This is a genomic window from Hydrogenophaga defluvii (assembly GCF_042665235.1).
Classification (GTDB): Bacteria; Pseudomonadota; Gammaproteobacteria; order Burkholderiales; family Burkholderiaceae_C; genus Hydrogenophaga; species Hydrogenophaga defluvii_A.
In genome coordinates this window covers 56,364-100,582 of the sequence record NZ_JBHTBZ010000009.1, presented here as the reverse complement: position 1 = coordinate 100,582, position 44,219 = coordinate 56,364, and the positions used below count along the sequence as shown (strand labels likewise).

Annotated in this window: 44 protein-coding genes (1 of these 44 only partly in view); 18 read left to right on the top strand and 26 right to left on the bottom strand. The window is 65.7% G+C overall.

Annotation, left to right across the window (positions count from 1 at the left end; translation table 11 throughout):
- Positions 1-139: 139 nt before the first annotated feature.
- Complete coding sequence (gene bfr / locus ACFQU0_RS03775) at positions 140-616, bottom strand: bacterioferritin (RefSeq protein ID WP_382198784.1); 477 nt, start codon at positions 614-616, stop codon at positions 140-142.
- 154 nt (positions 617-770) lie between these two features.
- Between bfr and ACFQU0_RS03770 the strand changes: the two genes are divergently transcribed.
- Together ACFQU0_RS03770 and ACFQU0_RS03765 are read left to right on the top strand one after the other, a co-directional pair.
- A complete protein-coding gene (locus tag ACFQU0_RS03770) occupies positions 771-1,055 on the top strand; it encodes a hypothetical protein (protein WP_382198783.1) in 285 nt (94 codons plus the stop codon).
- 11 nt (positions 1,056-1,066) lie between these two features.
- The gene (locus tag ACFQU0_RS03765) at positions 1,067-1,444 is read left to right on the top strand and encodes a hypothetical protein (protein WP_382198782.1); all 378 of its coding nucleotides are present in this window, start codon (positions 1,067-1,069) and stop codon (positions 1,442-1,444) included.
- A 15-nt stretch (positions 1,445-1,459) separates the two neighbouring features.
- Here the strand turns inward: ACFQU0_RS03765 and ACFQU0_RS03760 are convergent, their stop codons facing one another.
- A complete protein-coding gene (locus tag ACFQU0_RS03760; protein ID WP_382198781.1) occupies positions 1,460-1,681 on the bottom strand; it encodes a (2Fe-2S)-binding protein in 222 nt (73 codons plus the stop codon).
- Positions 1,682-1,765: 84 nt separating this feature from the next.
- Complete coding sequence (locus ACFQU0_RS03755; protein ID WP_382198780.1) at positions 1,766-2,941, bottom strand: diguanylate cyclase domain-containing protein; 1,176 nt, start codon at positions 2,939-2,941, stop codon at positions 1,766-1,768.
- 204 nt (positions 2,942-3,145) lie between these two features.
- Between ACFQU0_RS03755 and ACFQU0_RS03750 the strand changes: the two genes are divergently transcribed.
- Entirely contained in the window at positions 3,146-5,416 is a 2,271-nt protein-coding gene (locus ACFQU0_RS03750) for a patatin-like phospholipase family protein (protein ID WP_382198779.1), read from the top strand.
- Positions 5,417-5,504: 88 nt separating this feature from the next.
- On the opposite strand, the gene ACFQU0_RS03745 is transcribed toward ACFQU0_RS03750, so the two are convergent.
- From ACFQU0_RS03745 to ACFQU0_RS03715, 7 genes are read right to left on the bottom strand one after another with little or no spacing between them, the layout of a single operon-like run.
- A complete protein-coding gene (locus ACFQU0_RS03745; protein ID WP_382198778.1) occupies positions 5,505-6,326 on the bottom strand; it encodes an acyl-CoA thioesterase in 822 nt (273 codons plus the stop codon).
- Between the two features lie 28 nt (positions 6,327-6,354).
- Complete coding sequence (locus ACFQU0_RS03740) at positions 6,355-7,233, bottom strand: alpha/beta hydrolase family protein (RefSeq protein ID WP_382198777.1); 879 nt, start codon at positions 7,231-7,233, stop codon at positions 6,355-6,357.
- 4 nt (positions 7,234-7,237) lie between these two features.
- A complete protein-coding gene (locus ACFQU0_RS03735) occupies positions 7,238-8,443 on the bottom strand; it encodes an acetyl-CoA C-acyltransferase (RefSeq protein WP_382198776.1) in 1,206 nt (401 codons plus the stop codon).
- Between the two features lie 9 nt (positions 8,444-8,452).
- Complete coding sequence (locus ACFQU0_RS03730) at positions 8,453-10,852, bottom strand: 3-hydroxyacyl-CoA dehydrogenase/enoyl-CoA hydratase family protein (protein ID WP_382198775.1); 2,400 nt, start codon at positions 10,850-10,852, stop codon at positions 8,453-8,455.
- A gap of 21 nt (positions 10,853-10,873) precedes the next feature.
- Positions 10,874-11,308, bottom strand: a complete 435-nt coding sequence (locus tag ACFQU0_RS03725; RefSeq protein ID WP_382198774.1) for a DUF2147 domain-containing protein — start codon at positions 11,306-11,308, stop codon at positions 10,874-10,876.
- 38 nt (positions 11,309-11,346) lie between these two features.
- A complete protein-coding gene (locus ACFQU0_RS03720) occupies positions 11,347-13,143 on the bottom strand; it encodes an acyl-CoA dehydrogenase C-terminal domain-containing protein (protein WP_382198773.1) in 1,797 nt (598 codons plus the stop codon).
- A 34-nt stretch (positions 13,144-13,177) separates the two neighbouring features.
- On the bottom strand, positions 13,178-13,840 hold the full coding sequence (locus ACFQU0_RS03715; protein WP_382198772.1) for a TetR/AcrR family transcriptional regulator: 663 nt from the start codon (positions 13,838-13,840) through the stop codon (positions 13,178-13,180).
- A gap of 139 nt (positions 13,841-13,979) precedes the next feature.
- On the opposite strand from ACFQU0_RS03715, the gene ACFQU0_RS03710 reads away from it, so the two are divergent.
- On the top strand, positions 13,980-14,282 hold the full coding sequence (locus ACFQU0_RS03710; RefSeq protein ID WP_382198771.1) for an antibiotic biosynthesis monooxygenase family protein: 303 nt from the start codon (positions 13,980-13,982) through the stop codon (positions 14,280-14,282).
- An 18-nt stretch (positions 14,283-14,300) separates the two neighbouring features.
- Here the strand turns inward: ACFQU0_RS03710 and ACFQU0_RS03705 are convergent, their stop codons facing one another.
- Positions 14,301-15,494, bottom strand: coding sequence for a M20 aminoacylase family protein (locus ACFQU0_RS03705; protein WP_382198770.1), 1,194 nt, complete (start codon positions 15,492-15,494; stop codon positions 14,301-14,303).
- A 14-nt stretch (positions 15,495-15,508) separates the two neighbouring features.
- The gene (locus tag ACFQU0_RS03700) at positions 15,509-16,495 is read right to left on the bottom strand and encodes a tripartite tricarboxylate transporter substrate binding protein (RefSeq protein WP_382198769.1); all 987 of its coding nucleotides are present in this window, start codon (positions 16,493-16,495) and stop codon (positions 15,509-15,511) included.
- Between the two features lie 113 nt (positions 16,496-16,608).
- On the opposite strand from ACFQU0_RS03700, the gene ACFQU0_RS03695 reads away from it, so the two are divergent.
- Positions 16,609-17,499 carry a LysR family transcriptional regulator gene (locus tag ACFQU0_RS03695; protein ID WP_382198768.1) on the top strand — a complete coding sequence of 297 codons (891 nt, stop codon included), beginning with the start codon at positions 16,609-16,611 and terminating at the stop codon, positions 17,497-17,499.
- Here ACFQU0_RS03695 and slmA read toward each other — a convergent pair.
- The 3 genes from slmA to ACFQU0_RS03680 all read right to left on the bottom strand — a co-directional run bounded on the left by slmA (position 17,496) and on the right by ACFQU0_RS03680 (position 21,009).
- Positions 17,496-18,140 carry a nucleoid occlusion factor SlmA gene (gene slmA, locus ACFQU0_RS03690; protein ID WP_382198767.1) on the bottom strand — a complete coding sequence of 215 codons (645 nt, stop codon included), beginning with the start codon at positions 18,138-18,140 and terminating at the stop codon, positions 17,496-17,498. The two genes, ACFQU0_RS03695 and slmA, sit on opposite strands and share 4 nt — an antisense overlap.
- 12 nt (positions 18,141-18,152) lie before the next feature.
- Positions 18,153-19,058 carry an acetylglutamate kinase gene (gene argB / locus ACFQU0_RS03685; RefSeq protein ID WP_382198766.1) on the bottom strand — a complete coding sequence of 302 codons (906 nt, stop codon included), beginning with the start codon at positions 19,056-19,058 and terminating at the stop codon, positions 18,153-18,155.
- A gap of 70 nt (positions 19,059-19,128) precedes the next feature.
- Positions 19,129-21,009 (bottom strand): methyl-accepting chemotaxis protein, encoded by a 1,881-nt coding sequence (locus tag ACFQU0_RS03680; protein WP_382198765.1) that lies wholly within the window; start codon positions 21,007-21,009, stop codon positions 19,129-19,131.
- A gap of 454 nt (positions 21,010-21,463) precedes the next feature.
- On the opposite strand from ACFQU0_RS03680, the gene ACFQU0_RS03675 reads away from it, so the two are divergent.
- The 5 genes from ACFQU0_RS03675 to ACFQU0_RS03655 all read left to right on the top strand — a co-directional run bounded on the left by ACFQU0_RS03675 (position 21,464) and on the right by ACFQU0_RS03655 (position 25,995).
- Positions 21,464-22,294 carry an ABC transporter substrate-binding protein gene (locus ACFQU0_RS03675; protein ID WP_382198789.1) on the top strand — a complete coding sequence of 277 codons (831 nt, stop codon included), beginning with the start codon at positions 21,464-21,466 and terminating at the stop codon, positions 22,292-22,294.
- Complete coding sequence (locus ACFQU0_RS03670) at positions 22,291-23,286, top strand: FecCD family ABC transporter permease (protein WP_382198764.1); 996 nt, start codon at positions 22,291-22,293, stop codon at positions 23,284-23,286. Before ACFQU0_RS03675 ends, ACFQU0_RS03670 begins: the two co-directional genes overlap by 4 nt.
- Positions 23,287-23,290: 4 nt before the next feature.
- The gene (locus ACFQU0_RS03665; RefSeq protein WP_382198763.1) at positions 23,291-24,082 is read left to right on the top strand and encodes an ABC transporter ATP-binding protein; all 792 of its coding nucleotides are present in this window, start codon (positions 23,291-23,293) and stop codon (positions 24,080-24,082) included.
- Positions 24,079-25,554, top strand: coding sequence for a cobyric acid synthase (locus ACFQU0_RS03660; protein WP_382198762.1), 1,476 nt, complete (start codon positions 24,079-24,081; stop codon positions 25,552-25,554). The genes ACFQU0_RS03665 and ACFQU0_RS03660 overlap by 4 nt, the downstream gene beginning before the upstream one ends.
- A 63-nt stretch (positions 25,555-25,617) precedes the next feature.
- Positions 25,618-25,995 carry a COG4315 family predicted lipoprotein gene (locus ACFQU0_RS03655; RefSeq protein WP_382198761.1) on the top strand — a complete coding sequence of 126 codons (378 nt, stop codon included), beginning with the start codon at positions 25,618-25,620 and terminating at the stop codon, positions 25,993-25,995.
- Positions 25,996-26,014: 19 nt separating this feature from the next.
- Here ACFQU0_RS03655 and ACFQU0_RS03650 read toward each other — a convergent pair whose 3' ends face one another.
- Positions 26,015-26,512 carry an Lrp/AsnC family transcriptional regulator gene (locus ACFQU0_RS03650; RefSeq protein ID WP_382198760.1) on the bottom strand — a complete coding sequence of 166 codons (498 nt, stop codon included), beginning with the start codon at positions 26,510-26,512 and terminating at the stop codon, positions 26,015-26,017.
- A 105-nt stretch (positions 26,513-26,617) separates the two neighbouring features.
- Here ACFQU0_RS03650 and ACFQU0_RS03645 point away from each other — a divergent pair, with 105 nt between their 5' ends.
- From ACFQU0_RS03645 to ACFQU0_RS03625, 5 genes are all read left to right on the top strand, one after another.
- Complete coding sequence (locus tag ACFQU0_RS03645; RefSeq protein WP_382198759.1) at positions 26,618-26,917, top strand: 4a-hydroxytetrahydrobiopterin dehydratase; 300 nt, start codon at positions 26,618-26,620, stop codon at positions 26,915-26,917.
- A gap of 14 nt (positions 26,918-26,931) precedes the next feature.
- A complete protein-coding gene (gene phhA / locus ACFQU0_RS03640; RefSeq protein ID WP_382198758.1) occupies positions 26,932-27,834 on the top strand; it encodes a phenylalanine 4-monooxygenase in 903 nt (300 codons plus the stop codon).
- Between the two features lies 1 nt (position 27,835).
- The gene (locus tag ACFQU0_RS03635) at positions 27,836-28,534 is read left to right on the top strand and encodes an SDR family NAD(P)-dependent oxidoreductase (RefSeq protein ID WP_382198757.1); all 699 of its coding nucleotides are present in this window, start codon (positions 27,836-27,838) and stop codon (positions 28,532-28,534) included.
- 126 nt (positions 28,535-28,660) lie between these two features.
- Positions 28,661-29,536 carry an NAD(P)-dependent oxidoreductase gene (locus ACFQU0_RS03630; protein ID WP_382198756.1) on the top strand — a complete coding sequence of 292 codons (876 nt, stop codon included), beginning with the start codon at positions 28,661-28,663 and terminating at the stop codon, positions 29,534-29,536.
- 159 nt (positions 29,537-29,695) lie between these two features.
- Positions 29,696-30,796: a tartrate dehydrogenase gene (locus tag ACFQU0_RS03625; protein ID WP_382198755.1), complete on the top strand. Its 1,101-nt coding sequence runs from the start codon at positions 29,696-29,698 to the stop codon at positions 30,794-30,796.
- Here the strand turns inward: ACFQU0_RS03625 and ACFQU0_RS03620 are convergent, their stop codons facing one another.
- The 6 genes from ACFQU0_RS03620 to ACFQU0_RS03595 form a co-directional block, all read right to left on the bottom strand.
- Positions 30,797-31,684: a LysR family transcriptional regulator gene (locus tag ACFQU0_RS03620; RefSeq protein WP_382198754.1), complete on the bottom strand. Its 888-nt coding sequence runs from the start codon at positions 31,682-31,684 to the stop codon at positions 30,797-30,799.
- Positions 31,685-34,696: a DEAD/DEAH box helicase family protein gene (locus ACFQU0_RS03615; protein WP_382198753.1), complete on the bottom strand. Its 3,012-nt coding sequence runs from the start codon at positions 34,694-34,696 to the stop codon at positions 31,685-31,687.
- Entirely contained in the window at positions 34,696-35,088 is a 393-nt protein-coding gene (locus ACFQU0_RS03610; RefSeq protein ID WP_382198752.1) for an HI0074 family nucleotidyltransferase substrate-binding subunit, read from the bottom strand. The genes ACFQU0_RS03615 and ACFQU0_RS03610 overlap by 1 nt, the downstream gene beginning before the upstream one ends.
- Before the next feature lie 10 nt (positions 35,089-35,098).
- The gene (locus tag ACFQU0_RS03605; protein WP_382198751.1) at positions 35,099-36,955 is read right to left on the bottom strand and encodes a site-specific DNA-methyltransferase; all 1,857 of its coding nucleotides are present in this window, start codon (positions 36,953-36,955) and stop codon (positions 35,099-35,101) included.
- Between the two features lie 69 nt (positions 36,956-37,024).
- On the bottom strand, positions 37,025-37,927 hold the full coding sequence (gene xerD, locus ACFQU0_RS03600; RefSeq protein ID WP_382198788.1) for a site-specific tyrosine recombinase XerD: 903 nt from the start codon (positions 37,925-37,927) through the stop codon (positions 37,025-37,027).
- Positions 37,928-37,943: 16 nt separating this feature from the next.
- Entirely contained in the window at positions 37,944-38,909 is a 966-nt protein-coding gene (locus ACFQU0_RS03595) for a tripartite tricarboxylate transporter substrate binding protein BugE (protein WP_382198787.1), read from the bottom strand.
- A gap of 174 nt (positions 38,910-39,083) precedes the next feature.
- Between ACFQU0_RS03595 and ACFQU0_RS03590 the strand changes: the two genes are divergently transcribed.
- Positions 39,084-40,004, top strand: coding sequence for an AEC family transporter (locus ACFQU0_RS03590; RefSeq protein WP_382198750.1), 921 nt, complete (start codon positions 39,084-39,086; stop codon positions 40,002-40,004).
- Here ACFQU0_RS03590 and ACFQU0_RS03585 read toward each other — a convergent pair.
- The 4 genes from ACFQU0_RS03585 to queG are packed head-to-tail and all read right to left on the bottom strand — an operon-like array spanning position 39,987 to position 43,541.
- Positions 39,987-40,670, bottom strand: a complete 684-nt coding sequence (locus ACFQU0_RS03585; protein WP_382198749.1) for a hypothetical protein — start codon at positions 40,668-40,670, stop codon at positions 39,987-39,989. The genes ACFQU0_RS03590 and ACFQU0_RS03585 overlap by 18 nt on opposite strands.
- Positions 40,667-41,644, bottom strand: a complete 978-nt coding sequence (locus tag ACFQU0_RS03580) for an MlaD family protein (RefSeq protein ID WP_382198748.1) — start codon at positions 41,642-41,644, stop codon at positions 40,667-40,669. Before ACFQU0_RS03580 ends, ACFQU0_RS03585 begins: the two co-directional genes overlap by 4 nt.
- A gap of 5 nt (positions 41,645-41,649) precedes the next feature.
- Positions 41,650-42,456 (bottom strand): MlaE family ABC transporter permease, encoded by an 807-nt coding sequence (locus tag ACFQU0_RS03575; protein ID WP_382198747.1) that lies wholly within the window; start codon positions 42,454-42,456, stop codon positions 41,650-41,652.
- Complete coding sequence (gene queG / locus ACFQU0_RS03570) at positions 42,453-43,541, bottom strand: tRNA epoxyqueuosine(34) reductase QueG (RefSeq protein ID WP_382198746.1); 1,089 nt, start codon at positions 43,539-43,541, stop codon at positions 42,453-42,455. The genes ACFQU0_RS03575 and queG overlap by 4 nt, the downstream gene beginning before the upstream one ends.
- A gap of 3 nt (positions 43,542-43,544) precedes the next feature.
- On the opposite strand from queG, the gene tsaE reads away from it, so the two are divergent.
- Entirely contained in the window at positions 43,545-44,078 is a 534-nt protein-coding gene (gene tsaE, locus ACFQU0_RS03565) for a tRNA (adenosine(37)-N6)-threonylcarbamoyltransferase complex ATPase subunit type 1 TsaE (protein ID WP_382198745.1), read from the top strand.
- A protein-coding gene (locus tag ACFQU0_RS03560) for an N-acetylmuramoyl-L-alanine amidase (RefSeq protein ID WP_382198744.1) crosses the window boundary here: on the top strand, positions 44,075-44,219 show its 5' portion. 1,214 nt of this gene lie beyond the right edge of the window; the window shows 145 of its 1,359 coding nt (coding positions 1-145); its start codon is at positions 44,075-44,077; the stop codon falls past the right edge of the window. The genes tsaE and ACFQU0_RS03560 overlap by 4 nt, the downstream gene beginning before the upstream one ends.

The following is a 44,219-nucleotide window of genomic DNA, read 5'->3' as shown; positions in this document are numbered from 1 at the left end:
TAGTCTTTTCCGGGTGCTGGCGCTAAAGTATGGATATCCATCCAGTTATTTTGCACTGACTGGAGCTAAGTGGATACCCCTTTTGTTTATACAGTATTTTCAGCCTTGCGGCCAACCGGGCACCCAGGCCCCCCGGAGCTTATTCGATGTCGCCCATGATGCTTTGCAGGTAGTTCTGCGTGCCCACCTTGCCCAGCAGGTCGATCTGGGTTTCGAGGAAATCCACGTGCTCCTCGGTGTCATCGAGGATTTCCTGTAGCAGATCGCGAGAAACATAATCGCGCACCGATTCGCAATGTGCGATGCCGGCCTTGATGGTGGCCTGGGCGCCCTGCTCCAGCGCCAGGTCGGCGGCCAGGATCTCCGGCACGTCCTCACCGATGTTCAACTTGCCCAGGTCCTGCAGGTTGGGCAGGCCGTCGAGCATGAAGATGCGGTCCATCAGCTTGTCGGCGTGTTTCATCTCGCCAATGGATTCTTCGTATTCCTTCTTGGCCAGCTTGTCGAAGCCCCAGTGTTTGAGCATGCGGTAGTGCACAAAGTACTGGTTGATGGCGGTGAGTTCGTTTTTGAGCTGCGCTTGCAGGTGCGCAATGACTTGGGGATCGCCTTTCATGACGGGCTCCTGATGATCTGGGTTGGGAAAGCCGGCAGTGTAGGCCGTTGCCCAAAGGACGTGCGGTCAAAACCTTGCAAATGAGAATCGTTCGCATATACTGCAGGCCATGGCCAGGCCAGCCGCCGCCCGGCCTCATCCAGAGGAGTTGCCCATGCACACCCACGCCGACGGTGAATACGAGATGCCCAGCGTCGAAGCCCTGCTCGCCGGCACCCTGGCCTTGATGACCGGCTACGCCCAAAGCGCGTGCAGCCACCAACGGGGCCTGATGGCCCAGAAAATTGGCGCCAACCTGTGTTGCCTGGCCAGGCACCCCGCCCTGTCCAGCAACTTCAAAACCGTGGTCGAACGCATGCGCGCCCATTGGGCGGTGTTCGCCCAGTCGATCACCGATCCCACCCCGTCATGGGCGACCAGCAGCACCCGGCTGCAATGACAGGACATGGCATGGAACACGGGACCAGCGCCGAATACCACGTCCTGCTGCGCATGTGGGGGCGCCTGCAAAACGACGTGAGCTCACAACACCTGGCCCACGCCAAGGCGCTGCGGGCCTTGGAATCTGAGGTGCTGCGCTTGCGGGCGGACTTGTTGATCACCCGCACCGCCTTGTGCTGGGGCATGGGTGCGGGTGGTTTGGCCGTGGCAAAACGGCCGCTCAGACGCGTGAACTCAGCACCCACCACCCAGTCACCGGCGCCATCGGCAGCCGACGAGGTTCTGTGCCGCACCGCCTGCGAGGGCCACGCCCACCACTGGCTCGACGAGGATCACGCCTGCGCGCGCACCGGCCAGGCGTGCCATCGGCTGGCCCGCGCGGGGTGACAAAGCAAAGGGCCGTCAGCCCAGGTTGACGGCCAGTTGCGGTGCCGACTCGTTGCGCAAATGGGCCACCGGGGCCACCGACCGGCATTCCGACCAGATGTTGCGGGCGCTGCATTCGCATTTGCCACATTGGGTGGCCACACCCAGGTCGATCTGGATGTCTTCAAACGCTTGGCCCGCGCGGGCACAACGCTCAATGGTTCGGTCACTGACCCGATGGCACACACAGACGATCATCACGCGGCTCCGAAGAAGTTAGCGAATGATAATCGTTCCTATTAAGTTTGGCAACAACCCCAGATTTGCCCCCAGCATCGCCTGTCAGACCCGCGCCCGCGCGCGGGCCGCGCGCCTCAGGGCCAGCTTTTCGGCGTACATGCGCTTGTCGGCCACCGCCAGCAGGGGGGCCATCTCGTTCCCATCGGACGGGAACAGCGCCCAGCCCACGCTGGCCCCGGTGGCCACTGAAATGCCCAACGGCAGGAAGGGCTTGCCCAGCACACCCCGCAACTTGGTGGCCATGCCGTCCAGATCGGTGTCGGCATTCACCTTGTCGATGATGAGCGCGAACTCGTCGCCACCCACCCGGGCACAAAAGTCGCTCGCGCGGATGGCTTTTTGCAGGCGGCTGGCCACGGTCTGCAAGAGCACGTCGCCCACGGCGTGGCCGTGGCGGTCGTTGACGGGTTTGAAATCGTTGAGATCGATGGACATGACGCCAAAACGGCTGCCCTCGCGCTCGGCCAGGCTGCGGGTGCGGACAAACACCTGTTCAAAATAACGCCGGTTGGCCAAGCCGGTGAGTTCGTCGTGCATGGCCATGTGGCTCATGTACTCCTTGGTGCGGCGCTGCTCCTCCACCGCGTCCTTGAGCCGCTCGTTGAGCGCAATCGCCTCGATGGCGGTGAGCGACACACGGCGCGCCTTGATCAGCACCACCACCAGCCAGGCCACGGCCATGACCATCAACATCAGGTGGAAATTGTCCCCGCTGCGCACAAAGGCGTGGGCGTTGTACAGCACCATGGGCAGCATGCCGATCAGGCCCAGCATGGTGTAGTAGGCCGGCACCACAGCGTAGCTCAGCGCTCCTATGGTCACCACCGTCGAGACGATCAGAAACAGGAAGGCCGCCTCGGTGTGCTGTGCCCCTGACGGCAGCATGAACACCGCCGTCCCACACTGCAGCGCCACCACGGCCCCCAGCACCATGCGCCAGCGCAACAGGCGACGCGCGGTGGCCACCGTCTGCAGGGTCTGGCCCTGCACCCAGGCTTCATAAAAAATCACCGCCACCGAGGCCAGGACCAGGCCACCAAACCACCACATCAACAGGGCGTCAGCCACCCCGGCCAAACGCAACACCACCGCGATCAGCACCCCGGCCACGACGATGCTGAACATGTTCCCTGCGGCATGGCCAAAAAAAATGCGGATGCGCTCCAACGTGGTCCGATCGGACAGCGACGGTGCGTCAACAGGGTCGGTATCGATCATGGGTGCGGGCTGGGAGGGACAACAACAAGGCAGGACGTGCCCGATTATCGCGCCCCGCCCCCCGCCACATGGGCAAAAAAAGACCCGTGACAGCGGGCCATCTGCGGCTTTTGGCCCGTTGACCGACGCTTTCACCCGGGCAGGGTCGGTTGGGTAGCGGCGGTGCCAACACGCGCCCCACCCGCCCCAACCTAAACTCTGGCCATGCCCACTGTTCACCGCCTGCCCTTCTTTCTGCTGTGGCCGCTGGCCTGGCTGAGCGCCTGGTTCGCACTGGCGCCGGCATGGGCGCAGCCCAGTTCAGCCACGACCACCGCCGACCGCCCCCCACGCGTGGCGCTGGTGCTCTCGGGCGGTGGTGCACGGGGTTTTGCCCACGTGGGCGTGCTCAAGGCACTGGAAGCCGCTCGGGTGCCGGTGGACCTGGTGGTGGGCACCTCCATGGGCGCCATCATCGGCGGCCTGTACGCCACCGGCCTGAGCGCGGACGAGCTGGAGCGCGAGCTGCTGGCGGTGGAGTGGAACGCGCTCTTCAACACCCGCGAGCCGCGCCAGTTGCTGTCGCAGCGCCGCAAGGAAGAGGACTTCGAGTTTTCGCCCGTGTTGCAACTGGGTTTCAAGGACGGTGAATTCCGCCTGCCCACCGGCGCGGTGTCCAGCCGCTCGCTGGAAATGCTCCTTCGCCGCTACACCCTGGGCACACGTGCCCTGCCCCATTTCGATGCCCTGCCCACGCCGTTTCGCGCCGTGGCCACCGACATGGAAAGTGGGCAGGCTGTGGTGCTGGGCCAGGGTGACCTGGCCGCGGCCATGCGTGCCAGCATGTCGGTGCCCGGCGTGTTTGCGCCGCTGGAACTGGACGGCCGCCTGCTGGGCGACGGTGGCCTGGTCAACAACCTGCCGGTCGACGTGGCGCGCGCCCTGGGCGCCGATGTGGTGATCGCCGTCAACATTGGCACCCCCTTGGCGGGGCGGGACACCCTGGGCAGCGTGATCGGCCTGACCGCGCAGATGATCAACATCCTGACCGAGCAGAACGTGCAGCGCAGTCTGGCCAGCCTCACGCCACACGATCTGCTGGTGACCCCTGCGCTGGGGCGCCTGACCTCGGGCGATTTCGACAAGGCCAGCGACCTGGTGGCGCTGGGCCTGGACGCCGCGCGCCAAGCCGCCCCAGCGCTGGCACGTTTTGCCGTTGAACCGGCGCAGTACCAAGCGTGGCGTGTACGCCGCCAGCAAGCTGCGCGCGCCGAGGCACTGCCGGCGCAACTGGCATTTGTCGCCATCGAGGGCGTTCCCCCTGAACGGCTGGCGCGCCTGCGGACCCAGATCGAAGTCCAGCCCGGCCAAACCATGGACTCTGCACGCGCCGAACAAGACCTGCAGCGCCTGGCGGCCAGCGGCGACTACATGCGCGCTGACTACCGCCTGGCCACCGAGGCCGGCGGCGAGGGCCTGATTTACCAACTGGCTGAAAAAGACTGGGGGCAAAACCACTTCCGCCTGGGCCTGGACCTGCGGACCGACTTCCGGGGCTCGGGTGAATTCAACCTGCGCCTGAGCCACAACCGCCACTGGGTCAATGACCAAGGTGCCGAATGGCGCAACCGCATCCAGCTGGGCGAAAAAAGTGGGCTGTATTCCGAGTTCTTCCAGCCTCTGGACCGCAGCGCCGGCTACTTCGTCTCCACCTACCTCGACCACTGGATGAGGCGCTTTGACACCTATGGCGAGGACAACCAGGCCACGGCCGTCTACCGCCGCCGCGAAACCCGCATCGGGCTGGACCTGGGCACCACCCTGGGCCGGGACGGCGCTTTCGGCGATGCCCGCCTCGGCTGGTTCGGCGCCCGCCGGGTCACCATCCCGGACATCATCGCCGGCTACACCGGGCGCGACCTGGAGCGGGTGGGCTGGAACGAACAAGGCCTGCGGCTGGCGCTGGTGTCCGACCAGCTCGACCACGCCAACTTCCCGCTGTCGGGCTACCGCTTGCGCGCCGAAGCCATCACCGGCCGGCGCGACCTGCTGGGGCTGCGGCAGGGTTTTCACCGCCAGGAACTCAGCGGCACCTACGCCCTGAGCGCCGGGCGCGACACCCTCAACCTGCACCTGCGTCTGGCGCGTTCGAGCTCGCTGCCGCTGGGCGCCATCGACGAGTACTCGTTGGGTGGTTTCCACCAGCTCTCGGGCTACCGCGTGGGCCAGATCATCGGCAACGACCTGGCGCTGCTGCGCCTGACCCACTACCGCCGCTTGGACCTCAACCCCGGCATCGCGCGGGCGCTGTTCGCGGGCGCCACGCTGGAGCTGGGCAACGCCTGGACGCGCAACGACACGCCCCGCCTGCGCGACCTGCGCCTGGGCAGCAGTGTGTTCCTGGGTGCCGACACCGGTGTGGGGCCGGTCTACCTGGCGCTGGTGCACGCGCCCAAGGGCTTCACCGGCGTGTACTTTTTCCTGGGCCGACCTTGACCGGGTTTTCAGCGCCGGGCCGCCCCAAGCTGACAACGCACCCCCTCGGGGGGCAGCGCCCCGCGCAGCGGCGGAGCGTGGGGGGCCATCACTCTTTGAAGTACACCACCTGGTGCGAGGTGGCCAGCATCACGCCCGCCTGGTTCCAGACCTGGGCGGTCTGGTCAAAAAAGCCGTTGCGAAACTCCTGCGCCTGCGCCTGGCCCAGCAGGTAGCCACTGCCGGTGGCGGCCAGGGCCGCGCTGCCGGCGTGGAAGTACACGGTGATGGACACCGTGCCGGCCGGCACCTGGGTGGCACGGCGCAACCACACACGCGGAAAAAACACATCGCACATCGACGCCAGCGCGGCAAAGTCCAGCGGGCGTGGCGGCTCATCGCGCATCCACAAGCGCGTCAGGCTGGTGTCGCCACCACCATCCCAGGTGTGGGGCACGGGGCCCGTGATGGGCCGCATGTCGTAGCGCGCCAGCCATGCCACACCTTCGAACATCATGCGCCGCTCCAGCACCTCGGGGGCGGGCACGGTGGGCAGGGGCGTGTCGCTTTGGCTCCAGGTCTCGCGCCGCGCGGCCGTCACCGCCGTGGCCGTCGTGGCCACCACGGGCAAACCCGCCGGATCGTTCTGCAGCAGCGTCACCGTCCAGTGTTGGGTGGAGCGGTTGGTGCGCACTGGCGTCACCTGCAGCTCAAACGGGCCTTCGGTGAGGGCACCGGCGTAGTTCACCGTCAGCGACAGCGGTTCGCCCAGGCGTTGGGGGTGGTCCATGATCGCCTGGACGATGGTGGCAGCGGTGATGCCACCAAACGGTCCGACCATGTTCCAGTAGGCCTTGTGGGTGTGGCCCACAAAGTGGCCGGGGCTGTCGCTTTGCAGCGCAATGGCGTCGTCAAAAAGGTGTGTGCTCATGCCGCACAGTGTGTCGTCACCCGGCGCTTCACGCAGTCTGCGGCGTGACATCACCTTCGGCCATGACCGGCCAGGTCATGAAGGTCTGCGCGGCGCGGGGCCACAGGGTGGCCTGGAAATGGTCGCGAAAGAAACCAAAGTGTCCGATGCGCCGTGCCGCCACCTGCTGCGGCGATATGGCCTCGATGTGCTGTGGCGCGTTGGCGTACAAGCCGACCAGGCTGTGTGTGCCGCGCAGTGTCATCAGCTCGTCGTCCGTCATCGACCAGGCCAGCACCGGAAAACGCACCCGACCGTAGCTGGCGCCCACCGCCTGTCCCTCGGCCCCCACGCTGTAGCGCGGGTGCAGGCACCACTTGCGCCACTGCAGCACCACGCCTGCGGGCAGGTCGCCCACCTTGCGCAGGCGCCGGCCCGGAAAGTAGCCCCACAGCCGGGTGGCCAGCGGCACCGCCACATGCCAAAAATACAAAACGGTGCGTTTGAGTTGTGGCGCGTTCTCACGCCAGTAGCCGCTGCCGGCCGCCACGCTGAGCAGGCCGGCCACCCGCTCGGGCCGCTGGAACAGGCCCGGCAACTGTGCCCCCAGGCTGTGGCCCAACAGGTACAGCGGTGCCTCGGGCAAGGCGGCCTTGGCGTGGGCCACCACGGCCTCGTAGTCGCGTGCCCAGTCGAACAAATCGGCCTGGTAGCCTTTCAATGAGACCGGCGCAGACGCGCCTGAGCCCCGGTAGTCAAAGGTGGTGACGCGCAAGCCCTGGCCCGCCAACCATTGCGCAAAGTCGGTGTAGAAGTCCTGCCGCACCCCCATGGCGCCGCCAATCACCACGCTGGCCCGCGCGGGGCCAGTGGATTCAAACACGCGCAGCGCGAGCGCCACGCCCTCGTGCTGCAACGTGTCGGTCATGACCTCACATCCGCTCGAAAATGCCAGCGGCGCCCTGCCCCATGCCCACACACATGGTGACCATGCCGTACTTCTTGTTGTGGCGGCGCAGCGCGTGCACCACGGTGGCCGAGCGGATGGCGCCGGTGGCGCCCAGCGGGTGGCCCAGCGCGATGGCGCCGCCCATGGGGTTGACCTTGGCCGGGTCCAGGCCCAGGGTGTTCAGCACCGCCAGCGACTGCGCAGCAAAAGCTTCGTTCAGCTCGTACCAGTCGATGTCGTTCTGGCTCAGGCCGGCGTACTTCAATGCGGCAGGGATCGCCTCGATGGGCCCGATGCCCATGATGTGCGGCGGCACACCACGCGAGGCGTAGCTCACAAAACGCGCCAGCGGCGTGAGGTTGTAACGCTTGAGCGCGGCCTCGCTCACCAGGATCAGCGCGCCCGCGCCATCGCTGGTTTGCGAGCTGTTGCCCGCCGTCACCGAGCCGCGCGCGGCGAACACCGTGCGCAGCTTGGCCAGGCCTTCGAGCGTGGTGTCGGGACGCGCACCTTCGTCCAGGCTGATCGTGCGGGTGCGGGTAGACACCTCGGCACTGGTCAGGTCCACGCTGCGCTCGGTCACTTCCACGGGCGTGATCTCGTCGCTGAACTCGCCGTTTTTCATGGCGATCACGGCACGCTGGTGCGACTGCAGCGCAAAGGCGTCCTGTGCGTCGCGCGAGACCTTCCACTGCTGCGCCACCTTCTCGGCGGTGAGGCCCATGCCGTAGGCGATGCCGTAGTTCTCCACGTCGTCGGTGTTGGCGAAGATGGCGGGCGAGAGGCTGGGCGCGTTGCCCATCATGGGCACCATGCTCATGCTTTCCACGCCGGCCGCGATCATCACATCGGCCTCGCCCACGCGGATGCGGTCGGCCGCCATGGCCACGGCCGACAGGCCCGAGGCGCAGAAGCGGTTGACGGTGATGCCACCCACGCTGTTGGGCAGGCCGGCCAGAATGGCGCCGATGCGCGCCACGTTCAGGCCCTGCTGGGCCTCGGGAATGGCGCAGCCAGCGATCACGTCTTCGATGGCCTTGGGGTCCAGCGTGGGCACTTGGGCCACGGCGGCTCTCAGGGCGTGGGCCAGCAGGTCGTCAGGCCGCAGGTGCTTGAAGGCGCCCTTGTGCGAACGCCCAATGGGCGTGCGGGTGGCGGCAACGATGTAGGCGTCTTGAACTTGTTTCATGGGGTGTCCTCAGTTGCGCACGGGCTTGCCGGTGTTGAGCATCCCGAGGATGCGCTCCTGCGTTTTCGGGTGCACGATCAGCGCGCAGAAGGCCTGGCGCTCAAGGGTCATGAGGTAGTCCTCGCTGACCAGGGTGCCTGGCTCCACGTCACCGCCGGTGACCACGTTGGCGATCAGCGAGGCGATGTGGAAGTCGTGCTGGCTGATGAAGCCACCGTCACGCATGTTGACCAGGCTGCCCAGGATGGTGGCCTTGCCCGAGCGACCGGCCACCGGGAACAGGCGCTTGTGTGGTGCGCGGTAGCCGCCTTGGAACAGCGAACGGGCCTCGTTGATGGCCACGAACAGCAGTTCGTCCTTGTGCGGCACGATCACGTCGGAATGCAACACATAGCCCAGCTTGCGCGACTCCAGCGCGCTGGTGCCCACCTTGGCCATGGCAGCGGCGGTGAAGCCTTCGGTGAGGAAAGGCAACAAGTCCTTGCCCGTCGAAGCCTCGGCGTTCTCCGCCGCGCGGCGTGCGATGTAGGTCAGGCCACCGGCGCCGGGCACCAGGCCCACGCCCACTTCGACCAGGCCAATGTAACTTTCCATGTGCACCACGCGGCGGGCGCTGTGCACCGCCAGTTCGCAGCCGCCGCCCAGGGCCAGGCCGCGCACCGCGCTGACCACCGGCACCGAGGCATAACGCAGGCGCAGCATGGTCTGCTGCATGAAACCTTCGGCGTCTTCGATGGCACTCACGCCCACGGCCATGAAGGCCGGCAGCATGGCCTGCAGGTCGGCGCCAGCGCTGAAGGGCTCGTCGCCCGACCAGATGACCAGGCCCTGGTAGTCCTTCTCGGCCAGCTCGACGGCAGCCATCAGGCCTTCACACACCTCGGGGCTGATGGCGTGCATCTTGGTCTTGATGCTGAAGACCAGCACATCGCCATCCAGCGTCCAGGTGCGCTGGCTGTCGTTTTCGTCGATGGTGGTGCCAGCGGTTTCGAACTTCGGCCCGCCCTCGCCCAGCAGCAGTTCGGGGAAGTGCTGGCGCTGGTACACCGGCAGGCTGCGGCGGGCTTCGAACACGCCTTTGCTGGGGTTCCACGACCCCTGCGCGGTGTGCACACCACCGGCCTCGGCCACGGGGCCTTTGAACACCCATTCGGGCAACGGCGCATTGCAGAGTGCCTTGCCGGCGGCTATGTCCTCTTGCACCATCGTCGCCACTTCAAGCCAGCCGGCTTCCTGCCACAGCTCAAACGGGCCCTGCTTCATGCCAAAGCCCCAGCGCATGGCCTGGTCCACGTCGCGCGCGGTTTCAGCAATCGAAGCCAGGTGCACGGCGGCGTAGTGGAAGCTGTTGCGCAAGATGGCCCACAAAAACTGACCCTGCGGCCCTTCGGCGTTGCGCAGCAGCTTGAGGCGCTCGGCGGCGGGCCGTTTGAGCATGCGCGCATACACCTCGTCCGACTTTTCGCCAGCGGGCACGTAGTCCTTGCTCGCCAGGTCGAAGCGCAGCACGTCGCGGCCCACCTTCTTGTAAAAGCCGGCCTTGGCCTTCTGGCCCAGGTGGCCCATCTCGATGAGGGTCTTGAGCACCTCGGGCGTGCCGAAGCTGCCGTAGAACGGATCGGTGTCCAGGCTCAGGTTGTCCTGCAGCGTCTTGACCACGTGGGCCATGGTGTCCAGGCCCACCACGTCGGCGGTGCGGAAGGTGCCACTGCTGGCGCGGCCCAACTTCTTACCGGTCAGGTCGTCCACCACGTCGTAGGTGAGGCGGAAACGCTCGACTTCTTTCATCGTGGACAACATGCCGGCGATACCGATGCGGTTGGCGATGAAGTTGGGCGTGTCCTTGGCGCGCACCACACCTTTGCCCAGGGTGCTGGTGGCAAAGGCTTCGAGCTGATCGAGGATGATGGGCTGCGTGCCCGGTGTGGCGATCAGCTCCACCAGCGTCATGTAGCGCGGCGGGTTGAAGAAGTGGATGCCGCAGAAGCGCGGCTTGATGGACTCGGGCAGGGCCTCGCTCAGCTGGGTGATCGACAGGCCCGAGGTGTTGGAGGCCACGATGGCGCCCTCCGCCAGAAAGGGCGCGATCTTCTGGTACAGGTCCACCTTCCAGTCCATGCGCTCGGCGATGGCCTCGATGACGAGGTCGCATTCGCGCAGCAGGTCCATGTGCTCGCCGTAGTTGGCGGGCTGGATGAGGTCGGCGTCACGCGCGTCGCCCAGGGGCGCGGGCTTGAGCTTCTTGAGGTTGTCGATGGCGCGCAGCGCGATGCCATTGGCCGGGCCTTCCTTGGCGGGCAGGTCGAACAGCACCACCGGCACTTTGACGTTGACCAGGTGGGCGGCAATCTGCGCGCCCATCACGCCGGCGCCGAGCACGGCGACTTTGCGGACATTGAATCGGGACATGAAATGACTTTCGGTTGAGGCTTACTGCACGCGTACCCAGGTCTGGGTGCGGCCAATGCCGAACACGGAACCACGCACCTCCAGCTTTTTGCCGCCTTCGATGGGCGTCAGGCGCAGGGTGTAGTTCTTGCCGTTCTCGGGGTCGAGGATCTTGCCGTCCTCCCACACGTCCTTGCCGTCGGCCTTCTTGGCGCCCCGGATGATCTCCAGGCCCAGCATGGGCTTGTCCTTGCGGTCGTCGGTGCACTCGGTGCACTTGGCGTCCTGGTCGGCGCCCTTGCGCAAGAGCTTGTCAATGCGACCAGTGAGCACACCACCCGACTCCGAAATCACGATCAGGCTCTTGATCTCGTTCGTCTTGTCATCGATGGTGTGCCATTGGCCCACCGGCGTCGCCTGCGCGAGGGCCGTGCCAGACAAGAGGACCAGTGCGGTGGCTGCGAGCGTGTGCTTCATGGGTGTCTCCAAGGGTGTGTGGTGGAAAGGGGTCGCGGTCAGGCCAGGGCCAGTTCGGTGTCCATCAAAACCTTGCTGCCAGCGCGCGCAGTGCGCATCAACGTAGCGGTCTCGGGGAACAGCTTGGCGAAATAGAAGCGCGCGGTCTGCAGCTTGGCGGCGTAGAAGGGGTCGGTGTTGCCGTTGGCGATCTCGCGCAGCGCCGTCTGAGCCATGCGGGCCCAGAAGTAACCAAACACCAGGTGGCCGGCCACACGCAGGTAGTCCACCGCGGCAGCGCCCACCTCGTCGGGGTTCTGCAGGCCTTTGAAGCCAAGCTCCATGGTGAACTTGTTGATCTGCTCACCCAGCACCGCCAGCGGGTTGATGAACTCGGCCATCTTCTCGTTGACGCCCTCTTCCATCACCAGCGCGGTCACCAGCTTGCCAAACTTCTTGAGCGTGGCACCGTTGTTGCCCAGCACCTTGCGGCCCAGCAAATCCAGGCTCTGGATGGTGTTGGTGCCTTCGTAAATCATGTTGATGCGGGCATCGCGCACGTACTGCTCCATGCCCCATTCCTTGATGTAGCCGTGGCCACCAAACACCTGCTGGCACAGGGTGGTGGCGGTCCAGGCGTTGTCGGTCAGGAAGGCCTTCACGATGGGCGTGAGCAGCGACAGCATGTCATCGCTGTCCTTGCGCACCTTTTCGTCGGGGTGGTGGTGCACTTTTTCGAGCAGCACCGAGCAGAACACCGCCAGCGCGCGACCACCTTCGGCATAGGCCTTGGCGGTGAGCAACATCTTGCGCACATCGGGGTGCACGATGATCGGGTCGGCCGGCTGGTTTTTGCTCTTGGCACCACTCAGGCTGCGCATCTGGATGCGGTCCTTGGCGTAGGCCAGTGCGTTCTGGTAGGCCACTTCGGTCAGGCCCAGCGACTGGTTGCCCACGCCCAGACGGGCTGCGTTCATCATCACGAACATGCCCTGCATGCCCTTGTTGGGCTGGCCCACCATGGTGCCGATGGCACCGTCCAGCACGATCTGCGCGGTGGCATTGCCGTGGATGCCCATCTTGTGCTCCAGCCCAGAGCAGAAGATGCCATTGCGTGCGCCCAGCGAGCCGTCTTTGTTGACGTGGTACTTGGGCACGATGAACAGGCTCACACCTTTGATGCCGGGCGGCGCGTCGGGCAGGCGGGCCAACACCAGGTGGACGATGTTCTCGGCCATGTCGTGTTCACCGGCGCTGATGAAAATCTTGTTGCCGGTGATCTTGTAGGTGCCGTCGGCCTGGGGTTCGGCCTTGGTGCGCATGAGGCCCAGGTCGGTGCCGCAGTGGGGCTCGGTCAGGCACATGGTGCCGGTCCACTCGCCGGTGCTCATCTTGTGCAGGTAGGTGGCCTTTTGTTCGTCGGTGCCGTGGGTGTGCAGCGAGGCGTAAGCGCCGTGGGTCAGACCGGGGTACATGGTCCAGGCCTGGTTGGCGGAGTTGAGCATCTCGTACAGGCACTGGTTCACCACCAGCGGCAGGCCCTGGCCACCAAAAGCCGGATCGCAGCTCAACGCCGCCCAGCCGGCTTCCACGTACTGCTTGTAGGCGGCCTTGAAACCGGTCGGGGTTTTCACCTCGTGGGTGGCCTGGTCGAGCTGGCAGCCCTCGGTGTCGCCGCCGATGTTCAGCGGAAACACGACCTGCGAGGCGAACTTGCCGGCTTCTTCCAGCACCGCGTTGATGGTGTCGGCATCGACATCGGCGTGCACCGGCATGGCGCGAAAATCGTCGCAGACGTTGAGCACTTCGTGCATCACGAACTGCATGTCGCGCAGAGGCGGGTTGTAAACGGGCATGGTGTGTCTCCCAGGGTTGGTGAAGTAAAAAAAATCAGTCGCGCGCGCCGCAGCGCGCCAGGATGTGGTCAAAGCCCCGGTGGGCCCGGGCAATGGATTCGGGGCTCTTGAGGAAACGCGCTTCGTAGTGCAGGGCCAAAATCAGGCCATGGATTTCGAACAAGGTCTGGTCCTCGTCCACAGCGGCGTTCAAATGGCCTTCGGTCTTGGCCTGCGCAATGGCACGCTTCATGGCAGCGTGCCAGGTCATCACCGTGTCCACCAGCGCGTCGCGCACCGGGCCGGGCCGGTCGTCAAATTCCACCGCGCCGCTGATGTAGATGCAGCCCGAGTCGATTTCAACCGAGGTGCGCTGCATCCAGTTGTCGAACAGCGCGCGCAGGCGCGGCAGGCCGCGCGGCTTTTTCAGGGCCGGCAAAAACACCTCTTCCTCGAAGCGGTTGTGGTACTCCCGCACCACCGAAATCTGCAGCTCCTCGCGCGAACCGAAATGGGCAAACACACCCGACTTGCTCATGTGCATGGCGTCGGCCAGCGCGCCTATGCTCAAGCCCTCCACACCCACATGGGTGGCCATGCCCAAGGCCACATCGACGATGGCGGCTTTGGTCTGCTGGCCCTTGTGGGCGGCCTTGTGTGCCGCAGCTTGCGTGCTGCGCCGCACTGGGGCAACTCGGGCGGAAGGTGTTGCGGTCATGGAGGTGGGAACAAAATAAAACGAACGATCGTTCTATTTTGTACGGAATTCGTGTGATGTACAGATGACAAACACCGTCTGCGTGGGTATTTGTCTAGAGTGGCGTGTCTAACCCCATCCACCCCCAGACGAGAAAACCATGTTTGTTGTGATTTTTCGCGCCACCGTGCGCCAGCTGGACGACCACTACAGCGCGATGGCCGCGCGCATGCGCGAACTGGCCTTGAGCGAGTTCGGCTGTCTGGGCTTCCACGCCGTGACCGAGGGCCAGCAGGAGGTGGCCTTGTCCTACTGGCCGGACGAGGCGGCCATACGCGCCTGGAAAAACCACCCCGAACACCTGCTGGCGCAGCAACACGGCCGGCAGCGGTGGTACACGTCGTATTCGGTGGAGGTGGCTGAGGTGAGCCGACGTTACCAGGGCGGCGAAGCCGCAGCCTGACGCTGCGGCCCGTCCGGATCAAGCCGCCGGCTGACCCAGAAACGCCTGCACCAGGCCACACCAGAACGTGGCCCCGGGCGCGATGATGTCGTCGTTGAAGTCGTAGCCCGGGTTGTGCACATTGCAGGCACCTGGCGTGCCCGGCCCGCCATTGCCCACAAACACATAACAACCCGGCACCTGTTGCAGCATGAAGGCGAAGTCTTCACTGGCGGTGAAGGCCGGGCCATGCGGCTCGACCTGTTCTGGTCCAAAGAGACGCAGCGCCACCTGGGTGGCCAGAGCGGTTTCTTTCGGCGTATTGACCAGCACGGCGTAGCCATCGCGCCAGTCGATCGCGGCGGACACGCCGTAACTGGCTGCCTGCAGTTGCACCAGTTCGTGGATGCGGGTCTTGAGCAGCGCGCGCACGCCATTGTCCAGCGCGCGCACGCTCAGCTCCAGCCGGGCTTCCTCGGGGATCACGTTGTTGGCCTGGCCGGCGTGCAGCGCCCCCACGGTCACCACCGCCGCTTGCTGCGGGTCCACGTTGCGGGCCACGATGGTCTGCAGGGCCATCACGATGGACGCAGCGGCCACCACCGTGTCGCGTGCCTCGTGGGGCAGTGCTCCGTGCCCGCCCCGCCCGGTGAGGGTGATGCTGACGTTGTCGCTGGACGCCATGGCCGCGCCGGGTCTGAACACAAACCGCCCGGTGTCGATGCCTGGCATGTTGTGCAGGGCGAACACGGCGTCGCAGGGAAATCGTTCGAACAGGCCGTCGGCCATCATCTGTACCGCACCACCGGCACCCTCCTCGGCGGGCTGGAAGATGAGGTGCAACACGCCGTCAAAGTCCAGGTCTTCCGCCACCAGACGGGCCGCCGCCAGCAGGGTGGCGGTGTGGCCGTCGTGGCCACAGCCGTGCATCAGGCCGGGGGTGGTGCTGGCCCACGCACGGCCGCTGGCCTCGGCGATGGGCAGGGCATCCATGTCGGCGCGTATGCCCAGCGCGCGCTGGCTGTGCCCCCGGCGCAGCGTGCCCACCACCCCAGTGCGCCCCAGGCCGGTGGTGACCGCATACCCCCACCCGCGCAGCTTGTGCGCCACCAGGGCCGACGTGCGGTGCTCCTCGAACGCCAGTTCGGGGTGGGCATGGATGTCGCGGCGCAACTGGATGAACTCGCCCACCCGGTCGGCCAGCGCGTGACCGAGGTAGGCACTCTCCGTCATGGTTTGTGGTCCGTTCATTGCGCCTGCAGGTTCATGGACTTGGCAATGGCCTGGTACTTGGCGGTGTTGTCGGCATACAGCTTGCCGACCGCCGCCAGCGGCTGGGGGCGCGGCACGGTCATGGCCTGCGCCTCCAACACGCCGCGCACGGTCGCGTCGTTGGCCACCTCGCTCAGCGCCTTGTGCAGGGCCAACACCACCGGCTCGGGCGTGTCCTTGTGCACAAAGTACCCGGCCCAGGTGTCGAACACAAAACCCTTGAGCGCCTTGCTCTCGTTGAGCGTGGGCACCTGCTTGAACAGCGCCTGGCGCTCGGCCGACAACACGGCCGGAGCCTTGAGCTTGCCGTCCTCCACCAACTGCACCTGGCCCTTGCCGTAGGGCGTCATGAAGATGTCCACCTGGCCCCCCATGAGGTCTTGCACGGCGGGCGCGCCGCCCTTGTAAGCCACATGTGTCATGGGCAGGCCCGTCACTTTGGCCATGTGTTCGCCCAGCAGGTGGTACAGCGAGCCGGGCCCCACGCTGGCAAAGGTCAGCGGCTTGCCTTCAGCAGCACTCTTGCGGGCGTAGGCCACCAGCTCATCGCCGTTGTTGGCGGGCAGGTCTTTGCGGGCCAGCATCACCAGCGGGTTGATGGTGATCATCTGCACCAGGCGGAAGTCCTCTGGCTTGTATTTGATGGCCGCGTTCGACAGCGGCGAGAGGATCAACTCGTTGGGCGAGCCCTGAAAAATCATGTGGCCATCGGCCGGGCTGTTCAACACCTTTTGTGCCGCGATGCCTCCGCCCGCACCCCCCAGGTTTTCCACCAGAACCGGCTGACCGAGTTGTTTCGACAGGGCGTTGTTGAGGCTGCGGGCAATGACGTCGGACACCCCACCAGCGGGGTACGGCACCATCAGCGTGACCGGCTTGGACGGAAAGGTCTGGGACCAGACCGCGCCACACACCAACAAGCCGCAAACCGCGGCCACCCAGGCTTTCAAGGGGGATTTCATGTCGTTCTCCTCTGCAATGTGGTTGAAATGCAAACCCATCTTAGGGATCGAAATTGATGTGGTCCAATGCATTTTTAATTGCTTTTTCATGATCTCAAACGCATGGATTCAAGATGACACTGGTGCAACTTCGCCACCTGATTGCCTTGGCCAGGGTGGGCTCGTTCGTGAAGGCCTCCGATGTGTTGTGCATGACACAACCTGCGTTGAGCCGCAGCATCAAATCGCTGGAAGACGAGCTCGGTCAGCTGCTGTTTGACCGCATCGGCAAACGCATCGAACTGACCGCCTTCGGACAGGCGGTGCTGGTGCGCAGCCAGGCACTGGTGGAAGAGGCGGAACAACTCAAACACAGTGGCCGGCGGCTCAGCGCCGACGACAGCGGACGCATCCGTCTGGGTCTGAGTTCAGGGCCTGGCGCCATGCTCAGCGCCCCGGTGATGGCGCATTTCGCCCAGCACTTCCCCAAGTTCCATGTCGATATCGTGCGGGCCAACACCAGCAGCCTGGCGCAGATGCTCAGGGACCGACAGCTCGACGCCCTGGTGGTTGACATCCGTTCGCTGCGCCCCGCCCCCGACCTCAAGGTGTCACACATCGTTGAGATGGATGGCACCTTCATGTGCCGCCGGGGTCATCCACTGGCAGATCTGCCCAAAGTGAGCTTCAAGAACGTGGCGAGCTATCCGGTGGCTTCCACGCCACTGAGTGACGAGCTCGCCCGCATCCTGGTCGAACGCTATGGCGAGCGCGCACACCCGGACGTGCTGGTCAAGTTCAGCAGTGACGAAATTTCACACATGATCCAGGTGACCGAACAGACCGACACCATCCTCCTCGCCATCCGAGCGTGTGCGCCCCACCTGGTGGAACTGCCCGTTATCCCGCCACTCAAGGCCAAGGCCCGGTTCGGGCTGGTCACGGTAGCGAACAAGGCCGAAGCCTTGTTCCTGCCCGAGGTGCGGCGACTGATCGACGCGGTGATGGGGGCGGCAGGTACTTAAGCGTCGGCCAGCAACAACACCAACGCCGCATCCAGCTGCTCGGTCGGCACCCGCCGGAACCCGCTGCGCGCGAAACGCTGCAAGCGGCCCACCGCAAAGGCGGTGAGCACGCCGGCGAGCACGTTGGTGTCGGTGGTGGGGGTGTCCGAAGTCGGCACCGCCTCACGCAAGGCTTGGCGCAGCGCGGCGTCGAACTTGTCGAAGAACAGGTTCATGCGCTGTTGCAGGCGTTCGTGTTCGAACACCAGCGCGTCCCCCACCATCACCCGCACCATGCCCGGGTTTTTTTCGCCGAACTGCAACAGCATGGTCACCAACCGTGCGGCGCATTGGCTTGGGTTGTTTTCACGCTGCGTGATCTGCTGCACCAGTCCGAAGACGCTGCTTTCGATGAACTCGATCAGGCCTTCAAACATCTGCGCCTTGCTGGCGAAGTGGCGGTACAGCGCCGCCTCGCTGACCTGCAGGCGGGCAGCCAGCGCGGCGGTGGTCACACGTTCTGCGCCGGGCTGCTCCAGCATGGCCGCCAGGGTCTGCAGGATCTGCACCCGGCGTTCGCCGGGCTTGGGACGCTTGCGCCCGATGGACCCGCCCTGCCCGTCAGCCGGTGTGTCGTCGGTCTCGAGATCGTCGCTGTGCATCGCCACGCGCCTTCAGTGCGAGCGGATCATGGTGCCAAACGGCTGGTCGCCCAGGATTTCAAGCAGCAGCGCGTGTGGCACACGGCCGTCGATGATGTGCACTGCATTCACGCCGCTCTTGGCGGCATCCAGTGCACCGGCGATTTTGGGGATCATGCCGCCGCTGATGGTACCGTCCTGGCACAGCTCATCGATGCGGCGCATGGTCAGCTCGGTGAGCAGCTTGCCCTCCTTGTCGAGCACGCCGGGGATGTTGGTGAGCATGAGCAGTTTCTCGGCCTGCAGCGTGGTCGCCAGCTTGGCGGCCACCACGTCGGCATTGATGTTGTAACTCTCGTTGTTCTCGCCGAAACCGATGGGGCTGACGACCGGGATGAAGGCATCGTCCTGCAGGGCCTTGACCACACTGGGATCGATGGCCACGATGTCGCCCACCTGGCCCACGTCGTGTTCCACGCTGGGGTCTTTCTGGTCGAGCATGCGCAGCTTGCGCGCGCGGATCATGCCGCCGTCGCGCCCGGTCAGGCCCACGGCCTTGCCACCGGCGCGGTTGATCAGGCCCACGATGTCCTGCTGCACCTCGCCGGCCAGCACCCACTCCACCACCTCCATGGTTTCGGGGTCGGTCACGCGCATGCCCTGGATGAACTCGCCCTTCTTGCCCAGGCGCTGCAGCAAACCTTCGATCTGCGGGCCACCGCCGTGCACCACCACCGGGTTGATGCCCACCAGTTTGAGCATCACCACATCTTCGGCAAAGGCCGCCTGCAGGGCCGGGTCGGTCATGGCGTTGCCGCCGTATTTGATGACCATGGTCTTGCCGTGGTACTTGCGGATGTAGGGCAAGGCCTGGGCGAGGATGTCGGCCTTGTCGCGGGGCGCGAGCGGTGTAGCAGGGGCGGCGATGTTGGAGCTCATGGCAGTGTGTGTCTGAAAGAAAACCTGGGCGGCACGCACCGCCCCACCGCCGTGCATTATGCGTGTGTGCTCAGAAGGTTTCCCAGTCGCCGTCGCCACCTCCGGCCAGCGCCGGGGCCGGCGCTTGTGTTGGTGCCGGCCGCGTCAAGCCCACCGCCGCTGGCTGGGTGGCCCGCTTGGGCGCGGGCATGGCCACACGGCCCGCCGGTGAGGACACGCTGGGCGAACGGCGCGTGGCACTGGGTGCCGCCGAGGTCACCACGGGCGCGGGTGCGTGCGTGCGTTCGCCATGCGCCACCTTGAACACCGCCACCGCCTCCACCAGTTGCCGCGCCTGCTGGCTCAGGCTTTCGGCAGCGGCCGCACTTTCCTCCACCAGCGCGGCGTTTTCCTGGGTGGTGGTGTCCATCTGGGCCACCGCCTGGCCGATCTGGCTCACGCCGTTGTTTTGTTCGCCACTGGCGCTGCTGATCTCACCGACGATGTCGGTGACGCGCCGGATCGACTGCACCACCTCGTTCATGGTCGCGCCGGCCTGGTCCACCAGCGCGGTACCGCGTTCCACCCGCTCCACGCTGGCGGTGATCAGTTCACGGATTTGTTTGGACGCTTCGGCGCTGCGTTGGGCCAGGCTGCGCACCTCGCCCGCCACCACCGCAAACCCGCGCCCCTGTTCGCCCGCACGTGCCGCTTCCACCGCCGCATTGAGGGCGAGGATGTTGGTCTGGAACGCGATGCCGTCGATGACCCCAATGATGTCGGCGATCTGCCGTGAGCTGTCGGTGATGCCCTTCATGGTGTCCACCACCTGCCCCATCACCTCACCGCCTTGGGTGGCGATGTCGCTGGCCCCCCGGGCCAGCGCATTCGCCTGCTGCGCGTTGTCGGCGTTGTGCTGCACCGTGGTGCCCAGCTCGTCCATGGCCGATGCGGTTTGCTGCAAGGCGCTGGCCTGGCGTTCGGTGCGGGCCGACAAATCGTTGTTGCCCGACGCGATCTGTTGGCTGGCGGCGGCCACGTTCTCGGCCCCCAATCGCACACCACTGACGATCTCGGCCAGGTGCGCCTGGGTGTTGGACAAGGACCGCAACAGCACCGCCACCTCGGTCGGGCCTTGGGGGTGGATGGCGGTGGCCAGATCACCCGCCGCCATGGCATCGCTGGCGCGCACGGCCGCCTGCAGCGAATGGGCGAGGCGCTGGTAAGCCCACCAGGCCCCTGCCACCAGCAGGGCCACCAACACCACCGCCAGCGACTGCAGGATGAAGAACCAGCGGTCGCGTTCGGCTACGGCGTTGGCCACCGCCTGCTGGGTGCGGTCGTCCAGCGCCACGAAGAACCCGTCCAGCGGCTTCATGATCTTGGCCTTGTTGGCGTGGTACATGCCGTCGTGCATCATCTCCTGCGCCCGGTGAAGGTCCGGGGCCACCTGCACGGTGAACGCCCCACTGGCGTCGGCGGCCAAGCCCTTGACCAGGTTCATGGCAATGGTTTCGGTGCGGACCAACCCGTCGGAATTGGCAGCAGCTTCCTGCAGTTTGGCCAACTCGGCTTCGGTGAAGCCTGCGGCTTTCATCAAATCCAACAAGGAGGCAGCCGCTTGTGTGCCTCGCCCTGGATCGACGTTGGCGGCGCGGAAGTCCCAATAGATGCGTTCGGGGTGGGCGGGCCGGGGTTTTTTGCCCGCGCGGATGTCCAGTATCTCCACGTACTGCTCTTCCCAACGGGGGTCGCCGGTCATCACGTAGGTACGGGCCAGACGGGTCAGGTCGTCGGAACCTTGCCGCAACTCATCGGCCAGCAGGTAGGACGCATAACGCGACTGCTGCGCCTCGCTGACGGCATCGCCGGCTTTCTCGAACCGGTGCAGCACCCAGGCGGCCAACACCAACACGGCGACCAGCACCATGGCGGCCGCTTGGCCAGCCCGCTTCAGACTTGTGGTTTTCATACGCTCCCTTTGACAGCAGCGCTCTGGACCGGAAGTCTCAAACCCCGGAACGCTGTGGCGCGTGGCTGCATCGTGTTGACGGTTGGGGCAGGCTGTCGTCAACGTTGAAATCCCCATGCCGGCCCTCGAAAGGGCACAAGCACGCCTCACCTCCGCTCACCATTGCAAATCAAGAACAAAAATTTGGTCTGACTTGAAGGGTGTTTTGTTGTTTTCGCAAACTTTGACAAATCAGTGTAGACCATACGCCGGCCGCGGGCTACCGCTTTTCCATCTGATTCACCGCTCCCCATACCCCAGCCCGCGCCAGCTGTCCCCGCACCCGGTCACTACAATGGGCCGCCCCGTGGCACCTGTTCCGCCCTTCATGCCGACCCCCTTCCTCTGCCTCGTGTGGCCCCCCCTGCTGAGCGGCTGTTTGCGCCGGCGGCTGCCTTGGGCCGCGTTGCTGTGGATGTGTGCCAGCGCCAGCGCGGCGGGCCTGCACATCACCGACGACCGAGGCGTCACCGTGCGCTTCGTTGCGCCACCCCAACGCATCGTCACCCTGCTGCCTTCGCTGGCGGAAACCGTGTGTGCGCTCGGCCAGTGCCAGCGCCTGGTGGGTGTGGACCGCTACACCAACTGGCCTGCCGAGATCGCTCACTTGCCGCGCCTGGGCGGGGGCCTGGACCCCAGCGTGGAAGCCGTGCTGGCGCTGCGCCCCGATGTGGTGTTGCTGGCGCAGTCGGCCCGCGTGATCCCACAACTGGAGGGGCTGGGCCTGAAGGTGATTGCACTTGAACCCCGCACCCACGCCGACGTGCTGCGGGTGCTGGAGCAGGTGGCTACCCTGCTGGGGCAATCCCCACAAGCGGGCCGTGCCGTCTGGCGCCAGATCGATGCCGACGTGGCGGCCGTGGCCCAGAACCTGCCGCCGCGAACCCGACGCGCACGGGTCTATTACGAGGCGGACAGCGGCCCCTACGCGGCCGGCCCACCGTCCTTCATCGGCGAAACCCTCACCCGGCTCGGGGTCAACAACATCGTGCCGCCAGAGCTCGGGCCCTTCCCTCGGCTCAACCCGGAATTTGTGGTCCGCGCCGATCCGGACATCATCATGGTGGGCCTGCACAACGCCGCCGAAATGGCCCAACGCCCCGGCTGGTCGGCCCTGCGCGCGGTCCGCGAACAGCGCCGCTGCGTCTTCAACGCGGCCGAAACTGACGTGCTGATGCGCGCCGGCCCACGCCTGGCCGAAGGCGCCCGGATCATGGCCCGTTGTCTGAAGGAGAAAGCGCCTTGACGCACGCCCGCACACGCCACCCGGCCTGGCTGGTGGCCACCTTGGTGTGGTGTGGCGGCGTGTTGGCGCTGGTGGGCCTGGGCGTGGGCAGCACCGGGTTGCAGGCGGTGTGGACCCTGTGGGACGACCCGATCGCCGCACAAATCGTCTGGGACATCCGCGCCCCACGCACCGTGGCCGCTTTCTGCGCAGGTGCGCTGCTGGGCCTGGCCGGCGCCGTGGCGCAAGGCCTGTTCCGCAACCCGCTGGCCGATCCCTTTTTGCTCGGCAGCGCCTCGGGCGCCTCGTTGGGCGTGGCGCTGGCGCTCGCCACCTGGGCCACATCGGCGGCAGCCGGCAGCTGGTGGCTGCGCCTGGGGCTCACCGGCGCCGCTTTTGTGGGCGCGGTACTGGCCGTGTTGCTGACCCTGGCGCTGGCGCGCGGCGTGCAACACACCCTGCGCCTGCTGCTGGCGGGTGTGGTGGTGGGGGTGGTGCTGGGCGCGCTGACCTCGCTGGTCACGCTCACCGCGCCCGAAACCCTGGCCGCCATGCAAGCCTTCATGCTGGGCACCACCGCCACCGTCGGCTGGGCCGGTAATGCGCTGATGGCCGGCATCGGATGCTTGTGCCTGCTGCTGGCCTGGGCGCTGGCGCGTGCGCTCGATGGCCTGGCCCTGGGCGAGTCCACCGCTGTGAGCCTGGGCCTGCCCCTGGCACCCTTGCGCGCCGCGCTTCTGGCGGTGCTGGCGCTGGCCACCGGCACCGCCGTGGCCCAAACCGGCCTGATCGCCTTTGTGGGCCTGGCCGCGCCGCACCTGGTGCGCGGCGTCATCAAAACCACCCATGCCTGGTTGTTGCTGATGGCCAGCCTCATGGGCGGTGTGCTGCTGATGTTGGCCGACACCTTGGCGCGCGGGCTGCTGGCCCCACAAGAGCTGCCGGTGGGCGTGCTCACCGCCGTGTTGGGTGGCGGCTACCTGTTGTGGTTGATGCACCGGCGGGTGGGTTGACCACATGAACAGCCCCCCCGCCCTGCAAGCCAGCCAACTGAGCGTCTCGCTCGGCAGCGGCACCACGCGCCGAGAGGTGCTGTCCGGCCTCAACCTCACACTGCGCGCCGGCGCCTGGACCGCCATCGTTGGCCCCAACGGCGCGGGCAAATCCACCCTGCTGCGCGCCCTGGCGCAACTCATCCCCCACCAGGGCAGCGTGCTGCTCCATGGGCAACCGCTGTGTGCGCTGGACCCCCGCCAACGCGCCCGCGCCTTGGCCTGGCTGGCCCAAAGCGGTGCCGGTGAAGCCAGCGCCGACGAACTCACCGTCTACGACGTCGCCCTGCTCGGCCGGCTGCCGCACCAGGCCTGGCTGGCACCGCCCAGCGCTACCGATCATGCCGCTGCGGAAGCTGCCTTGCGCCAGACCCAGGCCTGGGAGTGGCGCGCCCGCGCGCTCGGCGAGTTGTCGGGCGGTGAGCGCCAGCGTGTGCTGCTGGCGCGCCTGCTGGCGGTGCAAGCGTCGGTGATGCTGATGGACGAGCCGCTGGCCAACCTCGACCCGCCGCATCAGGCCGATTGGATTGCCCTGGTGCGCGCCCTGGTGGCAGAAGGCAAAACCGTGGTCAGCGTGCTGCACGAAATCTCGCTGGCCCTCATGGCCGACGACCTGGTGGTGATGCAACACGGGCGCATCGCCCACACCGGTCCCAGCGCCCAACCACAAGCCCATCAAACCTTGGAAGCGGTGTTCGACCACCGCATTGCCATCCATCCCTTGGGCGCCCACTGGGTCGCCCTGCCCACACCATGAACACTTCTCCTTTGGCCCGGTGCGTGATGATGCTGGGCACCACCAGCGGTGCCGGCAAAAGCTGGCTCACCACCGCCCTGTGCCGCCACTACGCCCGCCAGGGCTTGCGCGTGGCGCCCTTCAAGGCGCAGAACATGAGCAACAACGCGCGGGTGGTGCCCAGCCCCAGCGGCGGCTTTGGCGAAATCGGCAGCGCCCAGTACTTCCAGGCCCTGGCCGCCCGCGCCGCGCCCGAGGTGCGCATGAACCCGCTGCTGCTCAAGCCCGAGGCCGACACCCGCAGCCAGGTGGTGCTGATGGGCGAGGTCAGCCGCGAACTCAGCGACATGCCCTGGCGCGGCCGCAGCGAACGGGTGTGGCCCCACATCACCGCCGCGCTCGACGCGCTGCGCGCAGAAAACGACGTGGTGGTGATCGAGGGTGCCGGCTCGCCCGCCGAAATCAACCTGCACGCCAGCGACATCGTCAACATGCGCGTGGCACGCCACGCACAGGCGCGTTGCCTGCTCGTGACCGACATTGACCGTGGCGGCGCCTTTGCCCACCTGTACGGCACCTGGGCCTTGCTGCCGCCCGAAGAACGCGCCCTCATCCAGGGGTTTGTGCTCAACCGCTTTCGTGGCGATGCGGCATTGCTGGCGCCCGCGCCGCTGATGCTGCAAGACCTCACCGGCGTGCCCACCGTGGCCACCCTGCCCATGTGGTGGCACCACGGTCTGCCAGAAGAGGACGGCGTGTTCGACGACCGCACCCGCGCCAGCGGCGAGGTGCACACCACCATCGCGGTCATCGCCTACCCCCGCATCAGCAACCTGGACGAGTTCCAGCCGCTCAAAAACGTGCCCGGCGTGCGCCTGCGCTGGGCACGCACTCCGGCCGATTGCGCGGGCGCCGACTGGGTCGTGCTGCCCGGCTCCAAACACACCAGCGCCGACCTGGCCTGGCTGCGCACCCAAGGGCTGGACCGCGCCGTGGCCACCCACGCCGCTGCCGGCGGGCGCGTCCTCGGCATCTGCGGCGGCCTGCAGATGCTGGGCGAGGCCTTGCTCGACCCACACGGCATCGACGGCAACGCGCCCGGCCTGGGCCTGCTGCCCCTGGTCACGCAGTTCGAGGAAGTCAAGACCGTGCGCCCCAGCCACACCACCCTGGGCGAGGTGCGCGGCGCCTGGCACGCGCTGACGGGCGTGACCGTGAGCGGCTACGAAATCCACCACGGCCAAACGGTGCAACACCCCGCCATGGCCGCCGCCGGCGATCTGGCCCACACCGTGTTGCCCGGCCTGGCCTGGCAAAACGGGGCAGGCAACGTGCTGGGCCTCTACCAACACGGCCTCTTCGAAGACGCCAACGTGCTGTGCGCCCTGTTCGGCGCCAGCGTGCCCACACTCGACAGCGTGTTCGATGGACTGGCGGACTTCATCGAGGCGCACTTCGACGCTGGCGTGTTGGAGGCGCTGACACGCGCTTGACCCAGATCAATGCCCGGCCGGCGCAGCGGGCACAAGATGAAGTCTCCAGCTCCGGAGACCCGCATGAAAACGTTGCCCACCTTGCTGACCGGCCTTTCGCTCATGTCTGCCCTGTGGTGCGCCCCCGCTGCGGTGGCGCAGCCGGTGGCCAAAGACGGCGTGTTGACCACACCCGCCGGCGTGAGCCTCTACGTCAACGACAACGACAGAACCACACCCGGCAAAACCGTGTGTTATGGACCCTGCCTGATGTTGTGGACGCCCTACCTGGCAGCGCCCAACGCACAGGCCAGCGGTGACCAGGGCTTCATCACCCGCGAAGACGGCCAGCGGCAATGGACCCACAAATCGATGGCGCTGTACCAGTGGGTGGACGACAAGCAGCCGGGCGACCGCAAAGGCGACGGCGTGCGCTCAGTCTGGCACTTGGCCAAACCCTGACGGTTCGGGGCAATCACGCTCACTCCAGCGGCAAGGCGCTGGTGCATTTGAGTTCGTTCAAACAGATGCTGGAACGCACGCCGTTCACCCCGGGCAGTTGCGCCAGGGTGCCCAAGAGAAAGTTGGACAGGCTTTTGAGGTCGCTGGCCACCACCTTGCACACGTAGTCGAAATCGCCCGTCACCGCATGGCACTCCAGGATCTCGGGCATGCGCTCGATGGTGCGCTGGAACTTGAGCACCTCCTTGAACTGCCCTCGCTCCATGGTGATGTGGACAAAGGCGGTCACACCCAGCCCCAGGCGGTCGGCGTCCAGCCGCGCCTCGTAGCGCTTGACGAAGCCCAAGCGCTCAAGACGGCGATGGCGCCGGTTGCACTGCGCCGGCGAGAGGTGCACAGTGGACGCCAACTCCTGGTTGCTGATGCGGCCGTTGGCCTGCAACGTGGCCAGGATGCGGCGGTCCACACGGTCCAGCGTGTGGTCCTGCAAGGATTCTTCGATTTTTTCTTCTTTCATGAGAGAAACCTCTGTGTGATTGGGCAATCATGGCCCATAACGCAAACAAATTGTCCCTCAATCGGCGCAAACTGCACACCATTGCACCTTCTCTGGAGACACACCGTGAGCCCACTCGCCCCCACCGAAGCCAGCGCCCTGTTGGCCACCCTGCCCGCCTGGCAGGCCGATCTCGCCGCCGGCAAGATCACGCGCGCCTTCCGCTTCGACGACTTCGCCCAGGCCTTTGGCTTCATGGCCGAAATGGCCACCGTCTCCGAACGCATGAACCACCACCCGGAATGGTTCAACGTCTACAACCGTGTGGACGTGACGCTGACCACCCACGACGCCGGTGGCCTGTCGCAGCGCGACATCGACTGGGCGCGCGTGGCCGACCAGGCCTTTGCCCGCCGCGCGGCCTGACCAGGGAGCCCGCCATGCAAGCCGAGGCAAGCACCGAAACACCCACCGAGAAACACGGCCTGGCCGCCGGCGACGCCGGCCGCCCCGCCAGCGCCGACTGGACCATCCCCCAAGGCTGGGAGCGCTACTCGGCCGCCGACCACGCCACCTGGAAGACGCTGTTCGAGCGCCAGAGCCAACTGCTGCCCGGCCGCGCCTGCGACGAGTTCGTGGCTGGCATGCGCGACCTGCCCATGCGCGCCGACGAAATCCCCAACTTCGAGCAACTCAACGAAGTGCTCCAACAACGCACCGGCTGGCAGGTGGTGGCCGTGCCCGGCCTGGTGCCCGACGAGGTGTTTTTTGACCACCTGGCGAACCGGCGTTTTCCCTCGGGCAACTTCATCCGCAAGCCCCACGAACTGGACTACCTGGAAGAGCCCGACGTGTTCCACGACGTGTTCGGCCACGTGCCCATGCTCATGAACCCGGCCATTGCCGATTTCATCCAAGCCTACGGCCAGGGCGGCCTGCGCGCGCAGCAGCTGGGCCACCTCACACAACTCGCGCGGGTCTACTGGTACACCATCGAATTTGGCCTGCTGCAGCAAGGCGACGGCCTGCGCCTGTACGGTGCTGGCATCGCGTCCTCGTTCACCGAGTCGCAGTTCTGCCTCGACAGCCCCAGCCCCAACCGCATCCGCTTCGACCTGGAGCGGGTGATGCGCACGCACTACCGCATCGACGATTTCCAGGAGAGCTACTTCGTGATCCGCGACCTGGACGAGCTGCTGGAGTTCACCCGCATCGACTTCGCGCCGCTGTACGAGCGCACCCAGGCAGCGCAGGCACTGCAGCCCGGCGACGTGCTGCCGAGCGACCAGGTGTTCAGCCGAGGCACCGGCGCCTACCACGCCGCCAAACGAAAGCCTTCTTGATATGACCACACCCACCGTTCTCATCACCGGCGCCGCCGGCCACCTGGGCCGTGCCGTCGCCGCAAACTTCTCAGCGCAAGGCGCACGCCGCGTGCTGCTGGACCGCAACGCCGATGCGCTGCGCCAAGCCTTTGGCGCCGACACCGCCCAACAGCTGTGCCTCAGCGCCAACCTGTTGGACGGCAGCAGCACCCAGCAAGCCGTGCAAACCGCCCTCGCCCAGATGGGCCAGATCGACGTGTTGTGCCACCTGGCCGGCGGCTTTGGCATGGGCGAGCCCGTGCATGCCACCGGCAGCGCCACGCTGGAGCGCATGCTCGACCTCAACGTGCGGGCCTTCCTGCACATCAGCGAAGCGGTGGTGCCCGCCATGCTGGCCGCCGGACGTGGGCGCATCGTCACCGTGGGGGCCTTTGGTGCGCAACGCGGCGGCGCGCACATGGGCGCCTACGCGGCCAGCAAGGCCGCGCTGCAGCGGCTGACCGAATCGATGTCTGCGGAACTCAAAGGCCAGGGCATCAACGTCAACTGCGTGTTGCCCTCCATCATCGACACCGCCGACAACCGCGCCGCCATGCCGGATGCCGACCCCAGCCAATGGGTGGCCCCCGCCGCCCTGGCCGACGTGATCGCCTTCCTGGGCTCTGACGCCGCACGCGCCATCCACGGCGCGTCCATCCCGGTCACCGGCCTGGTTTGACCCCCATCACGCCAGGGCTTGCATTTTTTGCAAGTCCCGGTTCGCGAACTCGCACTGGTCAGACCGCCCCAGGCTCCGTACAGTGTCAAGCTGACACCTGATCAGTTGACAGTCGAACGGAGACACATGAAAGCAGCAGTAGGCATCATTGGCGTGGGCATGATGGGGCATGGCATTGCCCGCAACGTGCTCAAACACGGCTTTGCGCTCACCGCCCTCGAACACCCGGGCAACCAACCCCTCACCGAACTGCTGGCCGGCGGCGCCACCACCCAGACCACCGCCCGCGCCGTGGCCCAGGCCAGCGACGTGGTCATCCTGTGCGTGACCGGGTCGCCCGAAGTGGAGGCCGTGCTCACCGGCGAAGGCGGCGTGCTTGAAGGCCTGCGTCCCGGCGCCATCGTGGTGGACTGCTCCACCGCCATCCCCACCGCCACCGAACGCATGGCCGCCTTGGTGCGCGCACGCGGCGCGCGTTTTGTGGATGCCCCCATGACCCGCTCGGTGCAACACGCCCACCAAGGCAAGCTCAACCTGCTGGTGGGCGGCGATGCGGCCGACACCGAGGCCGTGATGCCGGTGCTGCGTTGTTTTGCCGAAAACATCGTGCTGACCGGCGCCCTCGGCTCTGGCCACCGCATGAAGCTGCTGCACAACTTCGTGTCGCTGGGCTCGGTGGCCCTGCTGGCCGAAGCGGCGGCCTGCGCCCAACGCGGCGGCATCGAGATGCCGGTGCTGGTGGATGTGCTGTCCACCGGTGGCGGCGCCGGCATCGCGCTGGAGCGCCTCAAGCCCTACCTGCTGAACGAAGACCCCAGTGGCCTGCAGTTCTTCATGAGCAACGCGCTCAAGGACCTGGGCTACTACGTCAACATGGCCAGCGACGCAGCCGCCCAACACGCCATCGCCGACGCCGTGGCCGGCACCTACGACAGCGCCGTGCAACAAGGCGGGCCGCGCAAGCTGGTGCCCGAACTGGTCGGCCTGCTGGCAGGACGTTAAACCCACCCCGTTGCATGCCCGCTGCGCGTGGCCGCATCCCCATCAAGGGGCGACACCAGCCGTCCGGCAGAGCCGGCCCGGCGGTGTCTCCCGGTTTTACCCATGCCCGCGCCGTAGGCGTGCCGGGAATCTCACCTCACGATGTTTCAGGAGTCACCCATGTCCACCCATCGCATCGCCGTCATCCCTGGCGACGGCATCGGCCCCGAAGTCATGCCCGAAGGCCTGCGCGTGCTGGAAGCGGCCGGCAAGAAGTTCGGCATCGCCTTCCAGTTTGACCACTTCAACGACTGGTGCACACCGCACTACCTGAAGCACGGCACCATGATGCCGGACCACTGGCAGGCCCAGATCGGTGGCCACGACGCCATCTTCTTCGGCGCCGTCGGCACGCCCGACATCGTGCCCGACCACGAGGCCGTGTGGGGCTCCATCATCAAGATCCGCCGCGAGTTCGACCAGTTCGTCAACCTGCGCCCAGTGCGCCTCATGCGCGGCGTGCCCGCGCCCCTGGCCCACCGCCAGCCCGGCGACATCGACTTCTTGGTGGTGCGCGAGAACACCGAAGGCGAGTACTCGTCGGTGGGCGGGCGCATGTTCGAAGGGAGCGACAACGAGATGGCCATCCAGGAATCCATCTTCACCCGCCGGGGTGTGGACCGCATCCTGCAGTACGCGTTCGAGCTGGCGCGCAGCCGACCGCGCAAGTCGCTCACCGCCGCCACCAAGAGCAACGGCATCTCCATCACCATGCCCTACTGGGACGAGCGCCTGGCCGAGATGGCCAAGCGTTACCCCGACGTGAGCGTGAAGAAGTTCCACATCGACATCCTGTGTGCGCACTTCGTGCAGCACCCCGACTGGTTCGACGTGGTGGTCGCCTCCAACCTGTTCGGCGACATCCTCTCCGACCTGGGCCCGGCCTGCACCGGCACCATCGGCATCGCGCCCTCGGCCAACCTCAACCCCACACGCCGCCACCCTTCGCTGTTCGAGCCGGTGCACGGTTCGGCACCCGACATCGCGGGTCAGGGCATCGCCAACCCCATCGGCCAGATTTGGTCGGCCGCGCTGATGCTGCAGCACCTGGGCCAAGGCAATGCCGCGCACGAAGCCGCTGCTGCACACATCGTGCGCTGCATCGAAGACGTGATTGCGACCGGCCCGCGCACCCGCGACATGGGCGGCACGGCCAACACCGCCGAAGTGGGGCAGGCCATTGCAGCGGCCGTGGCCAGCGCCCCACCCACCCAAGGCTGATCAGGCATCGGCCACGCCGGTCAGAAAGTGCAACAGGCGCCGCGCGGGCGCCTGAATCACGCCGTGTTTCACGCACACGTGCATGGGCCGGTCGGCCCAATCGTCGGTCAGGCGAATGAAGCGCAGCTTCATGGTGTGGCGGAAGGCGGCCACCGCGCCCTCCGGCATCACCGCAATGCCCTGACCGGCCGCCACCAGTCGGCACACGCCCTCAAAGGACTGGACCTGTATGCGCAGGCGCAGGAACTGGCCGGCGGCCTCAGCCGCGTGCTTCATGGCCTGCGTCAGGGCCGCCGAGTTGTCCAGCCCCACAAACTCGTGCGCCAACAGGTGTTCAAACCGCACCGCGCGTGCTTTGATGGCATGACGCTGAGGCACCACCACACACAGGCGGTCGTGGCCGTAGGGCTCAAAGCGCAGATCGGGCACAGGCGCTGACGTCACCAGGCCCAGATCGGCCGCCCCCTCGCGCACCGCGTCCACAATGCGCCCGCTGCGCACCTCCTGCACATCCACCTTGATGTCGGGGTGCAGTCGGGTCCACTGCGCCAGCCGCTCCGGCAGGTCCTGGCTCAGGGCCGAGGTGTTCGCGTACAGCCGCACGCGGCCCACCGTGCCCCGGGCGTAATCGGACAAATCGCCGTGCATCAGGTCCACATCGCGCATCAGCGTTTGTGCATGACGCACCAAGGCCTCACCGGCCGGTGTGGGCAGCACACCGCTGTGGACGCGCTGCAGCAAGGGGGTCTGAAAGTGGTGTTCCAACGCGGCAATGCGCCGGCTGGCCGCCGACAGCGAGAGGTGGCACAGCTCGGCCGCCCGCGACAGGCTGCGCAGTTCAACCGCGCGCTGAAACAGCTGGAGGGACAGGAGATCGGGCGTCGGCATTCAGGCAGCGAAGTACCGGTGCTCCAGCGTTCCTCGCCAGTCACCCTCAAACACAAGGTCACACACCACCTCCGAGCGATCCTGACCTTCCAACGTCAACTCGCCCGCACGCGAGAAGCGCTCGTCTTTGAACGCCCGCGTCAGGCGTTCAAGCAAGGCCTGCTTGTAACTGGTGTCCGCGTTGCCCTCTAACTGCAAGCCCTTGGTTTCCATGACCACCGTGCGCGTTTGCCCGTTCTGGTTGACCACACCAAACACAAAGTCGGGGTATACCTTGTGGCGCTTCCAGCCCTGCAGGCCATATTGCGACTTGGCCACGTTGCGGTGCCACCAGCGCAGTGCCGCTTTTTGGTCCAGGTAGCCAGCAAATGCCACCTCCAGATCGTTCATGTCGGGCGTGTGCAAAGCCGGCTCCAGCAGACTTTTCTCAACGGCCCGCGCATCCGGCCGCTGCAGCACCGGTGGCTGGCTGGCCAACACGAGTTCTGCCTGCCGCGGAAGCTCGAAGTCTGTCGCGTCTGCGCGGAGGGAAAACTGCACCAAGCCTTCGTCAACCAGTCGGTTGAACACTGCCTGAGCCAGGCGGTCGCGCTCCTTCTCGATGTCGATGCGCAAGCGCTCGGACAGCGACGACACGGAACGTGCCAACACAGACTGCGCCAGCCCCTGCTTCGTCAGACGGCCAAACACCTGATCCACCCAATCCCACACCAGCCACGCGTTGGGCGCCAGGTCCAACAACGACCTCACCACGCGTGAGCGGTCCAGCGTTTCGGTCTGCGCGGCATCTTGCGTCTGCTGGGCAAATGCATGGCGCGAGAGGATGGACAGGTCAATCATCAAATGCTGGGCACCGCCCGGCTGCAGATCAGGCGCCCAGGTTGCAGCAAGCGCATCCACATTCAACGCTGTCCAGTCCAGCCGTGCCAGCACGTCGCTTTCGTACACCAGTTCGCGGCGCGCCTCCCCCGCCTCAGCCCAGGTCACCTTGGGCACAAAAATGCGCAGCGCCGACAGCTCGTCCCGGCGCTTCAGGGGAATGCGGCGCTCCGGCTTCTCCATCGCAGCCGCATCGCCATGCACCGCCACGGCCAAATCGCCCATGCCCTCGCCTTCCAGCGATTGTTTGATGGACTTCACCACGTCCGAGGTCTTGGCGTCGAAGCACTGCACATAACAAGCATCCAGCGCTTCACGCCCCGTCTTGGTCACCTGCGGCTGGCGCAGGATGCGCCCCACCAACTGCGTCATGGCCGCCGGGTTGCGGCCGGCCGCCAGCGCACTGAGCACATAGGCAAACGGGCAGTCCCAGCCCTCTTGCAGCGCCTGCTTGGTGATGATGGCACGCACCTCGCATTGCGGCGACATCAGGTCGATGTTCTCGGGTTGCTTCAAGTCGTCTTTTTCCGACGTCTTGATCGCGATCTGGCGTTCGTTCAAACCCAGCTGCAGCAGGTGGGCCTTGGCGTCTTCGGCGTGGATGAAGCCAGCGTCGCGCATGTCCGCCCCGGTGCGCTCGACCTGCACCAGCAAGATCGGCCGGATGTAGCGCGCCGTCTCCGCCTGTAGCATGTCGGCCTCGCGCTGCAAGGCGTCCAGCTGATGCAGCGATGCCGCCAGGCATGCCTGCCAATCGGCCCAGCGCCGCACCTCCACATGGATGGGCAGCTTGATCATCTCCGCCTCATCCAGATCGGTACCGCGCACATCCACCAAGATGTTCGACCCGCGCCCCTTGGCCGACGCCACGCGCGGCGTGGCCGACAGCTCCAGCATGAAGCTGGGGTTGAAGCCATCGAGCGTGGACAACGCGTTTTCCGAGTACGCGTGGTGCCCCTCGTCAATCACCACCATCGGACGCAAGAGCCGCATCACATTGCCCAACGAGCTCTTGACGATCGAGCCCTTTTGCGCCCGCACTTGCTCCGCGCCCTGCCAAGGGCTACCGTAAGCGTCCAGGTTGGGCACCTCGCGCAACAACGCCCAGTGCGCTTCGATGTCGTCTTCTCGCGGCAAGAAGCCCAGCACATTGCCCCGGTCTCGGAAAAAACGCAGCGTCTCCTTGCTCTGCCGCGCAGCGGACTGCAGCATCAACACCATCACACACAGGTGCGACTCCACGTCCAGGCGCGACAGCGGCGAGTTCTTTTCCAGAATCTTCACCCGCCCGGCCCCGGCCACATTCAACATCTGGCGGTAGGGATGATCGCGGTCGCTCAACGTCTTGAGGGTCTGGCGGTAAATCGCTTCATTGGGCACCACCCACAGCACCAGCCCAGTGTGCTGGTTCAGGTAGGCGCTGAACACGCGCGCCACGCTGGCGGCGGCCAGCAACGTCTTGCCGCCCCCTGTGGGCACCTTCAAGCACACATTGGGTATGGCGCGGCAAGCACCATCAAACCGGCTGGAATACGGCTGCTGCCTGAACGCGGGTGGCAACACATGGGCTTTGTCCAACGCGGACCACGCCTTTTTGGGAAAGTCCGCCGCGTCGCGAGTCAGATCTTCCATGCCCTCCATTGCCCGCAACGCTGCTACAGCCTGCACGGCCTGCGCCTGGTGCTTCTTCAGCTGATCCAGATACAGGGCCAGTTGCTGCAGCACCTTGGCTTGAAAATCCTTCATCTGGGTGCCGCCCAGTTCTTCCACTTTGGCCACGTGGCGTGCGGGTTCCCACAGCAGCCGCTTGTGTCGCTCGATTTGTTCGCGGAACTCGTCTTTCATCACATGCTCCAGCCGCACCAGATCGACGCCGTACAACAAGCCGAGTTCGTCGATGCGCGCCCACATGGCGGCTTCTTCGGCAGAAGACATGTCGGGTGCCTCAAACGCCATGTCCACGTCCGATTGCGGTCTGTGCGTACCCGCCGCCCTGGAGCCAAACAACCACACCGCTTCCAGATGGGGTGTGCTCTCGAAGATCCGCAACAAACGGGTGAGCGAACCCGTTGCCACGCCACTGTCCTTGCGGGTCAACGCCTGATCGCGCCGTTGCTGTTGCGACAGCTCCATCAGAGCGCCTCCAGCTTGCCCAGCAAAGCGTCAAATGCAGCCACCGCACGGGCTCGTACAAGCGCCACGATTTCCAAGGCCTTGGCCTTGTCATACTCGTGCGAGGAATCGTTGCGCGCCGCCGTGATTTCAGCCCACAGGTCGGCGTCGTTCACCAACGACGTCTTCAGCGCTGCCTCCATCACGGCCTTCTTGGTGGACTCGTAGGTGACCTCCTCCTGATCCATCAGCCATTGGCGCATGGCCTTGCGGGCTGTTTCAAAACTCAGCTCAAAGCGCTTGATGATCGAGTCGCGCAAGAACTCGTCTTCAGGCTGCTCCAAGGCCAGCTTCAACGCGGCCAATGCGTCACGAAACTGGGCCAGCCTATGGGCAAAACGGTCTTCACTCATGCGACGTCCTTCAGGCTTCGCGGTACAACGCAAACGGCAGCGGCGCGTAGTCCACACCGTGCTCTTGCAACTGGCGGTTGCTCAGGTACTTGGCCGGGGCAAACACCAAGTGGCGCAGCGGCTTGCGCTCGCGTGTGGAATCGTGTTCTTTGCCCCAGCACTGGAACTGCTTGGCCAGGCTGAGCGTGAGCGCCGCCTCCGGGCTCTTCAAGAAATTCAGATCGGGTTGGTAAACCAGCCACACGTGGCAGTCTTTCGCCTCGCCCAAGTACCAAGGCGGCGCCTTTTTGGGGGCAGGCGGCAGCACGCCACCGGTGGCGGTGTAAAACAGCCAAGCCCCCAGTGCATCAAACGCGGGCAGCCGCTCGCCACTCAGCAGCTTGTCCAGGTCCACCGCATCGCCCAGCGTGCAATAGGTGAAGCTGCCGCCCAGGCCCGGCGCCATTTCCGAAATGCGGCGCACGCCCTCCACGCGCAACACGCCGTCATCGATCTTGGTCTCGATCTTGTCAAAGCGCTTGCGGTGGGTGGCCTTGGGGGCGGCCTGTTCCACCAAATCACCCTGGCCGTCACCCTCGTCCACCAGCCCTTCGGCGCGTTTGATCGCATCCACCTTGGCCAGCCATTCGGCCGCCTTCTTGAACTGCGTGAACGTGATTTTTTCTTCGAGCAAGGTCTCGCGCTGCGTGCCTTCCCAGGCATAACCTTTGATGGCGCGGCGCACACGCTCGGCCGTCAGCGTGTCGGCATAGGCCTCGCCTTCCACCAGAATAAAGCGGCGGTTGCCGCCGTCCTTGGCGTTGGCTTTGAGCACCGCGTGGGCGGTGGTTCCGGAGCCGGCGAAGCTGTCGAGGATGAGGGCGTCAGATGAAGCGCAAAGGTCAATCACACGCTCTGCAAAACTCAGTGGCTTCGGAAAATCAAAGGGTCTTTCACCAAAAATCCGATCCAGTTCGTCATAGCCCGACACCCCCTTAAAGTCGGACCAAAAGGTAGTCTCAGGCATACGCGCTGCGGTCTCAGACAAATAGCGTTTTTTCCTTGGTTTGCCGCTAGCAGAGATCGGCCAAGCAATCCGCTTTTCTGACAAAAGCTTTTCAAAACCATCTTTGTCTGTAATCCAGCCAAGATCGGGATCAGGATGAAACACACGCCCGTCCGTTGGATGCTCGATTGGATAGTGCAAATTTGGTCGTCTATCGGCCTTTGCTTTCCCCGTGAGGGGGTCAGTCACATATGCGCCTTTCGGATCGGCATCCGGGTTCGAAAAATCTGATCGGTCAATGGTCCTTCCGCGAACTCGCTTACCCTTAGAAAATAGCAAAACATACTCGTGATCCGTTGAAAGCTTCGTAGCGATTCGGTTGTCAACGTTTCTTGTCCGCCAAACCACGCTGCCTACATACGATTCTTCACCCAGAATTTCAGTGACTGCACAAAAAAGGCGGTGCACCTCGTTTTCGTCAATACAAATTGCAAGGACCCCATGGTCGGCCAGAAGCTCGGAAAGCAACACCAGCCGCGGCCACATCATGCACAGCCATTTGTCGTGGCGCAGCATGTCCTCGCCGTCCACCGGGTTGGTGGTCAACCACTCTTTCATGATGGGCGAGTTCACGCCATCGCTGTAGCACCAGCCTTCGTTGCCGGTGTTGTAGGGGGGGTCGATGAAGATCAGGTCCACCGCGCCCGCGCAACGCGGCAACAGGCTTTTGAGCGCGTGAAGGTTGTCGCCGTGGATGACGAGGTTCCCACTCAGGTCCGGCGCGCCCACCCCTTTATCGGCAAGGGGTTGCAGCGGCCGGTACGGCACCGTGAGGTGGTGGTTGTAAACGTACTCTTTGCCTTTGAAGACGATTTCGGGCATGGGACAGGCAGGGTTCGCTGATGCAGGGATGCATCAGATTATCGGCCCGCCCGGCGCGCTGATAACGCACTAACCACGCGGATGGTGCTGCGCGTGCAGGTCTTTCAGCCGTTCGCGGGCGACGTGGGTGTAGATGGTGGTGGTGGAGATGTCGGCGTGGCCCAGCAGAAGTTGCACCGCACGCAAATCGGCCCCGTGGTTGAGCAGGTGGGTGGCGAATGCGTGGCGCAGGGTGTGCGGCGACAGCGGGCTGCGGATGCCAGCGGCCAGCGCGTGTTTTTTCACCAGGGTCCAGAACATCACCCGTGACATGCCCGCACCACGCGCGGTGACAAACAGGTCCTCGGTCTGTTGCCCGCCCAAAATGGCGCCGCGCGCCTCGAGCAGGTAGCGCTGCATCCACTCACCGGCCAGCAGGCCAAACGGCACCAAGCGCTGCTTGTTGCCCTTGCCGGTCACGCGCAACACGTGCTCGCTCTGGCTGACCTCAAACGTGCGCAGCGACACCAGCTCGCTCACCCGCAGACCACTGGCGTACATCAGCTCCAGCATGGCGCGGTCGCGCAGACCCAGGGGGGTACCTACGTCGGGGGCGTTGAGCAAAGCCTCCACCTGGGCTTCGGTCAAGGTCTTGGGCACACGCAACGGCTGTTTGGCCGCCTGCAGGCGCAAGGTGGGGTCGGCGCTGATGAGCCGCTCACGCAAGGCCCAACGGAAGTAGCGTTTGAAAACGGTGAGACGCCGGTTGGCCGTGGTGGCGCGGGTCTGGCTGTGGCGTGCGGCGAAGTAGCCGTTGATGTCGGCTTCGCCACAATCGGTCAGCCGCTTGCCGTGTGAGGCCAGCCACTGGCCCAGCAGCGCCAGATCGCGGCGGTAGGCGTCCAGCGTGTTGCGCGACAAGCCCTCTTCCAGCCAGAGGGCATCCACAAAAGCGCTGGTGTCCGCCTCCACCGCAGACCGGGCGGCGGCCACCAGCGCCGGATCGGGCTCAGTCAAGTTTGAGCTTTTGCTTTTCGACGACCTGCTTGTACACACCCAGCTCGGCCTTGATCTGCTCGGTGAACTGGGCCGGGGTGTTGGCCACGATCAGCGAGCCGGTGTCTTCGATGCGCTTGCGCACGGCCGGGTCGGCCAGGGCCTTCATGGCGGCGCCTTGCACCTTGTTCACGATGTCGGCCGGCGTGCCCTTGGGCGCCAGCAGGCCGTAATAGGCCATGCGGTTCACCGGCTCCAGGCCCACGTCCTTGAAGGTGGGCACATTGGGCAAGGCACTCAGGCGCTGGGGCGCGGCCACCACGATAGGCACCAGCTTGCCGGTGTTGATGAAGGGCAGCGCGGAGGGCAGGTTGTCGAAAATGATGGGCACCTGACCAGCCACGGTGTCGTTGAGTGCCGGGCCTGCACCACGGTAAGGAATGTGGGTCATGAACACGCCGGCCAGGCTCTTGAACAGCTCGGTCTGCAGGTGGCCAATGCCGCCGGTGCCCGACGAGGCGTAGGAGTATTTGCCCGGGTTCTTCTTCAGCTCGGCGATGAAACCGGCGTAGTCCTTGGCCGGGAAGCTGGGGTGCACCGCAATCACGTTGGGGGTGGCGGCGATGTTGGTGATAGCGATGAAATCGGTCAGCGGGTTGTAGCTGATCTTGGGGTTGATGGCCGGGTTGGCGGCCGTGGTGGACACGGTGGCCATGCCGAGCAGGTAACCATCGGGCTGTGCGCGAGCGAGTTCGGTGGCGCCCACCACACCACCACCACCGGCCTTGTTTTCCACCACCACCGATTGGCCCAGTTCCTTGCCCAGCGGCTCGGACATGACACGCGCGATGATGTCGGTGGTGCCACCGGGCGCAAACGGCACCTGCAGCTTGACGGGGCGGCTGGGGTAGGCCTGGGCGAACGCGGCACCACTGAGGGTGGCCAGGGCGGCAAGGGTCAGCACTTCGCGGCGGAACATCATGAGGAAGTCTCCTGTTGAGAGCACGTAAAAGGGGCGCCACAGCAACAGCTGTGCCGCAAGGTGCTGCGAATATAAATGAAGGTTGAAGGTTCCCGACCGCATGGAATCCCCCAAGGGCAAACCCTAGGGATGGCGCGCGTTTGGAGCGCCATCCCTTGTATCCTCGCGCCGGTGAACTTCGCCCAACTGCTGTTTCCCGATTTTTCGCTCATCCTCATCGGCTACCTGCTGTGCCGCCTGACCGCGCTCAACCGCAAGGTGTGGGAGCAGGTGGACAGCCTGGTGTACTACTTCCTGTTTCCCACCCTGCTGTTTCGCTCCATCGTCACCAGCCCGCTGGATCTGGGCGCCACGTCGGGCCTGATCGGTGCTGGCATGAGCATGGCGGTGGTGGCGATTGCCTTGTCGTATTCGCTGCCCCACTGGCCCTGGCTGGGCAAACACCTGGACGTGCGGCTGCACGCGGCCAGCGCGCAGGTGGGCTTTCGCTTCAACTCCTTCATTGCGCTGGCACTGGTCGAAAAAGTGGTCGGCCCCCAAGGCCTGCAACTGATCGCGGTGCTGATCGGTTTTTGTGTGCCACTTTTCAACACCGGCGCGGTGTGGCCCATGGCACGCCATGCCCAGCGCGGCTTCGCGCGGGAGCTGATGCGCAACCCGCTGATCATTGGCACAACGTGTGGCCTGGCGTCCAATCTGCTGGGCTTGCAGATTCCGCCTTGGCTGGACCCCACGGTCAACCGCATCGGCCAGGCCTCGCTGGCGTTGGGTCTGATGGCGGCCGGCGCCGGCATGCAACTGGGCAGCCTGGCCAGCGCCAAGGGACTGGGGGTGGCGGTGCTCTCGCTCAAACACTTTGTGCTGCCACTGGTGGCGCTGGGCATGTCGCGCGTGTTCGCGCTCGACGCGACACAGACCCTGGTGCTGCTGATGTTCTCGGCGGTGCCCACCGCGTCCAGTTGTTACGTGCTGGCCGCGCGCATGGGCTACAACGGTGCCTACGTGGCCGGCCTGGTCACGCTGTCCACGCTGCTGGGCATGCTGAGCCTGCCGTTTGCGCTGGGGGTGTTGGGTTCACTGGGTGGGGGCTGACGCAGCGTCTGCCGGCACGCGCCGCATCAACACGTCGAGCCGCCGCTGCAGGCGTGCGGCTTCATCACCCTGCCCCGCCGCTTGTGCGCGCGCCAGCGCCACACCCAGCCATGCCATCAAAGGGCGGCGCCAGCCCTGCGCGCTGGCGGTGTCCACCGTCAAACGCACCACGGCATCGGTGGCGCGTTCGGCGCGGAGCAACACCGCTGCGGCCACCAGACGCGACAGCGGGTCGGCGATGGCAGCGACGCGGGCGGCGGCTTGATCGGGCGCTGCACCCACCAGCATGCGGTGCACCTCGGGCAGTTGTGAGGCGTCGGCGGGTGTGACCTGGGCGCGCAAATAGCGGGCGTAGGCCTGCTCTGGCGCGGCCGCATCGGGCGCCACCGCCTGGTAGGCGGGGCAAGCGGTGAAGCTCAGGCTGGCCACCTCGGCCGCACAGTGCACCAACTCCAGGCGCGCCAGCCGCTCGGGTGCGCCGGTGCGGGCCACCTCGGCGCGGGCGCGGTCGAGTTCCAGCGTGGCCACGCGCGTGTTGCCGCTGAGGTAGGCGTCCACCGAACGCGCCAACGACCCTTGCGCGCTCACGGCCCAGTCGGGCGGTGGTGGGGTGCTGCTGCAGGCAGACAAGACCACTGCGATCCAAAGCACGGTGAAACGGGTCATGGCAGCTTGATCTCCGTGTCGCGCGCGAAAGGCCACTTGCGGTTGACCTCGTTGACCAGGGTTTCGACCTTGCGCAGGCTGGCTTCAACCTCGGTGCGCAAGGCCCCCAGATCGACCGTGGCCTCGCGGGTGTTGCTGGCAATGCCCTGCGCCTCCACCAGCACCGCGTCCAACTTCTTGAGGCTTTGCCGCGCTTCACCCAGCGCCGTGTTCATTTGCTGCACCAGCGCTTGCGTGTCGGTGACCAGCCCACCCTCGCCCAGCACACGCCGGTCGGCGTTGACCACCAGGCCTTCGGTGCGCTGCGCCAGGCTGTTGAGGCGGGTCATCAAGGTCTCGGCCTGTGCCAGCGTGGCGGCCAGGCGTTTGCGGTCGGCGTCGTTGCCGGCCAACACCCCCAGGGCACCTTGTGGGCCGTTGAGTTTTTCGGTGAGCGACTGGGTTTGTTGCAGCGTGGTGTTGAGTGCCGACTGCGCGTTGGTCATGCTGGCGAGGTTGTTGAGTAGCTCGCGCGCGGTGGCCACCACCTGCGGGATTTCGGCCGTGGCATCGCCCAGCAGCACACGCCGCTCGGCGCCATCGGGCAGCGGTGGGTCGTCCAGCACGCCGCTGAAAGCGCGCAGGCGAACGCTGCCCACCACGCTGCGCTCCATGGTGAAGATGCTGCTCTGGCGCAGCCAGCGGGCGTCGCGCTCGGGCACGTCAATCACGATGCGGGCGTTGCCTTCGGCGGACAACTCGATGCGGCGCACGCGGCCGATGGGAAAACCCGAGAACGTGAGGTCCATGCCCACGGTCACACCTTCGGAATCGTCGGCCACCAGCACCACGGTCTGGTGGTCCTCAAAGGCACCACGCGCGTACAACAGGTACACGGCAGAGCCGACCACCAGCAACACGAACAGCAGCATCAGCAAGGCGGCTTTGAACTCGATGCGGCTCAGGCCGGCAGGGGAAGCGGAAGGTTCAGCCATGGGGCTCAATAGTAGTTGCCCAACAGGGACAGGGCTTCAAACAACAGCAACAGCATGAACATGCGCACCAGGCCCTGGATTTCGGCGCCACCGGCACCACCCCCGCCGGTCGGCTGTGGGTGGGTGGCAGCGGCCATGGGCACCACCGCCACGGCCAGGCTGAAGAGCAGCGTTTTCACCACAAACACCAGCGTGACGGCGGGGGCGAACACCTGCCCCACGGTGCGGGTGTAGGGATCCCAACCAAACGGCGTGAAACCATAGACCACCAGGTAACTCACCACCAGCGTGAGCACGGCGCTCAGCGCGGTACACAACCAGACCGCGAACACGCCCGCCACCACGCGCGGCAGCACCTCCTGACGCATGGGGTCCACGCCCTGCGCCAGCAGCGCGTCAAAACGGCCACTGGCGCGCATGGCCGCGACCTCCGAGCCGTAAGGTATGGCACAACGCATGGCCACAAACAGCGCTGCCGCCAGCGGCAACAGCTCCAGCACCAACACCCGCACCACCATCTCCAGGGCGTAACGCGAGAGCCCATAACTGGCGGCCGACACCACCACGATGCGGACCAGCACGAGGCTGAAAAAACCAAACATCAGCACGTACCACATGAGCGACGGGCCGGCGGACTGGTACAGGTGACGCGCCATCACCGGGCGCAACGCACGCGGGTAGCTGCCCGGCGTCAATGCCCAGGCCATGATCTGCGCAGCCAGCCGCGCGATGTAAACCCACTGCGCGCTCCAGCGCAACGCGGCGCCGCCCAGGTCGCGCAGCGGCTGAGATGGCGGTGGAACGGTCCTCATGGACACATCGTATCGGAGCCCTGCGCCAGCGCCCACGCCACATGCTCGCGCACCAAAGCGCTGGTGTGTTCGCGGCGCGTTTGCAAGGCAGTGCGCAGGGGCTCGGGTGGCTCGCCTGCAGCCAGCGCGTTGCCCAGGGCCACGGCGATGTTGCGCAACCAGCGTTCATGGCCGATGCGGCGGATGGCGCTGCCTTCGGTGCGCTGCAGAAACGCGGCTTCTTCCCAGGCAAACAAGGCCACCAACGTGTTGCCACCCATGGCCGCGCGCGGTTCAAAGTCGGGCAGCGGCGAGCGCTGCGCGAACTTGTTCCACGGGCACACCAGCTGGCAATCGTCGCAGCCGTAGATGCGGTTGCCGAGCAAACGGCGGAACTCGATCGGGATGGGCCCGGCGTGTTCGATGGTGAGGTAAGAAATGCAACGGCGTGCATCGAGCCGGTAGGGCGCCACGATGGCGCCCGTGGGGCAGGCGGTGATGCAGGCCGAACATTGCCCGCAATGCGCGCTGGTGGGGGCGGTGGTGGACAAGGCCATGTCCACAAACACCTCGCCCAGAAAAAACATGGAGCCGGCCTCGCGCTGCAACACCAGCGTGTGTTTGCCGCGCCAGCCCAGGCCGCTGCGGGTGGCCAGCTCGGCCTCCAGCACCGGGGCGGAATCGGTGAACGCGCGGTGGGCCAAGGGCGCTGCGGCCAGCGCGATGCGCTCGCCCAGCTTTTGCAGGCGCTGTCGGAACACCTTGTGGTAATCGCGGCCTCGGGCGTAGAGCGAAATCACGGCTTCGCCGGGGCGTTGCTGGCGGCTCAGTTCAGCCGCAGCCCAGCCCTCGGGCGTGCTGGCGGGCAGGTAGTCCAGGCGGGCGGTGATCACGCTGACCGTGCCGGGCAACAGCTCGGCGGGGCGGGCGCGTTTGAGCCCATGCTGGGCCATGTAGCCCATCTCGCCATGAAAGCCGGCGGCCAGCCAGGCCAGCAAACCCGGCTCGGCACTCGAAAGATCGACACCCGTCACGCCAATTTGGGAAAATCCGAGTTCCCGGCCCCAAGCCTGTATTTGCGAAACGAATTGAGCAGCATCGACCACCCCATGATTGTAGGCAGCGCCCCCACGCCAGACAGCGTGTGGCGCACGCAGCTGCTGGACGAGACACACACGCAGGCGCTGGCCGACACCATGGCGCGCTCGCCTGTGTTGGCCAATGTGGTGATCGCCTTGCATGGCGACCTGGGGGCGGGCAAAACCACGCTGGTGCGTCACCTGCTGCGCGCGTTGGGCGTGGCGGGGCGCATCAAAAGCCCCACCTACACCGTGGTCGAACCTCACGAAGCGCCCTGGCCTGCCGCCTGGGGCAGCCACACCGGCGCGCCACTGAACATCTGGCACTTCGATTTCTACCGGTTCAGCGACCCGCGCGAGTGGGAAGACGCGGGGTTTCGCGAACTTTTTGCACAGCCTGGTCTCAAGCTGGTGGAATGGCCGGAAAAGGCCCAGGGCATGATGCCGACACCCGATGCCGACCTGAGCCTGCACCCCATGGACGACCACGAACACAGCCGCCGCCTCACCTTCATGGCCCGAACCCCACGTGGCCAACAGTTGCTGGAGGCCGCCCGCTCATGAGACGGCGGCAGTTGATCGGAACCGGTTCGTTGGTGCTGCTGATTGGCGCTCACCAGATCGCACGTGGTGCCTCGGTGGTGGCGGTTCGCATCTGGCCCGCACGCGATTACACGCGCGTGACCATCGAATCGGACGGCGCTT

Coding starts and splice junctions, on each gene's coding strand:
- bfr (WP_382198784.1), bottom strand. CDS start 616: ATGAAAGGCGATCCCCAAGTCATTGCGCACCTGCAAGCGCAGCTCAAA.
- ACFQU0_RS03770 (WP_382198783.1), top strand. CDS start 771: ATGCACACCCACGCCGACGGTGAATACGAGATGCCCAGCGTCGAAGCC.
- ACFQU0_RS03765 (WP_382198782.1), top strand. CDS start 1,067: ATGGAACACGGGACCAGCGCCGAATACCACGTCCTGCTGCGCATGTGG.
- ACFQU0_RS03760 (WP_382198781.1), bottom strand. CDS start 1,681: ATGATCGTCTGTGTGTGCCATCGGGTCAGTGACCGAACCATTGAGCGT.
- ACFQU0_RS03755 (WP_382198780.1), bottom strand. CDS start 2,941: ATGATCGATACCGACCCTGTTGACGCACCGTCGCTGTCCGATCGGACC.
- ACFQU0_RS03750 (WP_382198779.1), top strand. CDS start 3,146: ATGCCCACTGTTCACCGCCTGCCCTTCTTTCTGCTGTGGCCGCTGGCC.
- ACFQU0_RS03745 (WP_382198778.1), bottom strand. CDS start 6,326: ATGAGCACACACCTTTTTGACGACGCCATTGCGCTGCAAAGCGACAGC.
- ACFQU0_RS03740 (WP_382198777.1), bottom strand. CDS start 7,233: ATGACCGACACGTTGCAGCACGAGGGCGTGGCGCTCGCGCTGCGCGTG.
- ACFQU0_RS03735 (WP_382198776.1), bottom strand. CDS start 8,443: ATGAAACAAGTTCAAGACGCCTACATCGTTGCCGCCACCCGCACGCCC.
- ACFQU0_RS03730 (WP_382198775.1), bottom strand. CDS start 10,852: ATGTCCCGATTCAATGTCCGCAAAGTCGCCGTGCTCGGCGCCGGCGTG.
- ACFQU0_RS03725 (WP_382198774.1), bottom strand. CDS start 11,308: ATGAAGCACACGCTCGCAGCCACCGCACTGGTCCTCTTGTCTGGCACG.
- ACFQU0_RS03720 (WP_382198773.1), bottom strand. CDS start 13,143: ATGCCCGTTTACAACCCGCCTCTGCGCGACATGCAGTTCGTGATGCAC.
- ACFQU0_RS03715 (WP_382198772.1), bottom strand. CDS start 13,840: ATGACCGCAACACCTTCCGCCCGAGTTGCCCCAGTGCGGCGCAGCACG.
- ACFQU0_RS03710 (WP_382198771.1), top strand. CDS start 13,980: ATGTTTGTTGTGATTTTTCGCGCCACCGTGCGCCAGCTGGACGACCAC.
- ACFQU0_RS03705 (WP_382198770.1), bottom strand. CDS start 15,494: ATGACGGAGAGTGCCTACCTCGGTCACGCGCTGGCCGACCGGGTGGGC.
- ACFQU0_RS03700 (WP_382198769.1), bottom strand. CDS start 16,495: ATGAAATCCCCCTTGAAAGCCTGGGTGGCCGCGGTTTGCGGCTTGTTG.
- ACFQU0_RS03695 (WP_382198768.1), top strand. CDS start 16,609: ATGACACTGGTGCAACTTCGCCACCTGATTGCCTTGGCCAGGGTGGGC.
- slmA (WP_382198767.1), bottom strand. CDS start 18,140: ATGCACAGCGACGATCTCGAGACCGACGACACACCGGCTGACGGGCAG.
- argB (WP_382198766.1), bottom strand. CDS start 19,058: ATGAGCTCCAACATCGCCGCCCCTGCTACACCGCTCGCGCCCCGCGAC.
- ACFQU0_RS03680 (WP_382198765.1), bottom strand. CDS start 21,009: ATGAAAACCACAAGTCTGAAGCGGGCTGGCCAAGCGGCCGCCATGGTG.
- ACFQU0_RS03675 (WP_382198789.1), top strand. CDS start 21,464: ATGTGTGCCAGCGCCAGCGCGGCGGGCCTGCACATCACCGACGACCGA.
- ACFQU0_RS03665 (WP_382198763.1), top strand. CDS start 23,291: ATGAACAGCCCCCCCGCCCTGCAAGCCAGCCAACTGAGCGTCTCGCTC.
- ACFQU0_RS03660 (WP_382198762.1), top strand. CDS start 24,079: ATGAACACTTCTCCTTTGGCCCGGTGCGTGATGATGCTGGGCACCACC.
- ACFQU0_RS03655 (WP_382198761.1), top strand. CDS start 25,618: ATGAAAACGTTGCCCACCTTGCTGACCGGCCTTTCGCTCATGTCTGCC.
- ACFQU0_RS03650 (WP_382198760.1), bottom strand. CDS start 26,512: ATGAAAGAAGAAAAAATCGAAGAATCCTTGCAGGACCACACGCTGGAC.
- phhA (WP_382198758.1), top strand. CDS start 26,932: ATGCAAGCCGAGGCAAGCACCGAAACACCCACCGAGAAACACGGCCTG.
- ACFQU0_RS03635 (WP_382198757.1), top strand. CDS start 27,836: ATGACCACACCCACCGTTCTCATCACCGGCGCCGCCGGCCACCTGGGC.
- ACFQU0_RS03630 (WP_382198756.1), top strand. CDS start 28,661: ATGAAAGCAGCAGTAGGCATCATTGGCGTGGGCATGATGGGGCATGGC.
- ACFQU0_RS03625 (WP_382198755.1), top strand. CDS start 29,696: ATGTCCACCCATCGCATCGCCGTCATCCCTGGCGACGGCATCGGCCCC.
- ACFQU0_RS03620 (WP_382198754.1), bottom strand. CDS start 31,684: ATGCCGACGCCCGATCTCCTGTCCCTCCAGCTGTTTCAGCGCGCGGTT.
- ACFQU0_RS03615 (WP_382198753.1), bottom strand. CDS start 34,696: ATGGAGCTGTCGCAACAGCAACGGCGCGATCAGGCGTTGACCCGCAAG.
- ACFQU0_RS03610 (WP_382198752.1), bottom strand. CDS start 35,088: ATGAGTGAAGACCGTTTTGCCCATAGGCTGGCCCAGTTTCGTGACGCA.
- ACFQU0_RS03605 (WP_382198751.1), bottom strand. CDS start 36,955: ATGCCCGAAATCGTCTTCAAAGGCAAAGAGTACGTTTACAACCACCAC.
- ACFQU0_RS03595 (WP_382198787.1), bottom strand. CDS start 38,909: ATGTTCCGCCGCGAAGTGCTGACCCTTGCCGCCCTGGCCACCCTCAGT.
- ACFQU0_RS03585 (WP_382198749.1), bottom strand. CDS start 40,670: ATGACCCGTTTCACCGTGCTTTGGATCGCAGTGGTCTTGTCTGCCTGC.
- ACFQU0_RS03580 (WP_382198748.1), bottom strand. CDS start 41,644: ATGGCTGAACCTTCCGCTTCCCCTGCCGGCCTGAGCCGCATCGAGTTC.
- ACFQU0_RS03575 (WP_382198747.1), bottom strand. CDS start 42,456: ATGAGGACCGTTCCACCGCCATCTCAGCCGCTGCGCGACCTGGGCGGC.
- tsaE (WP_382198745.1), top strand. CDS start 43,545: ATGATTGTAGGCAGCGCCCCCACGCCAGACAGCGTGTGGCGCACGCAG.